Source organism: Streptomyces sp. OfavH-34-F, from assembly GCF_022347745.1.
Lineage (GTDB): Bacteria > Actinomycetota > Actinomycetes > Streptomycetales > Streptomycetaceae > Streptomyces.
The window spans coordinates 1-55,866 of record NZ_JAKRGC010000008.1 but is presented as its reverse complement, the minus strand read 5'-3'; the positions used below and the strand labels follow the sequence as shown (position 1 = coordinate 55,866).

Sequence of the window (55,866 nt, the reverse complement as noted above, 5' to 3'; positions counted from 1 at the left end):
TGCTGCTCGCCGAGGCGGCGCTCCGGCGCCTCAACGTCCAGGCCGCCTGCCCCGCGCCCGGCGCCTGACAACTTCGCGCCCGGCAACCCTTCGCCCGGTGCCAGGCAACCTCTCGCCGGGCCCGACCCCCTGAGCGGCCGGGCCCACCTGATCCTCTGCTCACAGGAGCTTGTTCTTCATGCCCGAAAAGTCTTCTTCCGCGTCTCCCGCACAGCAGGCCCGCGCCCGCCGCAGGCGCAGCGTCTGGGCCGCCGGCGTGCTCGTCGCCGCCACCGCGAGCGCCGTGGTCCTCGTCGCGACCGGCGGCTCCGACCCCGATCCACGCCCCGACAGCCCCCGGTCCGCCGCCTCGGTGGAGGCCGTCCCCGGGGACTCCGCTCCGGCGGGCCCCGACCTGGCACGCCGCGACGCCGACGACCCCCTGGCCGTCGGCCCGGCCGACGCCCCCGTGGTGATGGTCGAGTACTCCGACTTCCAGTGCCCGTACTGCGGGCGCTTCGCCCGCGAGACCAAACAGGAACTCCTGCGCACCCACGTCAAGAAGGGGTCGCTGCGCATCGAGTGGCGCAACTTCCCCATCTTCGGGGAGGAGTCCGAGGACGCCGCCCGCGCCGCCTGGGCCGCCGGCCGGCAGGGAGCGTTCTGGGAGTTCCACGACCGTCTCTACGCCGAACCACGCGGACGCAACACCGGCGCCTTCGCCAAGGACAAGCTCGTCGCCCACGCGAAGGAGGCCGGTGTCGCGGACCTCGACCGCTTCCGCAAGGACATGGACTCGGAACAGGCGCACCGGGCCGTGGCACGCGACCGTGCCGAGGGGTACGCCCTGGGCGTCACCAGCACGCCCGCCTTCCTGGTGAACGGCACCCCCGTGCTCGGCGCCCAACCCACCGAGGTCTTCGACAAGGCCGTACGCGACGCCCTCACCCGGAGCGGGAGCGGGAGCGCGAAGAAGTGACGGACGCCGGCTTCCTTCTCGCCTTCCTCGGCGGGCTGCTCGCCCTGCTCAGCCCGTGCAGCGCGCTGCTCCTGCCCGCCTTCTTCGCCTACTCCTTCACCCACCGGACGCGGCTGCTCCGGCACACCGCCGCCTTCTACGCCGGGTTGTGCGTGACCCTCGTCCCCCTCGGGGCGGCCGGGGCGTTCGCGAGCCGCCTGTTCATCGGCCACCGGGACACCCTCGTCCTCGTCGGCGGATGGACCATGATCTGTTTCGGAGTTCTGCAACTCCTCGGGCTCGGCTTCGGCTCCCGCCGCCTCCAGCGGCGCGCCGGCGCCCCCACCGGCTCGACGTCCTCCACCGTCGCGCTGGGCATGGTGTACGGGCTCGCCGGATTCTGCGCGGGCCCCATCCTGGGCAGCATCCTCACCGTCGCCGCGCTCGGCGGCAGCCCGCTGCGCGGCGGCTTCCTCCTGGCGGTCTACGCCCTGGGCATGGCCGCCCCGCTCTTCGTCCTCGCCCTCGCGTGGGACCGCTGGCAACTCGGTCGCCGCGCCTGGCTGCGAGGACGGGGATTCCGGCTCGGCCCCCTGCACCTCCACAGCACCTCGGTGATCGGCGGCCTGCTCTTCGTCGTGCTCGGCGCGGTCTTCCTCGCCTTCGACGGCACGTCGGCGCTGCCGTCGCCGCTGGACGTGGACACCGAGTACGCGTGGGAGCAACGGGTCACCGCTCTCGCCGCCGCGATCCCCGGGCACCTCCTCTGGGCCGCCCTGGCCGCCACGGTGGCGGTCGGGGCAGGCGTCGTACTGATCAGGAACAACCGGGAGGACAGCGGCGACCGAAGCTGACCCGCTCCCGTCGTTCACGCCCGGGGCCGTACGCGCCGCGCGTCGCGTACGGTCCCGGGCAGGCGCTCGTCGCGTCGGACCCCACGCGGCCGACAGGCAGGAGCAGTTCGTATGATCACAGGCGGGATGGGGCCGTAGCGCAGAGGTCGTCGCGCCTTCACCGCATGTGGGAAGACGCCGGTTCGAATCCGGCCGGCCCCATCCCACCCCACCCCACCCCATCCCGCAGGTCGAGACCGGGTGAAGTCGTCGTTCGAACCCGTCGACCGCGGCTCGACTCAGCCCCGTTCCTTCGACACGTTGCCTTCGACGGCCTCGACGACCTTCTTCGCCGTGGCCTTGGCCGAGCCCGGGTTCTGGCCGGTGACGAGGTTGCCGTCGGTCACGACGTACGAGACGAAGGGCAGCGCCGCCTTCTCGTAGAGCGCGCCGCGCTGCCTGGCCTTCTCCTCGGCGTTGTAGGGGACCAGCTTGTCGACGCGCGCGAGAACCTCCTCGGTCCAGGCGAATCCCGTCATCCGGCGGCCGTCGATGAGGTACGAGCCGTCCGAGAGCCGGGTGTTGAGCAGTCCGCAGTAGCCGTGGCAGACCGAGGAGACGACGCCGCCGCGCTCGTAGATCTCGCGGGTGATGTGCTGCAAACCCTCACTGTCGGGGAAGTCGTACATCACCGCGTGGCCGCCGGTGAAGTAGATCGCGTCGTACGCCGACGGGTCGATCCGGTCCGGGCTCACCGTGTTCTGGAGCATCGCCATCTTCCCTGGATCGTTGCGCCAGGCCTTCGCGGTCCTGTCGTAGTTCGGGAACTTCAGCGCACGCGGTTCCAGAGGGACCGCACCGCCGGCGGGGCTGACGAGCGTCTGCTCGTATCCGTGTTCCTCGAAGACGTGCCAGGCGTGCGTGAGTTCGGAGAGCCACAGCCCGGTGGTGTGGGACGGGTCGTCGTAGTGGCCGACGTTGGTGACGACGTGGAGAACGCGCTTGGTCATGACTGATCTTCTTCCATGCGGACCGGGACTGCGAGGCGACGGGCCGCAACGCGGGGGCGATCACGACATGCCGTGGGTGAGGTGTCCGGGCCCACGACGCCACGGCCCGCTCGCCGCGTGACGTGGGCGCGCCGCAGCCCTGCGGCTCTCGTGTCACGTGCGAGACGCAGACGTGGCGAGGCCGGAGACCGCGTGGTCTACCGGTGGGCTCTGAGTACGTCGACTTCGCAGCCCGGTGCGAACGGGTCGAAACCGTGCTCGATGAGCCAGCGCACCGCCAGCAGGCTCCGCAACGACCACCATGCGTGGACGACGTCGAGGTCGATGTCGGTGCCGTAGCCGGTGAGGACGTCGTCGAGGTGTTCCTCGTGCCCGAGGGTGAGGGTGGCGAGGTCGTACAGGGCATCTCCCCGGCCTGCCTCGGACCAGTCGATGATGCCCGTGACCTCGTCGTTCTCGACGAAGACGTGGGCGATCTGCAGGTCGCCGTGGGTGAAAGCCGGCGCCCATGGCCGGAGGGCGGCTTCGGCGGTCCGGCGGTTGCGGGCGACCAGGTCGGCGGTGAGGATGCCGTTGCTCACGAGCAGTGCGCACTCGGTGTCGAGCTCCTCCGCCAACGCGGCGGTGTCCCGGCCGGCGCGTCCGGTCCGGGGCGGAAGGGGCGCCTCGTGCAGCTCCCGGACCGCGGCACCTGCCGCGGCCCACGCCGTGGGCGACCCGGTCGCCGGCCCGCCGAGGCGCCCCAGCGTCGTTCCGGGGAGCGCGGTGATCGCGAGTACGTGCGGCTTGTGCCACAGGACCTCGGGGGTGGGCACCGGGGCGAGGGACATGGCCTCGACCTCGGTGTCGAGGCGCGCCTGATCGGCGTCGACCTTCAGGAACATGTCGCCGACGCGGAGCGTGGTGCGCTCGGAGTGGGTGACGACGACTTCGACCTCGTTCATGGGCGGCCAGTATCCCGGGGCCGAGCACCGATGTCGCGCGGTTTGTCGCGGACTCCTACGGCCGGCCCGCCGCACTCCGCTGCGTGGCCGGCCGCGCTCGATGCCTCGGAGCCGGACTCCGAGCGCCTCGGTCCCCTCCGTGTGCGAGATCAGGCGGTGCGGTGGACGTGCCGGATCAGCCACATCAGCAGGGCGTCCACATCGGCGGCGGCCGAGAGCACCCGTTCGACGGCTTCGGGGGTGTGCAGCCACTCCTCGCAGCCGAACGAACGGGCGGCGATCAGTGAACGGTGCCGCAGGAGGCCGGCGCGAGGGTGGTCCGCCGGGAAGCCGCGCGGGGGCCGTTTCATCATGTCGCCCGAGACGTCGTAGCCCTTGCCCCGCACCTCCTCGACGAGGGCCGCCAGTTCGCGGCCGCTGCCCTCGGCCGCCACGGCCCTGCGGAAGGCGTCCACCTGGCCCGGGTCCGGATACCACCAGGCGCCCTGGAGCCACAGACCGTCCAGGGAGAACCGGAGATTGATCTCGACCTTGCGGCCGAGCCTGATCACCGCGCTCTGGTGCTGCCACCACCAGGAGCCGGTGCGGTAGTGCCAGACGGAGAAGTCCTCGTAGCGGGGGTCGGCGTCCGCGACCCCGTTGAGCAGCGCGATCATCGGCTGCCGGACCAGACGCTCGCGGTCGGCCCGACAGCGCTCCCGGGTCTCCTTCGTCGGTTCACCCTGGAGCTGCCACAAGACGTCCATGGCCTGCTCCGGCCAGCCGGTGAACTGTTCGCGCATGCGCGGAGGATAGCCCGGCCGGCCGGGGCACGGTGCCGGTCACCGGCGCCTCGTCCCGTGCTCAGGCGGCCCGCGAGGGGCCTGCCGTTCGATGGCACCACCTGCGGAAGGTGGTCGGCCTCACCGGGAAGGGACTCTCCGCCCGGTGCGGCCGGTGCCGGACGGCGTCGCCCCACCCCCGGCGACAGCCGCAGTTCGAAAACCCGTGGAACGCCCGACCGGTCTCGGCCATGATCCTCGCGTGACCACCTACCTCGCGTCCGAGCGCCTGATCCTCCGCCCGTTCGCCGCAGCCGAAGCGGACCTGCTGATCGAACTGGACAGCGACCCGGAGGTGATGCGCTACCTGAGCGGCGGCGCTCCGACCCCGCCCGAGGAGGTCCGCGACCTTGCGATCCCGAGCATCCTCGCCGGTTACGAGCGCTGGAATCACGAACTCGGCCTGTTCGCCGCGTACGAGAAGGACAGCGGCGCCTTCGTCGGCTGGTTCTGTCTGCGCCCGCTGCGCAGCGGCCCGCGCGAGGAGGCCGAACTCGGCTACCGCCTGCGCCGGGCGGCCTGGGGCCGGGGCTACGCCACCGAGGTCTCGCGGGCGCTGCTGGCGAAAGGGTTCGCCGAACTCGGCCTCCGCATGGTCTGGGCCGAGACGATGACCGTGAACCGCCCCTCGCGCAACGTCATGGAGAAGCTCGGGATGACGCTCACTGAGAGCATCCCCGTCCCGGAGGACATGAGGGCGGTCGAGGGTTCCGAGCACGGGGGTGTGCGGTACGAGATCACGAAGGAGCAGTGGGAACTGCGGGCCCGGGCGGTGTCTTCACCTGTCACGCCCACTTCAGGAGTGGGGCGAGAGTGACGGCAGGACCGGGTGGTCTCGTCACGGCGGGTAGCAATGCCGCGCCACTGTTCCGGACGGTTGAGGCACCCCTCCACGACGTGGCTCCACACGGTTCCGTTCAGGACCCTGCGATCGTCCGGCCGTTTCCGCCCCCCTTCATGACTGGGGCGGCGACGGCCGGACGAACTCCCTATCGACATGGAACAATTCAAGGCGACGTTTCACGGCGCCATGATCCACCAGCGATGATCACCTGAAAACACTGCCGGGGAATCGCCCGGATAGCAGAACGCCGGATCGAGCGAGCGGGGACATGCGGCGCGAGGTGACGAACCCTGACCACCCGTCCGGACTCTGGGCAAGGCAGAGATCAGCTGCAGGTGTTGCTGTTGTACGAGGCCGCCCGCTTGATCCCCTTGCCATCGTGGAAGTACTGGATTCCGCTCGTGACCATGAACGCGAAGTCACGCACGGCGCCGTCGTAGGTGTCTGTGTGGCCGTCACCGTTCGTGTCCACCAGGGCCAGACCGGCAGTACCCCAGGACTGGCTGCCTGCCGAACTGTCGGCGGCGAGTCCGTTGCGCTGCTGCCACTTGTTCGTGGCGTATGCGGTGTTGGGGCCGAAGTGACCGTCGATGCCCGAGGCTGCCAGCAGGCCGTCGGCCCACAGGATCTTCTGCCACAGGCACGTGGCGTTCGAGTGCGTGTTCTTCGAGAGGTTCACCACGCCTTCGTCCCCCCACGACGCGTTGTGTCCCATGAAGTCCGTCTTCGTGGAAGCGGTGACGTAGGCGCCCCCGTGGTACGTGCCGCTCGCCGAAGCGGGGGTCGTCAGCGTGCCGCTGAGGCCGAGTGTCAGCAGCAGAACACCGACGGTGGTTGCGACGGGTCCACGCGGCGTCGCCTTGAGGCGCTCCGGCCTGAACGTAAGAACCTTGGACATGTAGGACCTCCTGAGTGAGGGGAAACAGCGAATATGACTCAGCGGTGCGGACGAGGCGCGGTCGCCCGGGACGATCATGGTGTCGGCTGCCGGCGCAGCCTTCGACAGTCCTGGAACCTGGAGGGTCCGGCGAAGCCGTTGTGCCTGCCGCCGGTCACCGACACGTGTAGAACGCGCCGGTCGGCGTGAAGTAGGGGAACTTGATGGCGCGGCCTGTGTAGGAGCCGTACGCTCCGCCGCCGGCCGACGCGGAGGACGCAGGGGCGGCGAACATGCTGGCGCCGAGCGGGGCGGCCGTCGCGGTGGCGACCGAGCCAACGTTTCTGATGGCCCGGCGTGTGGAGATGCGCATCCGTGTTCCCGTCCGATCCCGTCTGTTGGTACGTCGCTGACGGACCATAGGCTCTTCGGGGAGTCGCGACTTTGCCGTACGTGCCGGATGCTTTGCTCGCCGAACCGGTCGCCGCGAAGCCCACCTCCCAGCAGCCGCAGCGCAGTGGTGCGCCCGCCGCGTTTGCCCTCTATGTCCATCCAGGGGGGCGGCCGTCCCGGTTGCCCTTCCGGGCCCGGTCGGTGATCTCGCTGGTCAGGCCCACCCATGCGGTCAGAGCGCCAGGTAGCGCGAGGCACGGTGCGGGAGTGTCACCGGGCCACGCGGCCCGGCGACAGCGACATCGAGGTGCGGCCGGCGGCCAACGGCGTCGCGCCTGCTGGGCAAACTAAGCTGTGGTCATGTCATCTTCGGCCTGGGTGCGCCTCACCGAGGCGCGGGGAGTGCGGCGCCGACTGGCCATCATCAGCCGGCACGTTGTCAGGCGCCCCCTTTTGGTTCTTGCCCTCGCAGCGTTGGCCTTCCTCATCACCAGGTTCGGCAGGGATGTTCCCCTGCTCTACGGGATGGGGCCCCTGGGAGCCGTTCTGATCATGGGAAGCATGGGCCGCTACCGTCCCGCCCCGGAGCGCCGCGATGAGCCCCCGTCTCGGAACGAGGACGCCGGCACGAGCTGACCGGCAACCGGTCGTCCGGCTCGGCATGCCCTGCAAAACCCCCGTGCGGACGGCCGGTCGGGCGACACGCGCAGGTCCCCCCGGGCATCTCCGCAGCGGACTCGGAAACCGCCCGAACGACTAGAGCGTGTCTCCTTGGTGCTGTCCGCCGTGCGAAGCTGTGCGCCATGGAGCCTTCGATAGTCCGTGGACTTGCTCTGCCCGCCCTGCTGACGTCGCTCATCGATCGCGACCTCTGGCGTCACCCGGGCGATGTGGTGCTGGCGAAGGCCATTCCGTGGTTCAAGGACTCACTTGGCTTCGTGTCGAACCCCGAGCAGATGGCGTACGCGTCCCAATCGATGGACATGTTCGCCGATGATCCGCACTCCGCCTTCTTTCGCCAGGCACGCGGACGCAGAAGCGTTACCCCGCTCGAACTTCCTTGGCTTGATGTTGACCAGGCAGTGCTGATCGCCACCACTCGCAACCCCGGTGATGACGGCGCCTTGGCTCTCGACTACCGAACTGACCCCTCAGATCCCCGCATCGTCGGCAGTGACTTCTGGACGGACCCACTTCTGTGCCAGTGGCGGGTCGTAGCACCTACATTCTCAAGCTTCGTCTCAAGCTTGGGCCTGTAGCTTCCGTAGTCATGTCACTGCCGCGCCCAGAGAAGGATGGACGCGACGTGGAGTGCGGCCTGGTAGGCGATGGCTAGTGCCGCGTCAGGCAACGTTCGCCTTGCTGATGGAGGGTGAGAAGTAAATCGGTGGGTTGATGTAGGGGAATCTGCCACGATCACCGGATGGGCGCATTGGATGCAGTGGCAGGCAGGGTTGTTGGTGGGGCCACCGTGGCGTTCCGGCCCAGCGGCTCCTCGATGGTTCCGCTGATACGCAGTCGGCAGCAGGTGGTCGTCGCTCCGGTCGACCCAGCGAAGTTGGAGGTAGGGGACATCGTCCTCGCCCGTGTTGCCGGGACGGTCTACTTGCACTTGGTGTCGTCTGTGGACCCTGCCAGGAAGCGGGTGCAGATCAGCAACAACCGTGGCCGCGTCAACGGCTGGACCGGCCATGATCGTGTCTTCGGTATCTGTGTGGCGGTCGACGGCGTCCCCCGGTCAGGTGTCGAGGGCAAGACGCTCGCGGCCGATTCCAACGACTCCTCCTGAACACCGCGTTCCAGCGGCATCGGGCCGCCAGGCTATGCGGGTGGCAGAACGAGTGCGTATCCGCGAGATCGATGACGACGAGGGCCGGCGGTTACTGCGGATAGTCCGCAGAGGCGCGGGTTCCGTGGTGACCTGGCGGCGCGCGCAGATGGTGCTGCTGTCCGCCCAGGGCATGCCGGTCGTGAAGATCGCCGAGCTGTCGTTCACCAGTGACGACCGGGTCCGCGACGTGATCCACAACTTCAACGCCGACGGTTTCGGCTCGCTCTACCCCAAGTACTCCGGCGGCCGGCCGAAGACCTTCACGCTGCCCGAGCGCCGCGAGATCAAGAAGATCGCCAAGTCCAAGCCGACCGAGCATGATCTGCCGTTCTCGACCTGGAGCCTGGCCAAGCTGGCCGACTTCCTGGTCGCCGAGGGGGTGGTCGACGACATCAGCCACGAGGGCCTGCGCCTTCTGCTCCGCAAGGAGGGCGTCTCCTTTCAACGTCTGAAGACCTGGAAGACCTCCCGCGATCCGGACTACGCGCCCAAGAAGGCCCGCGTCGAGCATCTCTACGCGATCGCCGACGGTGAGGTCATAGCTGAGGAAGGCGAGCCCGAAGCCGTTTTCTGCATGGACGAGTTCGGGCCGCTCAACCTGATGCCGCACCCCGGGCGGCAGTGGACCGAGCACGGCGGCAGACACAAGGACCCCGACCGTGAGCCCCGCCGCCGGCGCCGGGCAACCTACAACCGTTACGGCGGGGTGCGGCACCTGTTTGCAGCCCTGGACCTGGGCAAGGACAAGCTCTACGGCCACATCAAACCGCTCAAGCGGCGCACGCAGTTCCTGGAGTTCTGCCGCTACCTGCGCACCCTCTACCCTCCGGCGGTGCGGATCGCGATCGTCTGCGATAGCTTCTCCCCGCACCTGACCACGAAGCGATGCCGGCGGGTCGCGACGTGGGCGGCGGCGAACAACGTGGAGATCGCCTACACCCCGACCAACTCCTCCTGGCTGAACCGGATCGAGGCCCAGTTCACCGCCCTGCGCTACTTCACCCTCGACGGCACCGACCACGCCGACCACATCGTCCACGGGCCGGATCGGCCGGCAGCAACGGTTCGATCCGGTCCCACATCGCATCGGTGATCACCAATCGGACAGACACATCCGATCAACTGACCAGCCCATCAAAGAGACACCCCCTAGGCAGCCCGCCGGCCCGTCCGCAGTTCCCGGCCGTTGGCCAGGCCCCGCGGGTCCAGCGACAGGGACACGGCCGCCGTCGCACCGACGTCCGCGAGGCTCTCCGCGTCGGGAAGCAGCTCCACGCCCTCCGCGTCGGGCCGGTGGATGAGCACGGGGACGTACTCGCGGGTGTGGAAGGCGTGCCCGGCCGTGGGGTCGTTGCCGTGGTCGCCGGTCACGATGAGGCGGTCGCCCGGGGCGTCGAGCAGGGCGACGAGCGCGGCCAGGCCCGCGTCGGTCTGTTCCAGGAGACGTCCGTAGCGCTCGGTGTCCTGCTGGTGCCCGGCCAGGTCCGTCTCCTGGATGTTGGCGACGACCAGGCCGTCCCCGGCGGCGCGCACCGCCTCAAGGGTGTGGGTGAGGACCTCGGCGGTGTCCACGGCCGGGTGACGGGCCGCCGCGTCGCAGGCCAGGATGTCGGCGGCCTTGCCCACCAGGGTCACCGGAACGCCCGCGCGGGCGGCCAGGTCGGGCAGCTGGCGGGTGTGGTCGATCCGGGCGCCCAGGTGCTGCACTTCGAGGCCGCCGTTGCGGTAGAAACCGGTCGCCGGGGTGTCGAGGCCGACCGTGCCCTCCTCACCGGCCCGTACGTAGTGCTCCAGCGGACCGTCCGCGTGTCCGCCCACCGCGATGACCCGCGCCACGGGAGCGACGGCGCGTACGGTGCGGGCCACGGCGAGGATGCCGTCCGGCCCGTCGAACGGCAGGTCCTCCAGCCGCCCCGAGGCGTTCCAGTTGATGCCCGGGTCCGCCTCCAGGTTGTCGTGGACCAGCACCGAGCCGTCGACGACCAGGAGCGGCGCGCCGTCCAGCCGGCCGACCCGGTGACCGGCCGCTTCGAGCGCGGCGGTCACCTCGTCGATGTGGTCGGCGAGCCGGGCGACGGTCACCCGGCTGAAGTCGGCCCCCATCATCGTCTGGTGGCCGGCGAACGTGTCGGCGCCCGGATAGCCGAGGGCGGCCCGGCCGGCGGCGACGGGCAGATGGGTGCGCCGGGCGAGATCGGGGTGCGGGTGGACGAGGCCGAGGCCGAGCGAACCCAGCACGGGCAGGCGCAACGGGCGGCCGAACGCCTCCCGGCAGTGGTCCAGCACATGTCCGCAGGTGTCGGCGGTCGGATCGCCGGGACGCGCGGTGCCCGCGTCGGGCATGGCGCCGATGCCGAATCCGTCGATCACGACGATGACGGTCTTGGCCATGGGGTGCCTCCTCAGCTCAGGGACCGGCCCTGGGCGTCGTACAGACCGTTGAGACGGGGCGTACCGGACGAGAGTCCGGAGACGACGGCGACGGTCGAGCGGGTGACGAAGATCTGGGTGCGGAAGGCGAGCAGCGCGGTGTCGCCGAGGCGGACGTCCTGTCCGGGGGCGGGCGCGTCGAGCAGCCGGTAGTAGTCGATGTTCTCGGCGGGCGCGTCGAGCACGTCCAGCCGTGCCCCGGTGCGTGGCAGCAGGGCGCTCCTGATGTGGGAGCGGGCGTAGAAGCCGCCGCCGAAGACGGCTGGCCGGCCGTCGCCCAGGGTGTGGGCCACCTCGGTGACGTACACGTAGGCGGGGGTCTCGGGCTGTGAGGGGTCGAGCGCGTGCAGCGGGGTCGTGCCGGTGAGGGCGTGGCCCGGCTCGCCGTGGGTGGCGCCGAGCTCGGCGAGCAGCGGCAGGGAGGCCATCGAGGTGGCACTCGGGGCGCTCAGTCGGAGGTCCGCGTGGCCGCGCCCGGCGAGCAGCTCGCGGGCCTTGAGGGCGAGCGCGAAGTTGGGGGTGGCGTACGGGGCCCCGGTCGCCGGGTCGCACAGCACGCACGGGAACGCGGTGACTCCCGCGATGCGGACGCCGGGCAGCCGCTCGGCCGCGTCGGCGAAGGCGTCGAGCCGGCCGAGCGGGACGCCGCCCTCCTGGCCGGGGTAGACGCTTCCCTCGGCGCCTTCGAGACGGATCAGGACGTCCTGGACGAACCCCAGCCGGCTCGCGGCGTCGGAGACCGCGCGGGCGTTGTCGAGGTCGTACACGGTGACGGTCTCGGGCCGCCACGCCAGCATCTCGGGCAGTGCGCGGCGCGGGATCTGGACGAGGTGGCCGAGGTTGCCGGCCCGGGCGCCGGAGGCGTGCAGGGTGCGGGCCTCGGGCGGGTCGATGGCGGCGTAGCGGGGGATGTGCCGGGCGACGGCCCGGATCAGTTCGGGGTTGCGGCCCAGCTGCTTGACGACGAACCAGAGGGACAGGCCCAGCCGTTCGGCCTCGGCGGCCAGCAGCGCGGCGTTGGCCTCGACGGCGTCCAGGTCCATCACATAGGTGTCCGGCGGGATCGCGCCCTGGTCGTGGAGTGCCGCCGCGGCCTCGACGAGACCGGGATTACGGGTCAGGACGGTGTCGAGAAACACGGTCAGCGGTCCTTCGGGTCGTTCAGCGCGGCCAGTGAGCGGCGCAGGATCTCGATGACGAGGTCCGCGCCCGCCCGCATCGGGTTGATGCGCACGGTCCAGTCGGCCAGTTCGGGGGAGTCGTCCAGGGTGGAGCTGGACATCCGGTAGAAGAGCGGCGTGATCTCGTAGCGGGAGTTCGAGCCGACGGGGTAGGGGGCCGCGCCGAAGCGGGCGGCGACGGCGGGCAGTTCCCGGGCGACGGGCCGGTCGAGCCGGACGAGCAGGCACCGGTCCTGCGCGTTGGCGAGCCGGACCTCGGCGACACCGGGCACCTCGCCCGCGTTCAGCCGCTCGGCGACCTCGGTGCCGACCTGCGACTGCACGGACCACATGAGCGGTACGTGGGTGAGCGCGCGCAGCGCGTCGAGCGCCTGGTGCCCCTGGACCTGGCCGCCGCCGGAGTAGTTGTCGCGGCGGATGTGCTCGATCAGGTCGCGGGCGCCGACGACGATGCCGACGCCCTCCGGGCCGTGCAGCTTGAACAGGGAGAAGCAGGAGGCGTCGGCGCCCAGTTCGACCCCGGCGGCCGGAGTGCGCATCACGGCGTAGTTGTCGTCGACGACGGTGCGGACGCCGGCGGCCCGGCAGGCGGAGAGGACCGCGCCGGGGTCGTAGGAGTCGGCGAGCCGCTGCCGGGTGTGCTGGACGTAGGCCCAGCGGAACCGGCCGGACTCCAGGGCCTCGCGGAGCGCGCCGGGATCGTTGAAGTCGGTTTCGGCGGTCCGGACTCCGAGGCCGCGCAGCGTGACCTCGGTGGTGCGGTAGACCGGAGCCCGGTGGATGAGGAGGGGGGCGCCGGGGCGGACGGCGGCGGCGAGGGCCGCCCGGATCGCGCCGGTGCCCGCGCCCTGGACGAACGCGGCGTCCTCGGCGCCGAAGAAGTCGGCGAGCACGGCCTCCACCCGGGCGGTGGTGGCGGGACGCCCCAGGCCGGGCACGACCCCGGCGTCGGAGGCGAACAGCTGCGGGCCCTCGAAGTGGCGGGCGGTGGCCTCGATGAGCCGGAACTGCCGGGCGACGGCGTCAGCCGGGGCCACGGTCGGCAGCGGGAACGTCTCGGGGAGTACGGGGTGCATGGTCAGCTCTCTTCCACGGCCGTGCCGCTGAGGAAGCGCAGCGGGTTGCGGCGGGTCAGCAGGTCGATCAGGTCGTCGTCCACGCCCGCCGCACGGACCTTGGGCAGGAAGCTCCCGAAGAGGTGGCCGTAGCCCTGGCCCCCCTCGGAGGCGAGGTAGCCGTGGCGGGAGATGTCGCAGCTGAGCAGGGCCCGGTCGGCGTGTCCTGCTTCCAGGAGGGCGAGCAGGAGGCGCAGCCGGGTCTCGTCGCTCTGGTAGCCGTCCTTGCCGACGGTGTCGAAGGCGACGTACGCGCCGCTCGCGGCCAGCTCCCGATGGACCGCCGGGTCGTCCAGCAGGTCCTGATGGCCGACCGAGATCCGGTGCGGAGGCAGCCCCTCGCCGGTGAGCAGTTCCAGCTGGGCGAGGCCGCCGCGGCCGAGCTGGGCGTGGGTGGCGACGGAGAGCCCGGTGGCGAGGGCGGCCCGCGCCGAGGCGCGGAGCACCTTGCTCTCCGCCGGCGCCGGGGTGTCCCCGTGGCTGCCGATCTCGCCGAGGACGCCGGGGCGGACACCCGTGGTCCCGATGCCGTCCTCGATCTCGCGGACGAGCGCGGCGGTGAGGTCCGCGACGTCGCCGCGCTCGATCTCGGGGGTGTGGAACGGCTCGTAGTACCAGCCGGTCGCGGCGACGACGGCGACCTGGGCGTCCCGGGAGATCCGGGCCAGGGTGCGCACGTCGCGGCCCATGCCGCGGCAGGTCAGCTCGACGACGAGGGCGAGTCCGTACTCCTCGCGGAGCGCGGCCAGTTCGGCGGTGACGGCGGCGGTGTGCCGGCCGTCGAGGACAGCGCCGCCGTCACCCCGGTGGTCGAGGTCGAGGACGAGGTGTTCGTGGGCCAGGGCGGGGCCGTGCACCGCGTCGGGGGCGATGTCTCCGAGGACGGTACGCAGCACGGGTGCGGGGCTGTTCATCGTGGGGGGTCCTTCTCTGGTCGGCCTGGGCGCTCCGGGGGAGTGGGGGCCCGGGGTCACCCCTTGAGCGGGGTGAACAGGTCCAGCCAGTACAGGAGGTTGAGGAGGATGCCGCCGACGATCACCGCGGCCGGTGCCGCGGCCATCCGGACGACCGGCCGGCCCATCGCCTCGTTCAGCAGGTAGAGCCCGCCGACGACGAGGATGCCCAGGCCGCCGCCCATGGCGTTGGCCGCCATCAGCGAGCCGAAGAGGATGGCCAGCTGGAGCGTCTCGCTGATCGCGCTGCGCAGGTGCTCGGAGGAGTCGCGGACGCTGGGCAGCCGTCCGAGGAGCTTGCCGATGTAGGACAGGGCCAGCACCTCGACCGCGAAGACCAGGGCACCGACGATCGCGGCGAGGAACGGGTTCGGCATCAGGTAGCCGATGGGGTACACGAGGGTGAAGCCCGCGATGCCGTACGCGCCGGAGGCCAGCGCGGTGGTCGCGATCAGCGGGATGAAGCCGAAGACGCGGTAGAAGTCGACCTGCGCCGCCTCGGAGTACTGCCCCTTCGCGATCAGGAAGCTGGTCGCCTCGCCGCCGCCGAATATGTGCATCTGGGCGAGCACACACACTCCGGCGCCCAGCACCATGAACAGGGGCAGGTACCGGCGCAGCCGGGCCGCGCTGGCGCTGAAGAGGGAGGCCATCGGGTCGTCGCCCTCGACGACGGGTTCGCTCACACCCGCGGCCCTGTCCGCCTTGCGCCGGCCGAGGTCCTTGGCGACGGCGAGGCCGATGAGCATCAGCACGCCGACGGCCATCGCCAGCGCGCCGGCGAACATATTGGGCCACAGCTTCATGGTCATGACGACCAGGGCGAACTCCAGCAGCCCCGCGAGGCCGCCCCACTTGCGGCCGAACTGCTTGGTGATGGCCAGCACGGGGAACAGCGTGAAGAGGAAGAGGATCGGGGTCGACATCTGCTGCATGGCGGTGATGAAGTCGACCGGCAGGTCGTGGGCCACGTTGTTGGCCCCGTTGAGCCCGAAGACGACGACCGCGCCCCAGGCGCCGCCGAGGATCGGCGCGAGCCACTTCTTCGGCGACAGCATGCCGAGGATGTCGGTGGGCAGGAAGAGGAGCCACGGGTTCAGCACACCGGTGGACAGGGCCATCGGGGCGCCGAGCCCGAAGATGAACCCGGCCGAGAGGCCGAACGAGACCGCCGTCGTCGCGCTGCGCGTGGTGCGCCCCTGGATGAAGTCCAGGAGGAACGGGCGTACGCCGTCGTTGAAGACGGCCAGCGCCATGTGAGCGATGTACGCGGTCAGCGCACAGAGGGCTATGACGGTCAGTTGCTGGGCCAGCGAGAAGTCGAGGCTCGTACCGGCTGCGAGTGTCGTACTCACGGGGTCACTCCTTCGTGCCCGGGATGATCGGAGAGGGGGGCTGGGTCAGCCGCGGGCGGCGATGGCGCGCGCCATGAGGGGAGCGATGGTGTCGATCTGGTCCATCGAGAAGCCGAAGACCTTCTTGCCCTCGTCCAGCAGGGCGGTGATCTGCTCCTCGGTGGGGACGTTGCGGCCGAAGGTGTGGCAGACGGCGCTGCCCATCAGGCCGACGAGGACGCCGAGCGAGGCACCGGCGCCCGTGTGGCAGGTGCCCAGGTAGTAGTCGGCCTGGCCGACGCGCAGCTTCATCGCGGCGTCCATGTCGCTGGAGGCGGTGACCTCCAGCCCTTCGATGCCGAGCTGCTTGATGGTGGCGGTGACCTCGGTCTTGCCGACGCCGCCGGCGAGGATCTTCGTCATGTCCTGCTTCTTTCCTGGTGGTTCGGGCCGGCCGGGCCGGTCCGGGGGACGGGGTGGTTCAGGAGGAGGGGGCGGCGGGGGTCTGCTGCGCCAGCACCGCGAGGTGCATGCCGAGGAAGTTCACCTCGGACTCGGGGAGGGCCGCCCCCAGGTCCCGCCGGGCGCGTTCGGCGACCTCGCGGGCGCGGGCGACGGCCTCGGGGTGTCCGGCCAGTTCGGCGGCGACCTGGTCGTCGGTGAGGAACTGCTCGATGGCCTCGCCGTCCAGGAGCCGGGTGAGCGCCATCATCAGGTGGCTGGTGAGCATGCCCGCCGTCGCCTCGGTCACGGTGCGGCCCTCCGCTTCGAGGGCGGCCAGTTCGGCCGCGACGAAGTCGGCGACCTCGGGCTTGATCTGTCCGCCTTCGCGGAAGAGCTGAATCCGCAGGGCCAGCTGGTCGTCCATGGCGATCCTCCTAAAATAGACAGTAACCAGGATTTTGTATTTTGAGAGGACCGAAGGTCCCGTGGCGGCAGGACTTTCGTCCTGTTCCGGCCGCCTCGCCTGCGGCTCAGTAGGAGGGCAGGCGCGTGCCCTCGATCACCTCGTGCTGGAGTGAGGTGATCAGCGGGAGATCCAGGGAGTCGCGGACCGCGGCCAGGGCCTTGGCGCCTTCGGTACGGCCGATGACGGCCGCGCTGGAGTTACGCAGCGACAGTTCGCGGGTGACCTCGTCCCCCAGGGGGAGCACGTCCACGCCGAATCCGAGCCGGTCCTGCACCTCGTCCAGGTTCCAGACGGTGGCGTCGACCTCCTCGCGGGCGAAGAGGTCGGGCAGCTGCATGTACGAGGCCTCCACCCGCCGGACGTCCGGGCGCCCGGCGAAGACCAGGTCGACCAGCTTGCGCAGATCCTCCGACGCGTGGTCGACCGCGACCCGCAGGCCCGGGGTGTCCAGGTCCACGCCGTGGCGCAGGAGCATGCCGTGCGCACCCACGTAGGTCGCCGGCCCCAGGTCCGCCACCAGCTCCACCGGATGCTCGGCGATCAGCTCGTCGGCGGCGAACCGGGACAGCACGACGAGGTCGACCTTGCCCTCGAGCAGGGCGGCGGTACGGGCCCCGGCGCCCCGCATGAACGTGATCGCGAAGGGCGCGCCCGCCTTCTCGAAGGCGCCGCGCAGCCCGGTGGCCAGACCCTCGTACCGGCGGGAGTACGGCAGGGGCATCGCGGCCAGCAGCGTCCCGAGCCCGGAGAGCCGCCAGAGTATGGACCGGTCCGAGTGGGCGAGGAAGGTGCCGAGGTGCCCGCGGGCGGTCGTCCGGATGGCGCCGGACTCCTCCAGCAACTGCAGGGCCGCCTGGACCGTGCCGTTCCCGCAGCCCAGTTCCTCCGCGAAATCCCGCACCCGGGGCAGCCGCGTGTCCGGCTCGTGATTGAGCAGCAGGACCGCGAGCTGGCGGGCGGCCAGTCCGTTGCGCGTGAGGAAGCGGTCGTCGAAGGCGTTCACGATCAGAACAGTAAACAGGATTCTGGATATTGACAAGGTTCCGCACCGAAGCGCTCGGGGGAGGCGTCCCGGCCCGGAGCGGAGCCGCGTCGTCGGGCCCTCCCCGCCCCACGGGCATGGTCCGGGAAGCCCGTCAGGGGAGGACGGCGGTCACGGCACCTCCGCGCATGCATCGACGAACGCGCAGAGCCGGCGGATGAGGCTCAGAAAGGAGGGGGCGGGGTCCGCCCCGTCCTTCATGTGTGGTGCCTCCCGGAGCCACTGCCGCCACGGGCCCCCCGGCTCCGCGAAGCGGTCCGCTCGGCTGCCTCCGAGGTCCAGGTCGACGAACTGGAGAGCGCCCATGACGACGGGCTGGTCGTACGCGAGGTCGGGGCGGCGGAGGTACCGATCCAGGTAGGCGGCGAGCAGATCGGCGTCGCGCGCCGTGCCGAAACCGGCCAGGGCGACGCTGTAGGCGAGGCCGGCGCAGCAGACCTCGCTCGCCAGCAGGAGTTCTCCGAGGCGCTCACGGAACTCCGCCCGGCGGGAGACGGCCACGAGCCACGCCGCGGTTCTCCGCTCCCGCCAGCCGCCATCGAGAAGCCTGGTGATCTCGTCGGCGGTGATGAGTCCCGCATCCTCACGGAGATCTCGCACGAATCGCGCGCCGTCGGGGTCTCGCATGTTCAGCAAGCCGCCGCCGAGTTTCAAGTAGCGCCGCTCGGGCGTGACATAACGACGGACCAGGGCCGACAACTCGGCATCGTCGTGAGGACGGCGTATCACGACGGCGATCCTGCCCTGCCGCCCCGGAACGGAGCCAGGTCTTTTCCGACCTGCCCGCCGCACAAACGCGCGGAGATGCTACGGTCTCTGCGGATGTGGCGACCGAGCCACTCCCGGAGATCGGAGGAGATGCGTGATGACGGTCGTGGTGACCACCGCTGTGTGCGGTGCCCGACTCGTTCGCATCTCTCGGGTCTCGGCCTGACCTTTCCTCTGCCGGTCTCCCCTCTGCGGGAGCGGTTCCGGCACGTCTGATGTCCGGCGAGGCCCCTCACAAGGGTCTCTTCCATTGTTTCCTTCACACTCTTCGTTTTCTCCGTTCGCTCTCCCCTGCTCCTCGCACGTCCCGGCCCTGGCCGACTACGGCTGGGATCCGGAGCGTGAGCGATCCTTCGGCGCGTTCAGGGACGCGGGACTGCTGCCCGGTCGCGTCGTGCGGGCCGAGCGCGGTCAGTGCGACGTCGTCGCCGAAACCGGCCCCGTCCGCGCGCTGGTCCTCCCCTCCTCGGGAACCGGGGACCGGCTGACGCCGTGCACCGGCGACTGGGTGGCGGTCAGGCCGGCGGGCCCGGCGACCTCCGCCACCGTGGTGGAGGTGCTGGAGCGACGGACCGCGGTGGTCCGCTCCACCTCCGCGCGGACCTCTCACGCCCAGGTACTGGCCGCGAACGTCGACACCGTGGCGGTGGCCGTCTCTCTCGCCGACCCGCTCAAACTCGGGCGGATCGAGCGCATGCTGGCCCTCGCCTGGGAGAGCGGCGCCACACCCGTGGTGGTGCTCACCAAGGCCGACCGGTGCCCCGACCCCGCCGCGGCGGCCTCCGAGGTGGCCGAGGCGGCCCCGGGCGTGGAGGTGCTGGTCACCAGCGCCACCACCGGCGAGGGCCTGGACGTCCTGACCGCGGTCCTGTCGGGCACGATCGTCCTGCTCGGGCCCTCGGGCGCGGGCAAGTCCACCCTCGGCAACCGCCTGCTCGGCGAGGACCGCCTGGCCACCGGCGCGGTACGCGGCAGCGACGGCAAGGGCCGCCACACCACCGCCTGGCGCGAACTGGTGCCGCTGCCCGACGGGGGAGTCCTCCTGGACACCCCGGGCCTGCGCGGCGTCGGCCTGCACGATGCCGACGACGGCCTGGAGCGGACCTTCGCCGAGATCACCGAACTGGCCCGGGACTGCCGCTTCACGGACTGCGCCCACACGGTCGAGCCTGGCTGCGCCGTGCTGGCCGCCGTGGCGGACGGCCGGCTCACCGAGCGGCGCCTCGACAGCTACCACCGCCTGGAGCGCGAGAACGCCCACGCCGCCGCCCGCACCGACGCCCGGCTGCGAGCCGAGCTGGAACGGCCGATGAAGCAGCTCTCGCGACAGCTGCGCGCCCACAAGCAGTCCCCCTACTACAAGGCATGACGGAAAGGAACACGGTCATGGACCTTCCCCGCATCTTCACCGTCCGCGAGAGCGGACACCGGATCCACAACCCCCTGACCGCGGACAAGCTGGCCACCCTGGGCGCATCCCTCCGCCTCCCCACCGGAACCCGGGTGCTCGACCTGGCCTGCGGCTCGGGCGAGATGCTGTGCACCTGGGCCCGCGACCTGGGCTTCACGGGCACGGGGGTCGACATCAGCACCCTCTTCACCGAACAGGCCCGCCGCCGCGCCGCCGAACTCGGCGTCGCCGACCGGGTCGAGTTCCTTCACGGTGATGCCGCCGGCCACGTCGCCGACCAGCCGGTCGACCTGGCGGCCTGCGTGGGCGCCACCTGGATCGGCGGAGGTGTCGCCGGAACGATCGAACTGCTCCGGCGCAGTCTCCGCCCCGGGGGCATGATGTTGATCGGTGAACCCTTCTGGCGGCTGACCCCGCCGGACGAGGAGACCGCCCAGGCGTGCCACGCCACGTCCGTCGCCGACTTCCTGCTCCTGCCCGCTCTCATCGAGCGGTTCCAGGAACTCGGCTGCGACGTCGTGGAGATGATGCTGGCCGATCAGGACAGCTGGGACCGTTACGCCGCGGCCCAGTGGCTCAGCATGCGCCGCTGGCTCGACGAGAACCCGGACGACGAACTCGCCCCCGCCGTACGGGAGGAACTCACCACCGAACCGGCCCGGTACGCCCGTTACGGGCGTGAGTACCTCGGCTGGGGCGTCTTCGCTCTCATGGAGCGCTGACCCACCCGTCCCGAGTGGGGCCCGGACGCCGCAGCGTCCGGGCCCTCCGCTCGCCCGGTCCGCCGGTTCAGCCCGGAAGGGTGGCGAGCCAGTCGGTCAGCAAGCGGTTGACCTCGGCGGGGCGTTCCTGCTGGATCCAGTGGCCGCAGCCGGCCAGGAGGTGGGAGGCGGACAGAGCGGGGAGGGTGGTGGGGAAGGCGTCGATGGCGTCGGCCATCCAGGTGGTGGAGGCGTCCAGCGCACCGCCGATGAACAGAGCGGGCTGCTCGACGGGGGCTCCGCAGTGGGGAGCGAGGTCCTCCCAGTCGCGGTCCACGTTGCGGTAGCGGTTGAGGGCGCCGGTCAGGCCGGTGCGCTCGAACTCCCCGGCGTAGACGTCGAGGTCCTCCTCGCTCAGCCAGGCCGGGAGCCGCCCGGCCGGGAAACGGTCGCGCAGCCGGCCGCCCCGGGCGACGAAGTGCGGGTCTGGTTGGTCGGCGGCCGGCATGGTGTCGGCGGACAGGGCCGCGTAGAAGCCCGCCAGCCAGCCCTTGACGTCGGGCTCGATCTCCGCCTCGGCGCGGCCGGGCTCCTGGAAGTAGGAGACGTAGAACTCCTGATCGGGGCCGCCGATCCGGCCGAAGACGTCGGTGGGGCGAGGGCCGCCGGGCGGCGCGTACGGGACGCTCAGCAGGCCGACCGCGCGGAAGACCTCGGGGTGGAGGAGCGCGGAGGCGGCCGCGATGTTGGAGCCCCAGTCGTGGCCGACGATCACCGCGCTCTCCTCATCGAGGGCGCGCACGACGGCGACGTTGTCCTCGACCAGGTCGAGCAGGCGGTAGGCGTCGGTCTCGGCGGGCTTGGAGGAGCGGCCGTAGCCGCGTACGTCGATCGCGACCGCCCGGAATCCGGCAGCGGCGAGGGCCGGAAGCTGGTGGCGCCAGGAGTACCAGGACTCGGGGAAGCCGTGGACGAGCACGACCAGCGGGCCGGTGCCCTGCTCCGCCAGGTGCAGGCGGCCCGCAGGGGCTTCGACGGTGCGGTGGCGAAGCGCGGTGGCCGGCTCAGACTTCATGGGGACTTCTCCTCGGTTCGCGGCGTCCGACGGGTACCCGCCGATCATGCGGGGCGCCCGCCGCTCGGCGCGATCCGCGTTGCCAGTCTGGCAACCTTGCAGGACAGGGCGGTGAAGCGGACGGCGGAAAGGCGCGGGAGCGGTGGCAGAGGACGACGTGACCCAGGCGCTGGCGGCGATGGGAACCCGGCTGAGAGCCGTACGGGAGGGCCGGGGCCGCACACTCGCCGAGGTGAGCCGGGCGACCGGCATCTCGCCCAGCGCGCTGTCGCGGATCGAGACCCGCCGGCGCAAGCCCACCCTAGAGGTGGTGCTCCAGCTGTCGAAGGAGTACGGGGTCGGCCTGGACGAGCTGGCCGGCGCGGCCCCCGCGCCTGCTCCCGCCCCCGTGGTCCGCAGCTTCGGCGACGACAAGGCGGTGGTGCCGCTGACCCGGTACGTCGGGGGACTGCACGCCCACAAGCACGTCCTGCCCGCCGTGACCGAACCGCCTGCCAGGCCGCGCCAGGTCTCCCACGAGGGCCACGAGTGGCTGTGCGTCCTGTACGGCCGGCTGTGGCTCGCACTCGGCGGTCAGGACCTCATCCTGACCGCCGGGGACGTAGCGGAGTTCGACACCCGCACCCCGCACGCGGTGGCCAACGCCGGAACCGGCGGACCGGTCGAGTACCTGATCATGTTCGGCCCCCAGGGGGAACGCCCCCGGCCGCGCACCCTTCCGGCCGCTGCTTCCGAAACGACCCCTGCATGACGAGTTCGGCGGCGAAGCGGCGCGGCTAGGGGTGTTTGCTCCGCGAACTACGGCCGGCGAGGGACGTGTGTCACGCGGGGAGCATGGCCCGGCGCCCGGGCGCGGCCGAGGACTGCATGGTCATACCGCCGTCCACGACCAGGAGCTGGCCGGTGAGGTAGCGGGACTCGTCCGAGGCGAGGAAGACCATGGTGTGGGCGATGTCCTCGGGGGAGCCGAGGTAGGGCAGCGCGTTGCCGGCCTTGAGGCTGTCGATGACCTCCTGGGGGAGGTTGTTCTCCAGGGCGGGGGTCATCACGGCGCCGGGGGCGATCGCGTTGCAGCGGATGTTTTTCGGACCGTACTGGGTGGCCACGGACTTGGTGATGCTGACGACGGCCGCCTTCACGGCCCCGTAGGAGGTCTGCAGGACGTCTCCGACGAGCGCGGCGACGGAGGCGGTGTTGATGATCGAGCCACCGCCAGCCTCGATCATGTGCGGAATGGCGAGCCGCGAACCGACGAGCGTGCTGCGTACGTTGAGGCTGACGGCCCGGTCGAACTCGGCCATGTCCATGCGGAGCAGGTCCAGGTCGACGCGGGGGTTGGTGCCGCCGACGTGGTTGCACAGGATGTTCAGGGAGCCGTATTCCTCGACCGTGGTGTCGATCATGGCGGCGATGGAGTCCTCTTCGAGGACGTTCACCGTCAGCGCCAGGGCGGTGCCGCCGGCCGTGGTGACGAGATCGGCGGTCTCCCGGGCCGCTTCGGTGTCGTAGTCGGCGACGACGACACGGGCGCCCTGCTTGCTCATCAGCACCGCGGCGGCGCGGCCGATGCCGCTTCCGGCTCCGGTGATGACGGCGACCTTGTCCTGCAGTCGGTTCATGGTGGTGCTCCTTGCTGATGGGCGGGTGCCCGTGAGGTGTGCGGCGCCCGGCCGACGGCCCGAGGGAGCGGGGGATCGCGCCCCGGGGCGAGCGAGCGCGGCCCTGGGCGGGTGCGTGCTTACGCGGTGATCCGTTCACCGGGTGGTCGGTGGGGAGGCGGCCGCGTCTATGTGCATCATACATGCGACGTGTAGGCACCACATAATGTGTATCGTGCTCAACAGTGGCGTGGTCGGCCCTCGGTCGGGGCTGTGGAAAGCAGCTCCAGGGGATCTCGAAAGTCGCCCCGGGGCGCCAGTGGAACCCTGCCTCGCGAAGAGACAGCCTCCCCGGTCCCATGCGGCTGGCCCCGGGCCGCCCGAGCGGCCCGGGGCCCGACCAGGGGCGGCCTCACTTCGGTTCGGTGCTCGGGCGTTCGGTGGTGCCCGGGCGGCGGTGCAGGGGTTGTTCGGGGGTGGGTCGCGGCTTCGGCGGGGAGATCGGCAGGGTGACGGGTCCGGCGCCGTCCACGTGTACCTCCGCTCCGTGGTGGTGGATCGTCAGCGCGTCGCCCAGGAGCAGCGAGTACGTCGCCTCCTCCGGCTTGATCTCCACCTGGAGGCACCGGCCGCGGAACTGGAGCCGGAAGGCCAGGCGGCTGAACTTCTCGGGCAGCCGGGGCGTGAAGCGCAGGCTGTCGCCGTCCCTCCGGGTGCCGCCGAACCCGGCGACCAGCGCCATCCACGTACCGGCCAGCGAGGCGATGTGCAGCCCGTCGCGGGTGTTGTGCTCCAGGTCGGCCAGGTCCATCAGCGCGGCCTCGGCGGTGTAGTCGTAGGCCAGCCGCAGATGACCGGTCCGGGCGGCGACGACGGCCTGGCAGCACGCCGACAGCGAGGAGTCCCGTACGGTCAGCGGCTCGTAGTAGGCGAAGTTCGCGGCCAGCTGGTCGTCGTCGCAGTGGGCCTCGAACCAGGTGCCGCAGGTGTACATCGCCAGCACGAGGTCGGACTGCTTGATCACCTGCTTGCGATAGATGTCGAAGTAGGGGAAGTGCAGCATCAGCGGGTACTGGTCGGCGCGGGTGTTCGCGAAGTCCCAGCGCTGGTGGTGGGTGAAGCCGGCGTGCTGCTCGTGCACGCCGATCTCCTTGTTGTACGGGATGTGCACGGCCTCGGCGGCGTCCCTCCAGGCGGCGCTCTCCTCCTCGTCCACACCCAGCCGGGCCGCCTCCTCCGGATGGCGTTCGCACACGTCGGCCGCGGCGAGGAGGTTGGAGCGGGCCATGAGGTTGGTGTACGTGTTGTCGTCCACGACGGCGCTGTACTCGTCCGGCCCCGTGATGCCGTCGATGTGGAACACGCCGTGAGGGTCGTGATGGCCCAGGGAGCGCCACAACCGCGCCGTCTCCACCAGGAGTTCCAGGGCGGTCTCGCGTTCGAAGTCGGAGTCGCCGGTCACCGCCGTGTGGCGCACCGCGGCGTGCGCGATGTCGGCGGCCACGTGGAAGGCGGCGGTGCCGGCCGGCCAGTACGCGGAGCCCTCCGAGCCGTCGATGGTCCGCCACGGGAACGCGGCGCCGCGCAGTCCGAGCTGGGTGGCCCGGTCCCGGGCGGCGGGCAGGGTGGCCTGCCGCCAGCGCAGCGCCTCGGCGACCGCCCTGGGCTCGGTGTACGAGAGGAGGGGCAGCACGAACATCTCGGTGTCCCAGAAGGCGTGGCCGTCGTACCCGGAACCGGTCAGCCCCTTGGCCGGGATCGCCCGCTGCTCGGCGCGGGCACCGGCCTGGAGCACATGGAAGAGCGCGAAGCGGACGGCCTGCTGGATCTCCTCGTCGCCGTGCACCTCGACATCCGCACGGGCCCAGAAGTCATCGAGGTAGTCCCGCTGCTGGGCCACCAGTTCGTCCCAGCCGCCGTGCGCGGCGGCAGCCAGTGCGGCCTCGACCTGATCGCTCATCGCAGGCCGGGAACGGGCCCCCGACCAGCCGTGGGCGACGGTCTTCTGCACCCGCAGCCGCTGGCCCGGGTCCAGGACGGAGGTGATGGTCAGGCGGGCGACATCGGTGTTGCTCTCGCTGCTGGTGGTGATCTCCCCGGGGGCGTCCACGACGTGGTCGGCGGCCACGGCGACCCGGAGGCCGCTGCGCCGGGTGCGGTGGACCAGGCGCAACCGCGACCCGACGGCCTGGTCCTCCTCCGGTTCCAGCGGGGACTTCAACGCCTTGGCCGTCCGCGGGTCGCCGTCGGACGAGGGCAGACTCTCGTTGGTGACCAGCTCCGACTGGATGACCACCCTGGTCCGGCTGTCGACGGGCTCCACCTCGTACTGCACGGCGGCGATGGCGCGCTGCGTGAGGGAGACGAGGCGGGTGGAACGCACCCGGACGGTCGTACCCGCGGGGGAGGTCCACTCGCAGCTCCGCTCCAGCACGCCGCGCCTGAAGTCCAGGGTGCGTTCGTGCTTGCGGAGCCGCCCGTACCGCAGGTCGAAGGGCTCGTCGTCCACCAGCAGCCGCAGCAGCTTCCCGTTGGTGACGTTGATGACGGTCTGGCCCGACTCGGGGTAGCCGTAGCCCGCCTCGGCGTAGGGCAGCGGGTGCAGTTCGTACACCCCGTTGAGGTAGCTGCCGGGCAGGCCGTGCGGTTCGCCCTCGTCGAGGTTGCCTCGCCAGCCGACATGCCCGTTGGACAGCGCGAAGACGGATTCGCTCTGGGCCAGGAGATCGAGGTCGAGAGCCGTCTCGCGCACGCGCCAGGGCTCCACGGTGTACGTCCGGTTGGTGATCACGCGCTGCCTCCGAGTTCGGCGAGGTCCTTGACGACGCGGTCGGCGCCGTGGGTGTACAGGGCTTCGGTCTGTCCGACGCGGTCGACGCCGACGACGTAGCCGAAGTGCCCGGACCTCCCCGCCTCCATGCCGGCCAGCGCGTCCTCGAAGACGGCGGCCCGGGACGGCTCCACACCGAGGTCCCGGGCGGCGGCCAGGAAGGTGTCGGGGTGTGGTTTGCCCGGCAGTTTCCGTTCCCTGGCCACCACCCCGTCGATCCGTACGTCGAACAACTGCTCGGCGGAGATGGAGTGCAGCACGTCGCGGGTGTTGGCGCTGGAGGAGACGATCGCGGTGGCGAGCCCGGCGGCGCGGACGGCGTCGATGTACCGCAGCGTGCCCGGGTACGGTTCCACGCCGTCGGTGCGGATCTTCTCCAGGAGGAGTTCGTTCTTGCGGTTGCCGACACCGTTGACGCTCCGCGTCTCCGGCGGATCGTCCGGCGTGCCCTCGGGGAGTTCGATGCCCCGGGAGGCGAGGAACGAGCGGACGCCGTCGGCCCGGGGGCGGCCGTCGACGTACTGGGCGTAGTCGGAGTCGGTGAAGGGACGGAAGTCCGCCCCGTCGCGCTCACGCAGGAAGGCGTCGAAGGTCGCCTTCCAGGCGGCGGCGTGCACCACCGCCGTCCTGGTGACCACTCCGTCGAGATCGAAGAGACAGGCCTGGATGCCTTCGGGAAGTCCGAGCTGTGTCGTCATGAACCCACAGTTCCCCGCCGAGGCGGGTCCGATCGGATGACACGCTGTGATGCGCGTCGCCGGACCGCCCGGACCCGAAGCCGCCGGCGGACCGGGAGCGCCGCCGGCACGGAGTTCACCGAGCCGGTCCGCCCGCCCGGGGGCCGGCCGTGCCGAGGCGGGGGACAGGGGTCACCGCTCCCCGTGGCCGAGGACATCCGCGTCGACGGCGGCCGCTCCGCGTCACCGTGGGGCCGGTCCGGGGCCCGGACCCGCGGTGACGCGGAGCGCGGTGGATCAGTGGTGATGGTGGTGGGAGCGCCGGACGCTGCGCAGTTCGGTCCTCAGTACGGGCGTCCCGTCGACGGAGGCCGGGTCCTCCGCGGTCGGCTCGATCCCGCCGGCGGCGATCTTGTCGAGCGTCTTCAGCCCGGCGGAGCCGACCGTGCCGAACACCGTGTAGTTCGGCCGCAGCACGGAATCCCCGTAGACGACGAAGAACTGGGAACCGTTCGTGTTCGGCCCCGCATTGGCCATCGCCAGCAGGCCGCGCCCGTACTGGCGCCGGGTGCCGGTCGGGTCACTCGGCACCTGCGGCAGGTCCACCGGCAGTTCGTCCTTGAACGCGTACCCCGGGCCGCCCTCGCCGGTGCCGGTCGGGTCGCCGCACTGCAGGACCTTCAGCGTCGGATACGCCGTCAGCCGATGGCACACCGTGCGGTCGTAGAACCGGTGCCGTGCCAGGTGTACGAAGCTCTGGACCGTGCACGGCGCCTTCGCCCGGTCCAGACTCAGGGGGAGCGGCCCCTGGCTGGTCGGGACGGCCATGTCGATCGTGCCGCGACTGGGGGTGTGGCGCGGGTCGGGCGGCAGGGGAACCGGCCGGGCCGCCGGTTCGTCCGGTGTCTGGGCGTACTGGCAAGGACCGTGCGTGGTGCGGGGCGGGGCATCGGAAGCGGAGGCGGTGACGCCGCCCCCGGACACGACCAGCGTGAATGTCGCCAACGTGGTCATGAGGGCTCGCTTCATCCTGCACATCCTCCAAAAGATCGTCAGATTCCGGAGCGGTCGCAGTCTAGGGCGCGGCCCCTCGGGCGAGTACCCGTAAGCAAGCCACATGGGCCGTCTTCTTCGCGAGGGGATCAGCGCGGGAACCGCAGGACCTCATGACGGAGGTCGTCACCGGCGTCGGCGTGATGGCATCACCCGGATTTATGGCCAGGTGTGAGTAGGCGATTGCGTCGCGCCCGGGTGACGATAGGTCATGTTCATGCCGAACAGCGGTCGTCATTCGTGACGTCAACTGCCGTCATGGCGCCGGTTCGCCCTGGACACGGCCCACAGGCCGTCCCCCCACCCTCACACGTCCACACGACGTGTCGTCAGGATCGAGGAATCTTGCGCCTTTCAAGACTCGCGCCCGCACTCGCCGCCGCGGTGGTCTGCCTCTTCGCCCTGCTCACCGCGCCTGCGGTCGCCGCACCCTCGCCGGCTCCCACCGGCCCGCAGCCGATCATCGGCGGCGGATACGCGGGCAGTGCCCCGTGGGCCGCCCGCCTGTATTCCAACGGACAGGAAACGTGTTCGTCCACGATCATCGCCCCCACCTGGATACTCACGGCCAAGCACTGCGTCAGCGGCGGCGGGCTCTCCTTCCGCATAGGCAGCCTTGACCAGTACAGCGGCGGAACCGTCGCCAACGGCGTCCAGACCTACACCCACGGCGCCGACCTGGCTCTCGTCCGTCTCGACCGGTCGGTGTCGGCCACGTACGCCCCCCTCGGGCAGCCGGGCACCGTGCGCGTCGGGCAGGGCGTGCAGGTGTACGGCTGGGGCGCGACCTCCCGGTGCGGCTCCGAGATCAACTGCCAGTCCCGCTACCTGAAGGTCGCCAACGTCACGGTCACGCGCGGCTGCACGGACGCCTACGGCGGCTCCGCGATCTGCGCCACCTGGGGCAACGGCATCACCGCGGGCGGCGACTCGGGCGGCCCGATGATGGCGGGCGGCGTACAGGTCGGCGTGGCGTCCACCAGCGACCGCCAGAGCAACACGGCCTACACCAACGTGACCGCGTACCGCTCCTGGATCCAGTCGATCGCGGGCGTCTGAGCCGGCGGGCCGCCGAGTGGCCGACGGGCCATGAGAGCCGGCGGCGCGGCGGGGGTGTGGGAGACCGCGCCCCCGCCTGCCGAGTGAGGTGGCCGGCCCCGCTCGGTGCGCTGCGCCCCGGGCCGGGCACCTCACGTACGCCCCGGCCCTTCCGGGGCGCCGGAACCTGCCGAACGCCGCGGCCTCCCGGTGTCGGCCGCGACGCCTGTGCCCTACGCACCGGTTCCGCGTCACGCCCCGTCGGCGGCGGTGTCTCCCGCTTCCGCCGGGGTACTGGCCACCGCGTCGACCAGGGGCTGGACCCGGTAGGGGATGACCGCGCTGAGGGCGATGACCGTGGCGCTGCGGCGGACCCCCGGTACCTCCAGGACGTGGTCGATCACCTGTTGCACGTGCTGGTTGCTCGTGCCTGCGATCCGGCACCAGATGTCGCCGGAACCCGTCACCACGTGGGCCTCCAGGATCTGGGGCACGGCCCGCAGTCTCGCCGCGATGGCCTCGCGGGCGGGCTGGTCCACCTCGAAGGTGGTGAACGCCTGGACCGCGTGGCCGAGAGCGGCGACATCCACGTCCGGTCCGTAGCCGGTCACCACGCCGGACGCGGTCAGCCGGTCGAGCCGTGCCTGCAACGTGCCCCGGGCGACGCCGAGTTGGCGGGCGATCTCCAGCAGGCCCGCGCGCGGACGCTCACGGAGCGCGCGCAGCATCCGGCCGTCGAGCCGGTCGAGTCCTCGTCGCGCCACCACATCTGCCGATCTGCCGTCCCTGGGGCACTCAAATGGCCCTTCTCTTGTCAGATTAGCAAGGCAACAGGTTCGCTGTTGCCTGATCGTCCACCTCCACTCCACGCTGTGTGCCCCGGGCGCGGCCAGCGCCGTGGGCGAGAGGAGAACCATGAGGCAGCACACCCACCCGTTCGTCCCGTACCGCCCCGACCGGTACGACGAGGCCGAGATGGTGCGGCGGGGTGAGGACTTCGTCTCGTTTCTCGACGGCAGGCGCAGCGTGCGGTTCTTCAGCGACGAACCGGTCCCGCGCTCCTGCATCGACCTGGCTGTGGCGGCGGCGAACACCGCTCCCTCCGGCGCCCACTTCCAGCCGTGGAAGTTCGCGGTGATCGGTGACGCCGGGACCAAGCACCGCATCCGGGTCGCGGCCGAGGAAGAGGAGCAGGTCAACTACGAAGGGGGCCGCATCCCGCCCGAGTGGCGTGCCGCCCTCGCTCGCCTGGAGACGAACTCCGACAAGAGCTTCCTCGACGTCGTGCCGTGGATCGTCGTCTGCTTCGCCGAGAAGAGCACGGCGATGCCGGACGGCTCCCTGCGCAAGAACTACTACGTCAACGAGAGCGTGGGCATCGCGTGCGGCTTCTTCATCGCCGCCCTGCACGCGATGGGGCTGAGCACCCTGACGCACACGCCCAACCCGATGGGCTTCCTCACCGAGATCTGCCAGCGGCCCGGCAACGAACGGCCCTACATCCTCTTCCCGGTCGGCTACGCCGCCGCCGACTGCGAAGTCCCGGCCCTGGCCCGCAAACCACTGACTGAAGCGATCGCCGAGAGCCCGCACCCAAGAGACTGACCGCCCGACCGAGGTCGCTGCTGTCCTGCCACGGGGCGTGAGCCGGCCGGCTTCGGTCCGGCCGGCCTGCGCCTTGCGGGGCGCCGGTCACTGCTGCCCTCAGAGCACGCGCTGGTAGCGAAGCTCGGTGAGCGTGATTTCGTCGTAGGGGTCGTCCTGAGTGACACCGTCGGCTTGATAACCGGACCGCTCGTAAAAACGCCGGCCTCGTCGGTTGTCAGAGAGAACCCACAAGGCCGACACTTCGAAGCCCTGGCGCTGCATCTGCGCGTGGGCCTCCTCCAAAAGCCTCCGGCCGATGCCCTGGCCGATCAGCTCCGGCGAGACGTACAGGGCGTAGATCTCACCGACCCGCCGCAGTCCAGGCGCTTCACCTCGCCACGGTCCGAAGCAGATCCACCCCACCGGGCCACGGTCGCCGAGCGCCACGAGGTCGCGTAACTGTCGTCCGGGTTGGGAGAACCACTGCCGCCGTTGACGGGCATCGCCCTCCACCGTCATGGCATCCAGATATGCCTGGGGAACGATGCCGGCGTACGCCGCCTGCCATCCCCGGACTCGGATCGTCGCAACGTCCTCGACGTCGGCCGCATTCATCTCCCGTACGTACACCATCGCGCCACCGTAGGCGCAAGGCCGATACCGGTCCTTGGCGGGGGCAGGACGAAGGGGTCGAGCCGCCCCGCACAGTCGCGTGAGGGCTTCCCCGCCGGGGAAGCCCTCACGCGACTCTGCTGGGATGCGGTGGGGGTCAGGCGTGGCGGCGGTTGCCGGTGAAGACCCGGTAGAGGACGAGCAGGATGAGCGAGCCGACGATGGCCGCGATCCATGTGGAGAGGTCGAAGAAGCCGTCGATGGAGTCGACGCCGAAAATGACCTTGCCGAGCCAGCCGCCGAGAAGACCGCCCGCGATGCCGATGAGCATCGTGATGATGAAGCCGCCCGGGTCCTTGCCCGGCATGAGCGCCTTGGCGATGAGGCCCGCCAGCAGTCCGATGAAAATCCAAGCAATGATGCCCATGAGGACCCTCCAACCTGGTTGTATAAAGGTGTTGTAAGGCCCGTCTTTACCGAGTTGGCGTTTCCAAACATCGGCGGCACACACATTCGTGCGGAAGGCTCTGTCCCCTGGTGGGGAAAGGAGGCCGCGGTCCCGCCGGAGACTTGGAACCGGCTGGTGAGACCGTCCAACTCCGGCCATATGTGCGCCTGCTGTGAACCCATTCGAAACCTTCCCCCTCTCTACGGGTGAAACAGCCGGCACCGATACGCATCGGCGCCGACTGCCCACCGGCCCCCTCGGGGGCCGCCCGATTCTCCAGGGGGAGAGTTGCGCAAGCACGTGAGAAGAGCATGTGTCTCCACCGTCGCCACAGCGGCGGCCGTGGCGCTCGCGGCGGGGTTGACCACCCCGGCCGTGGCACACGACAACAGCCCGTCGCAGCCGGCCGGAAACGCGTCCGGCGCACGGCACCAGCTGACGCTCATCACCGGCGACCGCGTCACGACGGACGCCGAAGGCCGGGTACTCGGGTTCCGCCCCGCGGCGGGGCGCGAGCACATACCCGTGCAGAGACAGACCAGGGACGGGCACACCCTGCTCGTCCCCGCCGACGCCCACCGGCTCATCAGCTCCGGGAAACTGGACCGCCGGCTGTTCGACGTCACCGAGCTGAGCCGGGCGGAGAACCGAAGGGCCCGGAAGTCGGGGTTGCAGCTGATCGTCTCCTACCGGGGCGCATCGGCCGCGGCCGCGCAGGCCGACGTGTCCGAGGCGGGCGCGACCCGCGTCGGACCTGCGCTGAAGTCGCTGGGCGCCCAGGCGCTGGCCACTTCGCAGGAGGACGCCCGCTCCGTCTGGCAGGCGCTCACCAGCAAACCGTCCGGCGGCGTCCAGCGCACCATGGCCCCCGGGATCGACCGGGTATGGCTGGACGGTGTGCGCAGGGCGAGCCTCGACAAGAGCGTCAAGCAGATCGGCGCCCCGACCGCCTGGAAGGCCGGCTACACCGGCAAGGGCGTCAAGATCGCCGTCCTGGACACCGGCGCGGACGCCACTCACCCGGACCTCAAGGGCCAGATCCTCGCGGCGAAGAACTTCTCCGCTTCGCCCGACACGAAGGACCGCTTCGGCCACGGCACCCACGTCTCCTCCATCGCGGCGGGCACAGGCGCGAAATCGGGCGGGAAGTACAAGGGCGTGGCGCCGGACGCCAGGCTCCTCGAAGGCAAGGTCCTCGACGACGAGGGCTTCGGCGAGGACTCCGGCATCCTGGCCGGCATGGAGTGGGCGGTCGCGCAGGGCGCCGACATCGTCAACCTGAGCCTCGGGGGAACCGACACCCCGGAGATCGACCCGCTGGAGGCGGCGGTCGACAAGCTGTCCGCCGACAGCGGTGTGCTCTTCACCATCGCGGCGGGCAACGAAGGCGACGCGGCGGGCACGGTCGGCTCCCCCGGCAGCGCGGACGCCGCGCTGACCGTCGGGGCGGTCGACGACAAGGACCTGCTTGCGGACTTCTCGAGCAGGGGCCCCCGGGTCGGCGACGGGGCGATCAAACCCGACGTCACCGCCCCCGGCGTGGACATCACGGCGGCCGCCTCACCCGGCTCCGTCATCGACGAGGAGGTCGGCCAGAGCCCGGCGGGCTATCTGACGATCTCCGGTACGTCGATGGCGACCCCGCACGTCGCCGGCGCCGCCGCACTCCTCAAGCAGCAACACCCCGCCTGGAAGTACACCGAGCTCAAGGGGGCGCTCGCGTCCTCCACGAAGCCGGGGAAGTACACCCCCTTCCAGCAGGGTTCGGGCCGCATCGCCGTCGACCGGGCGATCACCCAGTCCGTGATCGCCGACAACGTCTCGGTGAGCTACGGCGTCCAGCAGTGGCCGCACGACGATGACGCGCCGGTGACCAAGAAGGTGTCGTACCGCAACCTGGGCACGAGCGATGTCACACTCGCCCTCACCGTCCAGGGCACCGGCCCGACGGGCAAGCCCGCCCCGGCCGGCTTCTTCGCCCTCGGCGCCACCCGCGTCACCGTCCCGGCGGGCGGCACCGCCGAGGTGCCGCTGACCGTGAACACCAAGCTCGGCGGCACGCTCGACGGCGGATACTCCGCCTACGTGGTCGCGACCGGCGGCGGGCAGACCGTCCGCACCGCAGCCGCTGTCGACCGCGAGCGCGAGTCGTACGACCTCACGCTCCGGACCATCGGGCGCGACGGCGAACCGGCCCCCTACACCACGAGCGACGTCTACGGCATGGGCGGCGCGGCGGACGGCGTGTGGGAGTCCCCCAAGACCGTCGACGGAACGGCGAAGCTCCGCCTCCCCAAGGGCGGATACGTCCTCAGCTCGGCCGTGTACGTCCACCCGGACGACCTCGGCAAGGGCGTCGACTGGCTCGTTCAGCCTCAGCTGAACCTCACCCGGAACACCACGGTGACGTTCGACGCCCGCCAGGCCAAGCCGGTGGAGTTCACCCTTCCGGCGACCGGCGTGAAGTCCGTGATGGCCTCGCCCGACATCGAGGTCGCCCAGGACGGAAACGGCTACTCGAACGGCTGGGTGCTTCCCTCGTACAAGCAACTGCGCACCGCGCACGTCGGCCCGAAGACGACCGGGGTCGAGCTTTCCCAGCACTGGTACGGCACATGGAGCAAGGGAGCGGCGACCCGGTACGACATCGCGCTCGGCGGCGCCGTGAGCCGGGTGGCGACCGGCTACCACCGTGCGATCGGCAGCGGACAACTGGCCAAGGTCAGCATCCGCACCGGGTCCTCCGTCAAGGGCAAGACCGGTGACGTCTACCCCTCGGGCCGTCTGCCCGACACGTTCGGAGGGTGGTCGGCCGGCACGACCCAGAAGCTTCCGGCCACCACCACCTCGTACGTCTCCACCCTCGACAAGGTGCGGTGGGGATACGACTTCATCCAGAACGGCCCGCTCGACGCGGACGGATACCCGCGCCTCGACGCCTCGTACTCACTCGGCGCCCCGAAGGCGTTCAAGGCCGGCAAGACGTACACGAAGACGGTGAACACCGCGGTGTTCGGGCCGTACGTCAACGCCGACTTCGGGGTCTTCCGCGACGGCGACGAGATCACCGGCATGATGCCGCTCGCCGCCGACGGCAACCGGAACGCCGGAAACTCCGTGTACAAATCGGTGAAGACGGTGCTCTACCGCAACGGCAAGGTGCTCACCTCCAACAACGACCCGCTGTCGGGCGAAACCACGGTCACCGTGCCGGCGGCCGCGGCCGACTACCGGCTCACCACGTCGGTACGGCGCGCCGCCGACGTCGCCTCCGTCTCCACCCGGATCGACGCGAGCTGGACCTTCCGCTCCGGCCGGACGAAGGCGCTCGCCGCCCTGCCGGTCTCCATGGTCCGCTTCGCGCCCGCGGTGGCGCTGGACAGTACGGCCAAGGCCGGCAAGTCCGTATCCGTGCCGGTGACGGTCCAGGGAGCGGCCGCCGGGAAGAACCTCAAGTCCCTCGCGGTCTACGTCAGTTATGACGCGGGGAAGAGCTGGAAGAAGACCGCGGTCAAGAAGGGCGCGATCTCGGTGAAGAACCCGGCGAAGAAGAAGTCGCTCTCGTTCAAGGCCAAGGTCACGGACAAGAAGGGCAACACGTCCTCGGTGGCGATCTACGACGCCTACTTCGGCAAGTAGCCACCACCGCGCCCGCGCACAGCCGACGCCACGGCTCCGCGGGCAGTACGACGGCGGCCCGCCGGGACGGTTCTCTCACCGCCCCGGCGGGACGTTCGCCTCGCTGCGACGGGCGGACGAGGTTCGGCCCCGCCCCGCCGGTGAGGACGCCGGTGCCGGTCAGTAGCGGTTGTTCATGACCGTACGGACTTCGGCGAGGGTGCTGTCGGCGACGGCGTTGGCGCGCTCGTTGCCCTCCCGCAGGATCGCGCGGAGGCGGCCACGATCCTGGGCGTACCGGGCCCGGCGGGCCCTGATCGGGGCCAGGTACTCGTTGACCGCCTCCGTCACCACCCGTTTGAGCGCGGCGGCCCCTGCGGAACCGATGTCCGCGGCGACGTCGTCCGGCGTGCGGTCCTGGCACAGGGCCGCCAGGAGGAGCAGGGAGGAGACCTCCGGGCGGTTGGCGGGATCGTAGGTGATGTGTCGCTCGGAGTCGGTCCTGGCCCCCTTGATCAGCCGGGCGGTCTCGTCGGCCCCGGCGGCCAGGGCGATGGCGTTGCCGCGGCTCTTGCTCATCTTGGCTCCGTCCGTCCCCAGGAGCAGGGGTGCGGGCGAGAGCAGGGCGTCGGGCTGGGGGAAGACCGTGGTGCCGGCGCCGTAGCGGTCGTTGAAGCGGCGGGCGATGGTGCGGGTGATGTCCAGGTGGGGGAGCTGATCCTGGCCGACCGGCACCAGATTGCCCTTGCAGAAGAGGATGTCGGCGGCCTGGTGCACGGGGTAGGTGAACATCAGACCGCTCACGGAGGACTGCCGGGAGTGCGCGATCTCGTCCTTGACCGTGGGGTTGCGGCTCAGCTCGGCCACCGAGACGAGACTCAGGAAGGGCAGCAGCAACTGGTTGAGCGCGGGCACGGCGCTGTGCGTGAAGACGGTGCTGCGGGCGGGGTCCACTCCGATGGCGAGGTAGTCCAGGAGCAGCCCCTCGACGTGCCCGGCCATGTCGTCCGCCACGTCGCGGTCGGTCAGTACCTGGTAGTCGGCGATGAGCACGTAGGTCTCCACGCCGAGGTTTTGCAGACGCACCCGGTTGTGCAGGGTGCCGAAGTAGTGCCCCAGATGGAGGCGTCCGGTGGGACGGTCGCCGGTCAGTACCCGGAACCGCCCGGGCTCCGCGCGGATCTGTTCCTCCAGCACCGCGCTGCGTGCCCGCTGCGTATGCGTCCCGAGTACATCCGTGGACGAACCGGGGGCAGGGGCGGGCGAACGGTCCGGGGTGGTGCGCTGAGAGAGGGAGGTCATGTCGGTCTCCTGGTGGTCGTGGCGCCGATCCGACGACGACACGCCCCTGTCCCAGGGACCACGAGCGGGCCGTTCGTCCGAACGGCCCGGTCATGCGTGAGAAGTGGCCGCTCCTACAAGGAGCGCCACCAGCTCGCACAGGACGAAAGATGCATGGCGGAAGCCTACGCGTGTCCGGTGCGCGCCGCAGGGGAGTTTCGTTCCACCGGGAAGCCCGCACACCGAACTCGCGGGCGAGGGCGTCGACGTCCCGGCAGTGTTCCCGGTTCGGGACGGAGGGCGGCCGGCGCGGAGGCGCTCATGCGAGGAACGGTGCGGTCAGTTTCGTGGTGAGTGCTGCCAGCCGGGCCCGGGCTTGCGCCTCGTACGCCTGGGCGTGTGCGGGCTTCTCGTCGAACTGGTCGAAGTACCGTCCGGTGACAGCACGCAGCGCGGGGTCGGTGATGAGCCGCAGCGCCGGTTTGGCGCCGTCGTCCGGACTCGCGGCGGGGGTGAAGCCGCTCTGCCGCACCATGGGGGTGTCCATCAGATGCGCCGGGTGCAGTGCATTGATGGTGACGTCGTGCTGTGCGGTCTCGGCTGCCAGGTCGAAGGTGGCCATGATCAGGGCCAGTTTGCTGCGGCAGTAGGCGTGCACCCCGTCGTAGCCGACTTCGAGCATCACGTCGTCGAAATCGACGGGTGCCTGCCCGGCCGATGCCACGTTGACCACGCGCGCGGGTGCCGAGGCAGCGAGGAGAGGCAGGAGCCGGTGGGTGAGGACGTAGGGCGCCAGGTGGTTGACGGCGAACCGCAGTTCGTGGCCCTGGCGGCTCGTCTCGCGCACGGTCGGGTCGCTGCCGCCGCCCGTGGCGGCGTTGTTGACCAGTACGTCGATCCGTGGCTCGGCGGCGAGGACGGCGTCGGCCAGCGTGCGCACCTGCTCAAGGTCGGCCAGGTCGGCCCGGTAGGTGCGCACCGCCGTGTCGGGGGCTTGCTTACGTATCTCCTCGGCGACCGTGGCAAGCCTTTCCCGGTCGCGTCCGTGGAGCAGCAGGGTGGCACCGTGGGCCGCCAGGAGGCGGGCGAGGTGACGTCCCATTCCTTGAGTGGCCCCGGTCAGCAGGACCGTCTTGCCGTGCAGGTCAGCCGGGACAGGCGTGTGTTCATGCATGACACCCTGTATATCAAACCCTTTACATGAGTTCGGCCCTTTATCGTTCTCAGGGGTTGATAGGGTGGGTGGATGGAGATGCCGCCGGAGGACCGGCTCGGCCTGGACATCAAGCGGGCCGAGCAGGCGTTGATGACCGCCAAGAGCAGCGCCGTGCGCACGGCGGACCTGACCGTCGCGCAGTACGCCACACTTCTCGCCCTCGCCCAGCACCCCGGCATCTCCGCCGCCGCACTGGCCCGCGCCTGCCTGGTCACGCCGCAGGCCATGACGGCGGTGCTCAAAACCCTGGAGGCGCGCGGCCTGATCGAGCGGTCGGCGCACCCCTGGCACCGGAGAGTCCTCGAAACCCGGCTCACCGAGGACGGCCGGCGCGCCTTGACGAGCGCCGACAAGGAGGCGGTCCGCATCGAACGCCGCCTTGCGGACGAGTTCACCGCAGAGGAACAAGACATGCTCCGCACCTTGCTCGCCCGCTGCGTTCAGGCGATCGAGCGCGACCGCTGAACTCGCCGGGCAACCCTGTGCAGGGCCCTGCTCCGGCTCATCCGGCCGTACGGAGCTTCGGAGCCGGATGACCGCGCCGCGCAAGGGGAGCCCGGCCACGTAGCTCTCGGGTGCCTTGTCGTACCGGGTGGCCAGTCCCCGGCGACGGCCGACCGGCTGTCACCGACCGGGAGTCAGACGTTCGGTGACCGTGTCGAGTGCCGGCCAGGGAGGGCCCTCCCGCAGTAGGCGCAGGCATTCCTCCCCGAATCGCCGGCCGTGCGGAAACTGGTCACCCAACTCCCAACGCCACGCGGCGATCATCGCGATGACGAGCTGCCGGCACTCGTCCAGCAATCCGTGGTCGACACCGGGATAGTGCGCGCAGACCGCCTCGGGAACATGCGCGAGGTCGAACTCGACGGGACCACGGCAGCACGTCTCGAAGTCGATGAACAACGGGCCGTTCCCCGTGCTGAGGACATTGCCCGGATGCGGCTCGCCGTGCAGCAGCTGCACCCCGGCGCCACGGCCGACGATCGACCCTCGCAGGCTCGCCAGCCTGTCGCCGAGGAACGCACGGTCCGCAGGACGGAGTTCGGGCGAGCGCTGCGGGTCGGCGACGACGTCTTCCGCCTCCGTGATCCGGTCCGTGAACATCGGGCTCGGCACATCGACCTCGCGCATGCCGACGTGCAGGCGCTGCAACGCCGTGGCGTAGTCGGCCGGTGAAACACGCGGTGCGACGGGCTCGCAATAGGTCCACAGCGTCACGGCGAAGCCGTCGCGTGTGTACACGCGCGGCTCCACCCGTGGCTCCAGGGGACACACCGGGCTCCCGACCTCGGCGAGCCGCTGGGCGAGTTCGATCTCGAACCGCGCGACCTCTTGTCCCACAGGGGCGACCCGGGCGAAGACATCGCACGGGGTCAGCCGCAGAGCCACCTTGTTCGAGTTGTGGAGGACGGTTGCCTCGTGGGCCGGCAGGTGAAGCGAGGCCGCGACGGCAGTCGCGGCCTCGATCGCACGCCTGACGTCGGTCATCTCCACCCGCGCATCGTGGCACAGATGACCTGCCGGCCGCAGTGCCCCGGCTCAGCGCACCGGATGGGCCAGCGGTGCCCCGGTTCTCGGGCGGCCTGCACCGGGCGCTAGCCTCGGCAGATGAATGCTGGGCGGTCTCGCAAAGTGATTACACGCCGCGTCGACGGGCGGATTCACGCCTACGCGATGGACGCCGGTGTGGTGGGAGCGATGGAGCCCGCCGCGGTGTTCCACCCCCGGCCGGGCGACCAGGTCGAAGAGGCGGTGGTCCGGCCCGATCTCGAGCGGGTGGTGTACACCACGGTCGACAGCGTCGTGTGCCTCACCCGCGACGGTGAGCTGCTGTGGGCCGCGGACTTCCTGCCGCACTCGGACCGGCGCCTCGGCAACTGGCCCGGTTGCGCCCTGTCCCTGGACGGCAGGACCGTGTGGGTGTACCGGCCGGACGTCATGGCCGGGCGCGGACGGGCGGACCAGTGGGTCGTGCACGACGCGAACACCGGGGAGGTACTGGCCCGCCATCAGGTGGAGACGGCCGGACACGGGGGCTCCCACTACGTGCACCCTGCGGACGGCAGCATCTACCTCGACATCGGAGAGGGCCAGGACGGCTCCGTGATTCTCCGGGGTGTGCCCGGGGAGAACGGTGAGGTCGAGTTCGTGACGTACCCGTGGCCGGACCGCTGCCTGATCGCCCTTTCACCGGACGGGCAGCAGTTCATGACGGTCGACCACGGGCAGGGGGACGTCGCCTTCCACCGTCACCCCAGCGGGGAGGTGCTGTTCACGCTGCCCGTCGAAGCCTTCGGGTACGAGGCGGAGACCACCATGATGGAATGGAGCGGCGGCTACCTCACTCCCGACCTGGCGGTCGTCCCGCTGGCGGGTGAGGACGAGGACGAGGAGGAGTGGTTCCGCCACCACCTCATCGACCTCCGCACGGGCACACACAGGGGTGAACTCGCCACCGAGGCGACGGACGCGTACGGACTGGTCCCGCTCGGCGACGGCACCTGGCTCACCGGCGACCCCGACGGCAACCTCTCCCGCTCGGCGCTCCCGCCACAGGCTTCCTGACCGTCGCGCCTGCTCCATGTCCCTCAGCCCGTGACGGGGTTGCACAGGCGCACCCGGACCCGCGCTCAAGGCCATCGCAACCTCGAACGCCGAACGGAATCAGCCAGCACGTCTGGTACTCATTTCGGGTCTTCCGTTTGGAGCGAACCAGCGAAATAGCGCATGTGATCAGGTGCGCAGGCGACCACGAAGTCGGCGCTTCCGTCGTGACAATCGGCGACGTCCCAGAAGGGGCGGATGATCCGAGGGTCTGATCGAGTCCGCCTGCGGATCTGGCGTATCTCGATACGCTCGGTCGGCAGGGAGCGACGTGCGAGCGTTTTCACCTCGGTGGGCGATAGGTGCAGAGCAGTCCTGGACGCCGCAAGGAAGACGATGTGCGGCCTGCAGTACGGGCGGTCGCCGAGGACGCATGCCTCGAAGAGGACCTCACCGCCCTCGGCGAAGGCGCGAGCTTGAGCTCTTGTCCGCCGTTTTCCACCGACATGGGGGATCAGGAGAGCCCCCACCACGTCGATCAGGAACGCGATCACCTGGGTATCCACTTCTGGTTCGCGGTGCACACCCGCAAGCCGTTTGCTGAAGTCCTCGCGCAGCAGTGTCGCCACCGCCCACACTTTGACCGCGAGGCTCCTGCCTGAGTGTGCGTTCAGTCAAGCGCCTGGCTGTACCTCCCGATCCAGGCCGCACCTGACGATCCGAACAAAGCGGCCTCGCGCCTGATGGGGCGGCGTCGATGCCGCCAACCATGTCGATCGGATCTTCGGGGAAGACCTGGGACGGACAGCCGCCCGGTGACCTGGGTGCCTGAGCCTTCGGTGCGAACGGGATGTGCCCCGGCCGGGAAACCGGTCGGGGCACATCGCGTTTCGGAGCGCGGTGGCGCGGGGCCGCCGCGTCGATCGGAGCCGGGGAAGCCCGGGTCCGGGATGCCTCAGGCCTTAGACGGTGGGGGAGGCGCTGAAGTAGGTGTTGCGGTAGCCCTTGCCGTCGTTGTTCCAGTCCAGCTGGATGAAGCCGTCGGCGAGGTAGCGGCCGGAGCCGGCCTTGTACTTGATGGTGCCGGTGGTGTAGCTGCCGTTGCCCAGCGTGTTGCCGTGCTCCAGCTTGTACTCGAGGCCGGTGTAGTTCGCCCACTTCTTGACCGGGTCCGGACCGGAGACGGACTTCTTGACCTGGAGGTGGAAGCGGGCGGCGTCGAGGACGTCGATCTGGTTGACGTAACTGACGGGGCCCTCGAAGGAAACCTTCGCGTAGGCGTATATGTAACCGCCGGAGCGCTTGGCGCACAGCTTCACGTCGAAGTTGTAGTTGTCGGACCAGGGGCCGGAGTACGCGGGGTTGTCGACGGAGGCGCTGCTGGTCTTGCAGTGGTAGCTCGCCGCAGAGGCGTTGGTGGCGGTGGCGAGCGAGGTGCCGGCCACGGCCGTGAGGGTGATCAGGGCCGAGGCGGCGAGGCGCTTCAGGCGCATAGGGGTTGTTCCTCCGAAGTAGGTAAGGGCAGCGGCCGGGTGGTGAAGGGCATGGGGTGTGCACACACGTCCCAGCTCTCCCACCCGGCCGATGCGTGAGACCACAAGATGATCTCGGACAGCTTTCACCCAACCGGACGCCGGACGCGTCGGTGCGGTTGCAAAGCCCCCACCGTGACCTGGAGCACGGTCCGGTCCGGTCACGCGGTCAGCAGGCCCGAGGTGTCCAGGACCTGACGGATCGCCCGGCCCGAGGCAAGCTCCTCCATCGCGTCGTTGATCCCGTCCAGGGCGAGCGTTCCGGTGTGCATCAGCTCCACCGGCATGAGCCCGGCCCGCCACAGGTCCAGGAAGCGGGGGATGTCCCGGCGCGGCACCGCGTCGCCCATGTACGAACCGAGCAGCGACTTGCCCTCGCCCGCGAAGGCCAGCGCCGGCACCTCCAGCGTCCGGTCGGGGGCCGGCAGCCCCACCGAGACGACCTTGCCGCCGCGCGCCACGGCCGTCAGGCACGCGGCCATCACCTGCGGGCTGCCCACGGCCTCCACCGCCACCTCCGCCCCGCCGCACGTCAGTTCGCGGACCGCGGCGACCGCATCGCCGGGGGCGTACGCGTGCGTGGCGCCCAGCCGCAGCGCCAGGGCGCGCTTCTCCGGCACCGGGTCGACGGCGATCACCGGGTACGCCCCGGCCGCCTTGGCGCCCAGCACCGCCGAGAGGCCCACTCCGCCCAGCCCGTAGACCACCGCCGACTGGCCGGGGCGCAGCGCCGCCGTGTTGATGACCGCGCCGGCCCCGGTGAGCACCGCGCAGCCGAACATCGAGGCCACGGTGAACGGGATGTCCCGGGGGATCGGCACCAGGGACTCCTGGGCGACCACCGTGTGCGAGGAGAACGCCGAGACGCCCAGCTGGTGGTGGACGGTGGCGCCGGAGGCGTCGGTGAGCAGCGAGGGGCCGTGCAGCAGCGCCCCGGAACCGTTCGCCGCGGCGGCCTGGGCGCACAGGGCGGGCCGCCCCGCCGCGCAGTCGGCGCAGAAGCCGCAGCTCGGCACGAAGACGAGCGCCACATGGTCACCGGGGGAGACCCGGCGCACCCCGGGCCCGGTCTCCTCGACCACGCCGACCGCCTCGTGCCCGAGCGCCATGGGCAGCGGGCGGACCCGGTCGCCGTTGACGACCGAGAGGTCCGAGTGGCACAGCGAGGCGGCCGCGACCCGCACCAGGACCTCGCCCTCGCGCGGGGCGCCGAGCTCCAGCTCCTCCACCGCGACGGGACGGGACTCGGTGTACGGCCGCGCGGTCGAGGTCTTGCGCAGGACGACGGCCCGGGTCCTCATGCGCCCGCCCCCTCGCGCGGCGTGCACCGCAGGACCTCGCGGCTCTCCAGCAGCGGGACGACCCGGCCGAGCACGATCTCCCGGAAGTGCGGGCTCTCGCAGTGCGCGGTGAAGTCGGCCTCGCTCGCGTACTCCTCGTAGAGCGCGATCGCGCGGGGGTCCTCGGTGCCCTGGTGGACGCGGTAGGCGAGATTGCCGGGCTCGGCGCGGGAGGCGGCGGCCATGGTGTCCAGGAGCGGCAGGACGGTGTCCTCGGCGCCCTCCCGGGTGCGGTAGCGGGCTATGACGACGTAACTCACTTCGGTACTACTCCTGAGGTGGGGAGGGCCTCTTGAGGGCGCCCGGCGGGACCGGCGGCAGCTGGTCGCGGCGCAGATGCCAGAGGCGGGGGTCGGAGGTGGCGGCGGCTACCGAGCCGAGGGCCAGGGCGAGCGCCACGTCCGAGGGGTCTTCCACGAAGCCCGCGGCCACCGACGGGGACATCGCGCGCTGGGACTGCGCGCTCATCCGGGCGATGATCGGGGCGGGCATGACTTCGACCAGGTCCGGCGCCCCGCGCGCGATCGCGTCCGTGGAGCGGCGCAGGTTGGACCGGTCGGTGACGAACACCTTCATCATGGTCAGCAGGCCCAGTGGCCGGCCCTTCTCTATCAGCGAGAGCCGGGTGCTGACCACGCCGTGCGCGCCCATGTTCTTGAGGAACTCCAGCGCGCCCCGGTCCTGCGCGAGACCGGGGCTGCTGTCCACGTTCACGAACACCAGCTTCCCCGCCCGGCCCAGCGCCGGCACGACCTGGGGCAGCTGCCCCACGGCGAACGACGCCAGGATGCACGCCCGGGCCGGCGCGGTCAGGAACTGCCGCAGCGGCTGGGCGCCGACGACCGACGCGATCACCGGCACCTCGGCGAACGCCGAGCCGAGCCGGGGGTCGAGCGGGGCGCCCGACCGGGACGGGGAAGGAGTCATGGCATGGCCTGCCTGGGAGGAGGGGTGCGCGGGCGCCGGGTCAGTTCAGCGGAGACGTACCGAATCGGCTGGGAAGGCCCAGTTTGCCAGGGTTGAGAATGCCGGCCGGGTCCAGGGCCTTCTTCACCGCGACGAAGGTCTCGAAGCCCGCACCCAGGGATTCCCGCAGGTAGGGGCCGCGCAGCAGACCGCAGCCGTGGTGGTGGCTGAGCGCCGCCGCGTGCTTGATCAGTACGGCGTTCGCCGCGTCCCACACCGCGCGGTACCAGTCGCGGCGCGCCTCGGGGGCCACCTCGCCGCGGAGCGAGAAGTAGACGCAGGCGCCGTCGGTGTAGGCGTGCGACTGGTGCGCGGAGGCCGCCAGGGTGCCGGGCACCGACTGGATCGCGGCCACCACCTCGTCGTAGATCACCGGCAGGTCCGCCCAGGACGCCGCCATCTCCAGGGTGTCCGCGACGAACCCCGGACCGGGCGTGAAGCCGTCCGAGGACTTGCCGACCAGCATCCGCTCGTCCAGCCAGCGCTCGAACACCGCCCGCGAGTCCAGCTCGGGTCCGTACTCCGCGCAGACCTCGGCGGCCACCTTGAGCGAGGCGTCCACGATCGCCGGGTCGCCCTCGTCCGCGATCAGCAGCAGATTGGTCTCGGGGTGCCCGAAGTGGGTGCCCGACTCCAGAGCGTCGTACAGCCGCAGCACCGCCGGGGTCGCCCCGCGCTGCATGATCTTCCGGCAGGCGGCCAGACCCTCGGCGAAGGTCGCGAAGCCGAACGCGACGGCGTTCGCGTACTCCGGGAGGGGGTGCACGCGCAGCCGTGCCGAGACGATGACGCCGAGCGTGCCCTCGGAGCCGACGAAGAGCTGGCGCAGGTCCGGGCCGACCGCGGCACGGGCGTAGTCGCCGTAGGTGGCGCGGGTGCCGTCGGCGTGGATCACGTCCACGCCGACGACCATGTCCTCGATCTTGCCGTAGCGGGTCGAGAGCTGGCCGGCGCCCCGGCAGGCGATCCAGCCGCCGACCGTGGAGACGGCGAACGCGGACGGCCAGTGGCCCGTCGTGACGCCGTACTCCTCCTGGAGCTGCTTCTCGAAGAGGTCGCCGAACATGCCGGCCTGGACGTCCACCACGTTCGACTCCGCGTCGAAGCCGGTGATCGCGTTCAGCCGGCACACGTCCAGCACGACCCCGCCGAAAACGGGCAGCGCCGCCCCGGTGACGTTGGAGCGGCCCGCGGACGGGGTGACCGGGACGCCCGCCTCGTGGCAGATCCGCAGCACGGCCGCGACCTGGTCCGCGTCGGCCGCCTCCACGACGACCGCGTCCGGCGTCGCGGGCCGGCCCTCGGTCTCGCCGATCATCGAACCGGCCCACCAGTCACGGGTCCGCGCGACGACCTCCGCACGCTCCACGTGCACGGCCTCCGCCACCTCGCGCAGGGCCTCGATCACGTTCTGCGGCACCTCGACCGGGTTGCTCTGGAGGGCGGCGTCGCCGTCCCCGACGGGGGTGTTCCGGGCCCACTTGGCGGGGCTGGGCGCGCCGACCGTGTAGTCGCCCCGGTTGAACGGGTGGGTGATGGTCTGACGGCTGATCATGCTGCGGCCCCTTCGAGGAGTACGGACTTTTCATGGCGGACGGAAGCGAGGTAGTCGGCGACGGAGCGCTCCACCTCGGCCCGGCCGAGGTTCAGTTCCCGGCCGAGGATCGCGCCGACGGTGGCGGCCGCCTCGGCGGAGGCGTCGCGGGCGAAGAGCCGGGCGCGGGTGCGGCGGGAGAGGACGTCGTCGACGGAACGGGCCAGCTCGGCCCGGGCCGCGTACACGACCTCGGCCTTCGTGTACGGGAGTCCGGCGACGACCGGTTCGGCCAGCGCCGGGTCCTCCTGGATCAGGTCGCCGACGAACCGGGCCTCGGTGCCGAAGCGCTCGCCGAGATGGGCGGCGAGCCCGCCGGACGCGGCCACGGCCTCGGCGTCGTAGCCGGCGCCGCCGAGCAGCGGAAGGTCGGTGGTGCGGCTGCGGGCCCGGCTGCCGAGGACGGTCATCACCTTGTCGATGACGAGTTCGCCCATGTGCCGGCTGGTGGTGAGCTTGCCGCCGGTCACGGTCACCATGCCGGTGCGGCCGATGCTGATGTGGTGGTCGCGGCGCATGTCGAGCGTGGCGCCCTCCTTGCCGCCGACCAGCGGGCGCAGCCCGCCGATGGAGCCGACGACGTCGTCCGGGGTGAGCTTCCCCTCGAACGCGGTGTTGGCGCCCTCCAGCAGGAACTCCATCTCCTCGCGGGTGCAGTGCACGTCGTCCGGCGAGCCCCGGTAGTCCTCGTCGGTGGTGCCCAGCACCACGGCGTTGCCCCAGCGGGTGCAGGTGGCGCGGCGGGCCCGGCCCGGGATCGGCACCGTGACCGTGCAGTTGATCCGCACCTTGTCCCACGGCACCACGATGTGTACGCCCTTGGCGGGGCGCACCCGGGGCGCGTGGCCCTCGACGGCCTGGGCGTCCAGTTCGTCGGTCCACACCCCGGTGGCGTTGACGACGGCCCGCGCCCGGATCTCGACGCTGTCGCCGTCCACCGCGACCCGCGCCCCGGCGACCTTGCCGTTGCGCATCAGCAGCGACTCGGCCCTGGCCCCGTTCAGCACGGTCGCGCCGAGCGCCGCCGCCGTCCGCACGATGGTCAGCACCAGCCGGGCGTCGTCCGTGCGGGCGTCGAAGTACACCAGCCCGCCCTTGAGGTTCTCCGCGCGCAGGGTCGGCGCCTGCGCGAGGACCTCCGGGACGGTCAGCCGCTGGTGCAGCTTGCCGATCCGCCAGCCGCCGACCAGGTCGTACGTCCAGAGCAGACCCTCGAAGCCCTTGGCGAGCCGGGCGTCGAAGACCCCCTCCTTCTCCAGGATCGGGAAGAGGAACGGCAGCCGGTGCACCAGGTGCGGGGCGTTCTTGCGGAAGCGGTGGCGCTCCAGGAGCGAGTGGCGCACGAGGTTGACGTTGCCCTGCTCGATGTAGCGCAGACCGCCGTGCACCATCTTGGAGGACTTCGACGAGGTCCCCGAGGCGAAGTCGTCCTTCTCGACGAGCGCGGCGCGCAGTCCCCGGGAGGCGGCGTCCAGTACGGCGTACGCGCCGGTGACGCCGCCGCCGATGACGAGGACGTCGTACGTGTCGTCGGCCAGCCGCCGCTTGGCCGCCGCGCGGTCCAGCAGCAGCGGGGTGCGGCGGGTCGCCGCGGCGGTGCGCCGCGGCTTCCTGGCGGGCATGGTGATCACAACATCAACTCCTGGTGGTTCACGGTGCGGCGGCCGCGTGGTCGGGCGGGCCGGCCGCGTGCCGACGGCTGGGGGGCCGTCAGTGAGGGGTGAGGGGGGTGAGGGCGGGGTCCTGGAGATGGCCGATGAGCACATCCCGCCAGGCCCCGCGCTGGGCGGCGCGTTCGTCCGCGCCGAGGGACGGTTCGAAGACCCGGCCCCGGGGCTGCGCCTCGACGACCTCTTCCAGGGAGCCCCACAGGCCCTGGGCGACCCCGGCGAGATAGGCGGTGCCACGCAGGCTGGCCGTGGCCGAGTCGGCGACCCGCTCCAGCGGCAGGCCGGTCAGGTCGGCCTGGATGCGCAGGAGCGGGTCGCTGCCCGCGACGCCGCCGCCGACCCGCAGCCGGGTGAAGGGGGCGTTCATCGTGGCGGCCACCCCGTCGACGAGGTCGCACACCGAGTGCGCGATGCCGTCCAGGACGGCGCGGGCCAGGTCGGCCCGGGTGGTGGCAAGGGTGAGCCCGGTGAGGGCGGCGGTGGCCTCCGGGTGCCAGACCGGCGTTCTGACCCCGGCGAGCGCCGGGACGAAACGCGGGGTGCGGCCCGGCCGGGTGGGGACCCGGCCCGCCTCCTCACCGAGCTCCTTCGGCGACGCGAACAGGCCCAGGTCGTCGCAGAGCCAGCGCAGCGCCGACCCCGCCGTGGAGGTGTACGCCTCCAGGCTGTAGTGGCTGGTGGCGCCCTGCCGGTAGCCGGGCTGGGCGAGGACCCCGGCGATGTCGGGCCGGGGCAGGGCGGGGGTGGTGCCGGTCGCCGCGTCGACGAACGCGCCGGTCCCGTACATGCACATGCCCTGCCCGGCGGCCAGACCGCCGAGGGCGATCAGCGCGGCGTGCTGGTCGCCCATGGACGCGGCCAGCGGTACGGAGATGCCGAGGGCCGCCGGGTCGGTGGTGCCGAACCCGGCGTCGTCGGAGCGGAGTTCGGGCAGCAGATCGAGGGGGAAGCCGAGGTGGCCGATCCACTCCTCGTCCCAGGCGTGCCGCTGGAGCAGGTAGCCGCCGGTGGACGCGGCGTTGGTCGGGGTGGTGGCGTGCACGGCGCCGCCGGTCAGCCGCCAGATCAGCCACGTGTCGACGGTGCCGAAGAGCAGCCGGCCCGCTCGGTACGCCTCGGCCGCCCCGGGGTGCTCGGCGATCTGCCGGGCGGCCCACAGGAACGGCGCCCGGGCCCCGACGGGCCGTCCCTGACGGGCGGTGAGGACGGCGTCCCACCGCTCCTCGTGCGCGGTGAGTTCGGCGGCGTACCGCCGGTCCTGCCACACCACGGCGGGCAGCAGCGGCCGCCCGGTCACCCGGTCCCACAGCATCGCGGTGGCCCGCTGGGTGGAGAGGGCCACGGCCGTGACCGCGATCCCCTCCGCCCGCGCGGCGGCGACGGCCCGGCGTGCCACGTCGAGCGTGGCGGTCCAGATCTCCATCGGGTCCTGTTCGACCGAGTGGTCGTCCGGGTGGCTGACCGCGATCGAGCGGTAGAACACCTCGTGCGCCCCGCCGGAGTCGAGTACGACTCCGGCCCGGGTGCCGGTGGTGCCCTCGTCGATGGCCAGCACACCGCGCCGGGAGGCGGCACCGGGGAGCGTCTGCATCATTGCGGGCCTTTCCTTGCGAGCATCGCGAGCTGTACGGAGGGGGAGAGGGACCATCGTGGGGTGCGGCGGGACCGGCGGACGGTCAGCGCGCGGAGGCGGCCGCCGCGGATTCCCGCGCGTCAGGCCCGTCGGCGGCGTCCTGCCCCGCCACCTCGTCCGGCGAGGGCGCCTTCATCGGATCCCACTTGATCGCCAGGCAGGTGATCATGCCGAGCAGCGGCACGACGGACAGGACCAGGAAGGTGTCGGCGAGGCCGAGCCCCTCCTTGATCTGCGGGAAGAGGTAGAGCCCGGCGACACTGCCGAAGCTGCCGACCATGCCGGTCACACCGGTGCCCAGCGCGCGCACATCGCTGCTGTACGAGAGGGCGGCGATGGACTTGCCGTTGGCGCCGGGGCCCGTGGAGTGGCAGAGGATGAACAGCACCGGCAGCAGGAACGCCACTGCCGTGGGCACCTTCTCGAAGGTCAGCCCCATCGCGACCAGGGCGACGAAGACCCCGGCGAACCCGGCGGCGGAGCTGAGCCGCAGTCCGAGCCGGCGGCCGAAGTACGCGGACAGCAGGCCGCCCGCGATGCCGAAGGCGTTGAAGACCATCGAACCGATGGTGGCCTTCTCGAAGCTCTCGCCGAAGATCGTCAGGCTGATCAGCGGGAGGTACCAGCCGACGGCGAAGTACTGCATCGACTGCCCGAGCGAGATCACCGAGGACAGGATCGTGCGCGGCAGATACGCCCCGCGGAACAGCACCCCGGCCTGGCGGAAGCCGATGGCGGGGGCCTCGCTCGCGGCCCGGGTCGCCTCGTCGGGCTTCCCGGCGACGGCCTTGACGCCGTAGATCCGGTCGAGGTTGAGGACGGCCTCGTCGAGCCGGCCCTTGCTCGCCAGCCAGGTGGGGCTCTCCTTGAGCATCAGCCACTGGCCCAGCAGCAGCACGACCGCGACGACGGCGGCCGAGCCCACCGACCAGCGCCAGATGTCCGCGCCGACGTCCAGGTTGAAGAAGAACAGGGCGAGCGCGAGGTTGCTGGTGGTGGCGACGTACCAGACGGCCTGCCACAGGTTCAGCCGGCCGCCCAGCTTGGCGGGGGTGTACTCGGCGAGCAGCGCCATGGCGACGGCGAAGTCGATGCCGTACGCCACGCCCACCAGCACCCGGCCCAGCCAGACGACGGTGAAGTCACCGGCGAAGGCGGCGAGCAGCGCGCCCGCGATCGCGAAGACCTTGGCGAGGAGCAGCGGGGGAACCCGGCCGATCCGCGTCGCGAGCCAGCCGCCGATCGGGTTGAAGAGGATCGCCAGGGCCGGAGCGGTGGCCGTGAGGATGGAGACCTGTGTGCTGGTCAGCTCCATCTGGGTGGTCATCGGCCCCAGGCCGGCGCTCAGCGCCGCGTTGGAGTAGGCGTCGAGGAACAGCCCGCCGAATACGAGGAACCAGATGACCTGCGCCCGGCCGGTGATCTTTCCCAGCCCATCGATGAGCGCAACGACGTCGCCGACGCCTCTGACGCTCGGACGTTGTGCCATGAATCCGCCTTCGAGGAAGACCCATCGGCGGCACGGGGAGCACAAAAAAACAGGCATGACGAAACCACCGACAGGTGGTCTATGTCTGTGCCTGCCAAAACACTGCGGAAAGCGCCGCAGCACGTGAAGTGCGACTTACACGAGGAGGTTAGGAACGCTCCCGGAGGCACGTCAAGGGTTTCCGGGAGGTTACCCAAACGTGACGTGCGGCCCCGCCACCCCCGCTCATCGCCGGGACACCGCAGGTCAGCGCCCTGCCCACCGCGCCGACCGGCCGACCGGACCCGCGATCCCGTCCGGGCCACGACGGCACCGCGCAACAGCGGGAACCCGGCAGGGGCCAGTCCGGAGCGTGCCGTGCCGGAGCGCGCCGGACCGGAGCATGCCGGCCCGGAGGGTGACGGACCGGCGGTGCGGGCTCAGCTCCCCGCCCCCGCCTCCCACTTGCGCCGGCGCAGCACGAAGTCGCTGAAGAGATGCCGGCTGCGGTCGAGCAGTTCCCCCACCTCCGCGCCGTCGTGCCGTTCGCCCGGTGACGGATGCCAGCGTTGCACCGATTGCGCGGCCCAGGTACGCAGCTTCACATCGGGGTCCTGGAGCAGACCGACCGCCGCCCGAAGGGCCACGACGCCGCCGCGCGCGTCGAGCAGCCGGAACGCACCGACGCGGACGTGCCGAGGCCACTCGGAACCGGTGCGCTCCAGCAGCCAGTCGGCGGGCAGTTCCCCGGCCGAGGGCAGCAGGGCGGCGACGGTCTCGCGGACGACCCCGGCCGCCGGGTCGTCGAGGAGCGGCCGCAACCGCTCCGCGTCCGCGCAGTCCAGCGCCCGCAACCCGGCCACCGCGCGCGCCCGTACCCCGGCCGCCGGATGTGCGAGCAGCGGCCGCAGCAGCCCGGCGTCGGCGCGGTTCCCGCACTCGGCCAGCCCGATGACCGCACCGGGCGGCAACGCCGGGTCGTCCGGAGCCCCGCACCACTCGCGGTAGAGGGCCGCCGGGTCGCCGCCACGCTGCCGTACGACATACCGGGCACAGGCCCGCACGAGGGCTGAACGGTCGCGGAGAAACGGCTCCGCCTCCTCCGACCGCTCCGCCCGTCGCAGCGCGGTCACGCCGGCCGAACGGGTACGCGGGTTGCGCGCGGACAGCAGCAGAGGCAGCACACCCTCGTAGTCGTCGTCCTCCCCCAGAGCCGCGAGCGCCGCCGTGGCACACAGGTCCTGGACGACGGAGTCCTGGTCCGTGACGGCCGCGCGGGCCAGCTCGGCGGAACGGAGCAGCCGGTCTTCGACGGCCAGCCGGTACGCGAACCGCCGGACGGCGCGGTCGGGTTCGGCGAAGAGAACAGCGAACTGCCCGCGGGACGCCCGGCGCAGGACCTGGCCGAGCACCTCGACACCGAAGGCACCCCGGTCGCGGCGGCCGACGCGGAGTATCAGCGGCGCCAGATCGAGTGCGGAGCCCGCGTCCAGGGTTTCGCCCAGCACCCGCCGCGCGTGCTCGCGCACCGGGCCGGCCCAATCGGCGCAACGGATCACGACCAACGGCAGCAGCCCGGGGTACCGCCCCGACTGCCGCAGCGCCTCCTGGCGAATCCGCCCGTCGCGGTGGCACAGGGCGAGGGCGAGCCGAGACTCGCCGAGCCGGGACAGATCGGCGTGCAGCGGCGCGGACTGCTCCCACGACGGCACGGGGTGAGGGTGGTACCAGGCCACCTCACGCACTGCCGCGTCCAGCGCGAGCCAGTCGGCGGGATCGGTGACATCAAGTGTGTCTCGCAGCGGCGCACCACCCGCGAGCCGCTCCGCTGCCGCTGTCCCGTCCCCGACGTCCTCAAGCATTCCCCGCCCCCTCCTCCAGCCGTATCGGGTGATCGTAGAAGGCGAAGGACGCGAGCGCCGCCGACCGTTCCCCCGACAAGCTCAGCCCTTGAGGAACTCGATGATCTCCGGGGCGACCTTCTTCGGAGCCATGACCACGGCACCGTGGTTGAGTCCGGGCAGCGTGCGGTGGTCGGCCTGCGGCAGGATCTCGGTGACGGCGAGGGCGGCGCGCCTGAACGCGGCCGGACTCTTGCCACCGGTCAGCACACGGGCGGGTACGGCGACCCCTTTCCACTCCTCGGCGTCGAGCGGCTTGCCCTGCTGGGTGTCGCCCATGATCGCGATGTCATAGGGCAGAGTGCCCGCCAGCCCGGTGAGGTTCGCCCATATCTTCGGCATGAGCTTCATGAAGAACACGGCGATGCCGGGCATGCCCTGCACCTCGGTCATGAAGTACTTGACCGCGTCACCGGGCCGGCCTTCCGCGAGCAGCGCGGTGATCCGCTGCGCGAGATCCGTCGGCGGCCCGTCATCGCCTTCGGCCACCACGAACGGCGGCTCGTACAGAGCCAGGCGCTCGACGCCGACTCCGGCCGCCGCCGCGCGCAGGGCGAGGACCGCTCCGGAGGACGAGCCGAACAGCGACGCCGAACCACCGACGTGTTCGACCAGCGCGGCGATGTCTTCGATCTCGCGGTCGGGGGCGTAAGCGGCGGCATCACCGCTGGCGCCGCGTCCGCGCCGGTCGTAGTTGATCACCGTGAAGTGCCGGGCGAGGAGCGCCGCGAGTTTGGCGGTGTCCGAGCGGTCCGCCAGGGCCGAGGCCACCAGGACGACAGCCGGACCGTGCCCCGACTGCTCGAAGGCGATCTCGGTGCCGTCGGCGGAGCGGACACGCGCCTCGGCCCTGGACGACTGCTCTCGCGCTGTTGCCATGTTCGTCTCTCCGGTTCACATAGAGGCCGCACGCCTGTGGCATGCGCTGCCGCCCGTAAGACCCCCGCAGCGCGGGAAACTCATCGGCGCGCCAGGTATGCGGAGACCGGACCGTCAACCGTCTCGGACCGTCCACCGTCTTGGGCCGACGATCGCGCTGCGGGCGTGGCCGCTTTTCCCGCGCTCCGTGATGATCAAAATTTGTCTGCATTGCCCGTATATGGTGGGTGATAACGCCAGAAAGGGATTTTTTGCGGTGCGACGTAAGTTGCCACGGCGTCATCCGGAGGCTTATAAGAGGAGCGTGGCCGAGGCGATTCCGGGAATTCCGGGGATTCGCCGCCATGGAGGTTTCCCATGTTTCTCACTCCGTCCGACACGGAGAAATTGCTGCTGAGCGTCGCCGGAATGGTCGCCCGTGACCGCCGTGCGCGCGGTGTCCGCCTCAATTACCCGGAGGCCACCGCTCTGCTCGCCTGCTGGGCGATGGAGCGGGCCCGCGAAGGGGCCCGGGTGGCCGACCTCATGACCGAGGGGCGCACCGTGCTCACCCGCTCCGACGTGCTCGAAGGCGTCCCGGAGATGCTGCACGACGTCCAGGTCGAGGCGACCTTCCCCGACGGGCGCAAGCTCGTCACGATCACCGCGCCGATCCCGTGATCCCCGGCGAGATCCGGCCCGCTGCCGGTACGGTCCAGCTCAATTCCGGACGCCCCACGATTCGGCTGACCGTGGTAAATGACGGCGACCGTCCCATTCAGATCGGTTCGCATTTTCATTTCGCCGACGTGAATCCCGCGCTTTCCTTCGACCGGGACGCCGCGCGCGGATTCCGGCTGGATATTCCGTCCGGTACGTCGTTGCGCTTCGAACCCGGCGTCGGCGCCGAGGTCGCCCTCGTGGCGCTCGGCGGACGCGCCGCGGTGCCCGGCCTCGTCGTCCCCGCCGCCCGCCCGCTCCCCGCCGCCCACCCCGTCCGCACCCCCGAACAGGAGGCAGTGAGATGTCCCGGCTGACCCGTGCCCGCTACGCGGCGCTCTACGGGCCGACCACCGGCGACCGCGTCCGGCTGGCCGACACCGACCTCTGGATCGAGGTCGAGGAGGACCGCTGCATCGGCGGCGACGAAGCCGTCTTCGGCGGCGGCAAGTCGATCCGCGAGTCCATGGCCCAGGCCACCACCTCGCGTGCCGACGGCGCCCTCGACCTGGTCATCACCAATGTCGTCGTCCTGGACCACTGGGGCATCGTCAAGACCGACGTCGGCGTCCGCTCCGGCCGCATCGTCGCCCTCGGCCGCTCCGGGAACCCCGACACCACCGACGGCGTCCACCCCGACCTGGTCATCGGACCCGGCACCGACGTGGTCTCCGGCGAGGGCCGCATCCTCACCGCCGGGGCCGTCGACACCCATGTCCACTTCCTCATGCCGGAGACCCTGCACGAGGCCCTGGCCACCGGCACCACCACCGTCATCGGCGGCGGCACCGGGGCCACCGAGGCCTCCAAGGCCACCACCGTCACCCCCGGCGCGTGGAACCTCGCGATGATGCACCGCGCACTGGACTCCGTCCCGCTGAACGTCCTGCTCTTCGCCAAGGGGTCCACCGTCGGCGAAGAGGCCCTGCGCGAGGCGGCGCTCTCCGGCGCGGGCGGCTACAAGGTCCACGAGGACTGGGGCGCCACCCCCGCCGCCATCGACGCCGCGCTGAAGGCGGCCGAGGCCCACGGGCTCCAGGTCGCGCTGCACGGCGACAGCCTCAACGAGGCCGGCTACGTCGAGGGAACCCTGGACGCCATCGCCGGACGAGGCATCCACGTCTTCCACGCCGAGGGCGCCGGCGGCGGCCACGCACCCGACATCATCACGGTCGCCTCCCACCCCCACATCCTCCCGGCGTCCACGAACCCGACGCTCCCGCACACCGTCAACACCGTCGACGAACACCTCGACATGCTGATGGTCTGCCACCACCTCAACCCCCGCGTCCCCGAGGACCTGGCCTTCGCCGAATCCCGGATCCGCGCCACCACCATCGCCGCCGAGGACGTGCTGCACGACATCGGCGCACTCTCCATCACCTCCTCCGACGCCCAGGCCATGGGCCGCATCGGTGAGGTCGTCTGCCGCACCTGGCAGGTCGCCCATGTGATGAAGAACCGCTTCGGTGACCGGGGCAGCGTGCTGCCCGCCGACAACGAACGCGCCCGCCGCTACGTCGCCAAGTACACGATCTGCCCCGCCGTCGCGCACGGCATCGACCATGTCGTGGGCTCCGTCGAACCCGGCAAACTCGCCGACCTCGTCCTCTGGGATCCCGCCTTCTTCGGCATCCGCCCCGCCGCCGTCCTCAAGGGCGGCATGGTGGTGTACGCGCCACTGGGTGACGCCAACGCGGCGATCCCCACCACCCAGCCCGTGCTGCTGCGCCCGACGGCGGCGGCCGGCGCCGCCCCGCACCTGTCCGTCAGCTTCGTCGCCCCGGCCGGCCTGGCCGACGGACTGGCCGAACGCCTCGGACTCGTACGGGAACTCGTCGCCGTACGCCCCACCCGCCACCTCACCAAGGCGGACCTGCCGAACAACACCGCGCTGCCCGTCATCGAGGTCGACCCGGAAACCTTCGCCATCCGCATCGACGGCGAACCGGTCGAACCCGCACCCGTCACCGAACTGCCGCTCACCCAGCGGTACTCGCTGTTCTGATGGCCTCCCTGGGCGCCCTCCTGCTGGGCGACGGACGGCTCCCGGTCGGCGCGTATACCTACAACGCCGGACTGGAACCGGCCGTCGCGGCAGGACTCACCCGCGACGACATCCCCGCCCTGCTCACGGCCCGGCTGCGCACCACCGCCGTCACCGAGGCGGCCGCCGCCGTCCTCGCGCTGCGGGCGGCGGGGGAGGACCGGCCGGACTACGGACCGGTGCAGCGGGCGCTGGCCGCCCGGACCCCGGTCGCCCCGCAGCGCA

Annotated in this window: 53 protein-coding genes, 1 tRNA gene and 2 pseudogenes (1 of these 56 only partly in view); 20 read left to right on the top strand and 36 right to left on the bottom strand. The window is 71.2% G+C overall.

The genetic code is table 11. The annotated features are described in order from the left end of the window. The 4 genes from MHW47_RS03420 to MHW47_RS03405 form a co-directional block, all read left to right on the top strand. Positions 1–68 carry the 3' portion of a hypothetical protein gene (locus MHW47_RS03420; protein ID WP_239221090.1) on the top strand. 460 nt of this gene lie to the left of the window's left edge, so 68 of the gene's 528 nt are visible here — the last part of the coding sequence; the start codon falls outside the window, past its left edge; its stop codon occupies positions 66–68. A gap of 110 nt (positions 69–178) precedes the next feature. Next, complete coding sequence (locus MHW47_RS03415; protein WP_239221089.1) at positions 179–958, top strand: thioredoxin domain-containing protein; 780 nt, start codon at positions 179–181, stop codon at positions 956–958. Further along, positions 955–1,791 (top strand): cytochrome c biogenesis CcdA family protein, encoded by an 837-nt coding sequence (locus MHW47_RS03410; RefSeq protein WP_239221088.1) that lies wholly within the window; start codon positions 955–957, stop codon positions 1,789–1,791. Before MHW47_RS03415 ends, MHW47_RS03410 begins: the two co-directional genes overlap by 4 nt. Before the next feature lie 128 nt (positions 1,792–1,919). Then, positions 1,920–1,992 (top strand) — tRNA-Ala (locus tag MHW47_RS03405). Between the two features lie 77 nt (positions 1,993–2,069). Here the strand turns inward: MHW47_RS03405 and MHW47_RS03400 are convergent. The 3 genes from MHW47_RS03400 to MHW47_RS03390 form a co-directional block, all read right to left on the bottom strand. After that, the gene (locus MHW47_RS03400; protein WP_239221087.1) at positions 2,070–2,780 is read right to left on the bottom strand and encodes a type 1 glutamine amidotransferase domain-containing protein; all 711 of its coding nucleotides are present in this window, start codon (positions 2,778–2,780) and stop codon (positions 2,070–2,072) included. 197 nt (positions 2,781–2,977) lie between these two features. Next, a complete protein-coding gene (locus MHW47_RS03395; protein WP_239221086.1) occupies positions 2,978–3,724 on the bottom strand; it encodes a phosphotransferase family protein in 747 nt (248 codons plus the stop codon). Between the two features lie 149 nt (positions 3,725–3,873). Continuing rightward, complete coding sequence (locus MHW47_RS03390; protein ID WP_239221085.1) at positions 3,874–4,506, bottom strand: DUF2461 family protein; 633 nt, start codon at positions 4,504–4,506, stop codon at positions 3,874–3,876. A 241-nt stretch (positions 4,507–4,747) separates the two neighbouring features. Between MHW47_RS03390 and MHW47_RS03380 the strand changes: the two genes are divergently transcribed. Further along, complete coding sequence (locus tag MHW47_RS03380) at positions 4,748–5,362, top strand: GNAT family N-acetyltransferase (RefSeq protein ID WP_239221084.1); 615 nt, start codon at positions 4,748–4,750, stop codon at positions 5,360–5,362. Positions 5,363–5,714: 352 nt separating this feature from the next. Here the strand turns inward: MHW47_RS03380 and MHW47_RS03375 are convergent, their stop codons facing one another. Both MHW47_RS03375 and MHW47_RS03370 read right to left on the bottom strand, forming a co-directional pair. After that, positions 5,715–6,287, bottom strand: a complete 573-nt coding sequence (locus tag MHW47_RS03375) for a peptidoglycan-binding protein (protein ID WP_239221083.1) — start codon at positions 6,285–6,287, stop codon at positions 5,715–5,717. 154 nt (positions 6,288–6,441) lie between these two features. Further along, a complete protein-coding gene (locus tag MHW47_RS03370; RefSeq protein WP_239221082.1) occupies positions 6,442–6,639 on the bottom strand; it encodes a hypothetical protein in 198 nt (65 codons plus the stop codon). An 823-nt stretch (positions 6,640–7,462) separates the two neighbouring features. Here MHW47_RS03370 and MHW47_RS03365 point away from each other — a divergent pair. The 3 genes and pseudogenes from MHW47_RS03365 to MHW47_RS03355 all read left to right on the top strand — a co-directional run. Next, the gene (locus tag MHW47_RS03365) at positions 7,463–7,918 is read left to right on the top strand and encodes a hypothetical protein (RefSeq protein ID WP_239221081.1); all 456 of its coding nucleotides are present in this window, start codon (positions 7,463–7,465) and stop codon (positions 7,916–7,918) included. A gap of 164 nt (positions 7,919–8,082) precedes the next feature. Then, positions 8,083–8,448: a S26 family signal peptidase gene (locus tag MHW47_RS03360; protein ID WP_239221080.1), complete on the top strand. Its 366-nt coding sequence runs from the start codon at positions 8,083–8,085 to the stop codon at positions 8,446–8,448. A 40-nt stretch (positions 8,449–8,488) separates the two neighbouring features. Continuing rightward, positions 8,489–9,532: pseudogene (locus MHW47_RS03355) on the top strand (IS630 family transposase); the annotation flags it as partial. 107 nt (positions 9,533–9,639) lie between these two features. Here the strand turns inward: MHW47_RS03355 and MHW47_RS03350 are convergent. From MHW47_RS03350 to MHW47_RS03310, 9 genes are all read right to left on the bottom strand, one after another. Beyond that, positions 9,640–10,881 carry a phosphopentomutase gene (locus tag MHW47_RS03350; RefSeq protein WP_239221079.1) on the bottom strand — a complete coding sequence of 414 codons (1,242 nt, stop codon included), beginning with the start codon at positions 10,879–10,881 and terminating at the stop codon, positions 9,640–9,642. A gap of 11 nt (positions 10,882–10,892) precedes the next feature. Then, the gene (locus MHW47_RS03345) at positions 10,893–12,059 is read right to left on the bottom strand and encodes an alanine racemase (protein ID WP_239221078.1); all 1,167 of its coding nucleotides are present in this window, start codon (positions 12,057–12,059) and stop codon (positions 10,893–10,895) included. A 2-nt stretch (positions 12,060–12,061) separates the two neighbouring features. Continuing rightward, complete coding sequence (locus tag MHW47_RS03340) at positions 12,062–13,177, bottom strand: aminotransferase class V-fold PLP-dependent enzyme (protein WP_239221077.1); 1,116 nt, start codon at positions 13,175–13,177, stop codon at positions 12,062–12,064. Between the two features lie 2 nt (positions 13,178–13,179). After that, positions 13,180–14,130: a phosphotriesterase gene (locus tag MHW47_RS03335; RefSeq protein ID WP_239221076.1), complete on the bottom strand. Its 951-nt coding sequence runs from the start codon at positions 14,128–14,130 to the stop codon at positions 13,180–13,182. Between the two features lie 56 nt (positions 14,131–14,186). Continuing rightward, positions 14,187–15,524, bottom strand: a complete 1,338-nt coding sequence (locus tag MHW47_RS03330; protein ID WP_239221075.1) for a YhfT family protein — start codon at positions 15,522–15,524, stop codon at positions 14,187–14,189. A gap of 45 nt (positions 15,525–15,569) precedes the next feature. Continuing rightward, entirely contained in the window at positions 15,570–15,926 is a 357-nt protein-coding gene (locus tag MHW47_RS03325; RefSeq protein WP_239221074.1) for a DUF2620 domain-containing protein, read from the bottom strand. Positions 15,927–15,984: 58 nt separating this feature from the next. Then, a complete protein-coding gene (locus MHW47_RS03320; RefSeq protein WP_239221073.1) occupies positions 15,985–16,371 on the bottom strand; it encodes a PRD domain-containing protein in 387 nt (128 codons plus the stop codon). A 106-nt stretch (positions 16,372–16,477) separates the two neighbouring features. Further along, positions 16,478–17,416, bottom strand: a complete 939-nt coding sequence (yhfZ, locus tag MHW47_RS03315) for a GntR family transcriptional regulator YhfZ (RefSeq protein ID WP_239221072.1) — start codon at positions 17,414–17,416, stop codon at positions 16,478–16,480. 150 nt (positions 17,417–17,566) lie between these two features. Continuing rightward, positions 17,567–18,184 (bottom strand): DUF6000 family protein, encoded by a 618-nt coding sequence (locus MHW47_RS03310; RefSeq protein WP_239221071.1) that lies wholly within the window; start codon positions 18,182–18,184, stop codon positions 17,567–17,569. Between the two features lie 352 nt (positions 18,185–18,536). On the opposite strand from MHW47_RS03310, the gene rsgA reads away from it, so the two are divergent. Together rsgA and MHW47_RS03300 are read left to right on the top strand one after the other, a co-directional pair. Continuing rightward, positions 18,537–19,592 carry a ribosome small subunit-dependent GTPase A gene (gene rsgA / locus MHW47_RS03305; protein ID WP_239221103.1) on the top strand — a complete coding sequence of 352 codons (1,056 nt, stop codon included), beginning with the start codon at positions 18,537–18,539 and terminating at the stop codon, positions 19,590–19,592. 17 nt (positions 19,593–19,609) lie between these two features. Then, a complete protein-coding gene (locus MHW47_RS03300) occupies positions 19,610–20,356 on the top strand; it encodes a cyclopropane-fatty-acyl-phospholipid synthase family protein (protein WP_239221070.1) in 747 nt (248 codons plus the stop codon). 67 nt (positions 20,357–20,423) lie between these two features. On the opposite strand, the gene MHW47_RS03295 is transcribed toward MHW47_RS03300, so the two are convergent. After that, positions 20,424–21,410 carry an alpha/beta fold hydrolase gene (locus tag MHW47_RS03295; RefSeq protein ID WP_239221069.1) on the bottom strand — a complete coding sequence of 329 codons (987 nt, stop codon included), beginning with the start codon at positions 21,408–21,410 and terminating at the stop codon, positions 20,424–20,426. A gap of 142 nt (positions 21,411–21,552) precedes the next feature. On the opposite strand from MHW47_RS03295, the gene MHW47_RS03290 reads away from it, so the two are divergent. Beyond that, positions 21,553–22,161, top strand: coding sequence for a helix-turn-helix domain-containing protein (locus MHW47_RS03290; RefSeq protein WP_239221068.1), 609 nt, complete (start codon positions 21,553–21,555; stop codon positions 22,159–22,161). Between the two features lie 70 nt (positions 22,162–22,231). On the opposite strand, the gene MHW47_RS03285 is transcribed toward MHW47_RS03290, so the two are convergent. The 4 genes from MHW47_RS03285 to MHW47_RS03270 all read right to left on the bottom strand — a co-directional run bounded on the left by MHW47_RS03285 (position 22,232) and on the right by MHW47_RS03270 (position 27,544). Continuing rightward, positions 22,232–23,029, bottom strand: coding sequence for an SDR family NAD(P)-dependent oxidoreductase (locus MHW47_RS03285; RefSeq protein WP_239221067.1), 798 nt, complete (start codon positions 23,027–23,029; stop codon positions 22,232–22,234). Positions 23,030–23,420: 391 nt separating this feature from the next. Then, entirely contained in the window at positions 23,421–25,799 is a 2,379-nt protein-coding gene (locus MHW47_RS03280) for a glycoside hydrolase family 65 protein (RefSeq protein ID WP_239221066.1), read from the bottom strand. Further along, positions 25,796–26,536 (bottom strand): beta-phosphoglucomutase family hydrolase, encoded by a 741-nt coding sequence (locus MHW47_RS03275; RefSeq protein ID WP_239221065.1) that lies wholly within the window; start codon positions 26,534–26,536, stop codon positions 25,796–25,798. Before MHW47_RS03275 ends, MHW47_RS03280 begins: the two co-directional genes overlap by 4 nt. Positions 26,537–26,812: 276 nt before the next feature. Then, positions 26,813–27,544, bottom strand: coding sequence for a peptidylprolyl isomerase (locus MHW47_RS03270; protein WP_239221064.1), 732 nt, complete (start codon positions 27,542–27,544; stop codon positions 26,813–26,815). 369 nt (positions 27,545–27,913) lie between these two features. Between MHW47_RS03270 and MHW47_RS03265 the strand changes: the two genes are divergently transcribed. Continuing rightward, positions 27,914–28,627: a trypsin-like serine protease gene (locus MHW47_RS03265; protein ID WP_239221063.1), complete on the top strand. Its 714-nt coding sequence runs from the start codon at positions 27,914–27,916 to the stop codon at positions 28,625–28,627. A 230-nt stretch (positions 28,628–28,857) separates the two neighbouring features. On the opposite strand, the gene MHW47_RS03260 is transcribed toward MHW47_RS03265, so the two are convergent. Next, positions 28,858–29,370, bottom strand: coding sequence for an Lrp/AsnC family transcriptional regulator (locus MHW47_RS03260; RefSeq protein ID WP_239221062.1), 513 nt, complete (start codon positions 29,368–29,370; stop codon positions 28,858–28,860). Between the two features lie 151 nt (positions 29,371–29,521). Here MHW47_RS03260 and MHW47_RS03255 point away from each other — a divergent pair, with 151 nt between their 5' ends. Next, the gene (locus MHW47_RS03255) at positions 29,522–30,211 is read left to right on the top strand and encodes a nitroreductase family protein (protein ID WP_239221061.1); all 690 of its coding nucleotides are present in this window, start codon (positions 29,522–29,524) and stop codon (positions 30,209–30,211) included. Positions 30,212–30,310: 99 nt separating this feature from the next. Here the strand turns inward: MHW47_RS03255 and MHW47_RS03250 are convergent, their stop codons facing one another. Both MHW47_RS03250 and MHW47_RS03245 read right to left on the bottom strand, forming a co-directional pair. Continuing rightward, positions 30,311–30,826 (bottom strand): GNAT family N-acetyltransferase, encoded by a 516-nt coding sequence (locus MHW47_RS03250; protein ID WP_239221060.1) that lies wholly within the window; start codon positions 30,824–30,826, stop codon positions 30,311–30,313. Between the two features lie 136 nt (positions 30,827–30,962). After that, positions 30,963–31,232, bottom strand: a complete 270-nt coding sequence (locus MHW47_RS03245) for a GlsB/YeaQ/YmgE family stress response membrane protein (RefSeq protein WP_239221059.1) — start codon at positions 31,230–31,232, stop codon at positions 30,963–30,965. Between the two features lie 309 nt (positions 31,233–31,541). Between MHW47_RS03245 and MHW47_RS03240 the strand changes: the two genes are divergently transcribed. Beyond that, positions 31,542–34,892: a S8 family peptidase gene (locus MHW47_RS03240; RefSeq protein ID WP_239221058.1), complete on the top strand. Its 3,351-nt coding sequence runs from the start codon at positions 31,542–31,544 to the stop codon at positions 34,890–34,892. Positions 34,893–35,051: 159 nt separating this feature from the next. On the opposite strand, the gene trpS is transcribed toward MHW47_RS03240, so the two are convergent. Continuing rightward, complete coding sequence (trpS, locus tag MHW47_RS03235; RefSeq protein ID WP_239221057.1) at positions 35,052–36,173, bottom strand: tryptophan--tRNA ligase; 1,122 nt, start codon at positions 36,171–36,173, stop codon at positions 35,052–35,054. Positions 36,174–36,471: 298 nt separating this feature from the next. Further along, positions 36,472–37,326 (bottom strand): SDR family NAD(P)-dependent oxidoreductase, encoded by an 855-nt coding sequence (locus MHW47_RS03230; RefSeq protein ID WP_239221056.1) that lies wholly within the window; start codon positions 37,324–37,326, stop codon positions 36,472–36,474. A 72-nt stretch (positions 37,327–37,398) separates the two neighbouring features. Between MHW47_RS03230 and MHW47_RS03225 the strand changes: the two genes are divergently transcribed. Then, entirely contained in the window at positions 37,399–37,833 is a 435-nt protein-coding gene (locus tag MHW47_RS03225; RefSeq protein ID WP_239221055.1) for a MarR family winged helix-turn-helix transcriptional regulator, read from the top strand. 159 nt (positions 37,834–37,992) lie between these two features. Here MHW47_RS03225 and MHW47_RS03220 read toward each other — a convergent pair whose 3' ends face one another. Then, complete coding sequence (locus tag MHW47_RS03220) at positions 37,993–38,856, bottom strand: phosphotransferase enzyme family protein (RefSeq protein ID WP_239221102.1); 864 nt, start codon at positions 38,854–38,856, stop codon at positions 37,993–37,995. A 120-nt stretch (positions 38,857–38,976) separates the two neighbouring features. On the opposite strand from MHW47_RS03220, the gene MHW47_RS03215 reads away from it, so the two are divergent. Beyond that, the gene (locus MHW47_RS03215; protein ID WP_239221054.1) at positions 38,977–39,933 is read left to right on the top strand and encodes a hypothetical protein; all 957 of its coding nucleotides are present in this window, start codon (positions 38,977–38,979) and stop codon (positions 39,931–39,933) included. A gap of 119 nt (positions 39,934–40,052) precedes the next feature. Here the strand turns inward: MHW47_RS03215 and MHW47_RS03210 are convergent, their stop codons facing one another. The 11 genes from MHW47_RS03210 to MHW47_RS03160 all read right to left on the bottom strand — a co-directional run bounded on the left by MHW47_RS03210 (position 40,053) and on the right by MHW47_RS03160 (position 52,895). Further along, complete coding sequence (locus MHW47_RS03210; RefSeq protein ID WP_239221053.1) at positions 40,053–40,541, bottom strand: hypothetical protein; 489 nt, start codon at positions 40,539–40,541, stop codon at positions 40,053–40,055. A gap of 333 nt (positions 40,542–40,874) precedes the next feature. Beyond that, entirely contained in the window at positions 40,875–41,405 is a 531-nt protein-coding gene (locus MHW47_RS03205) for a hypothetical protein (RefSeq protein ID WP_239221052.1), read from the bottom strand. A 200-nt stretch (positions 41,406–41,605) separates the two neighbouring features. Next, complete coding sequence (locus tag MHW47_RS03200; protein ID WP_239221051.1) at positions 41,606–42,745, bottom strand: zinc-binding dehydrogenase; 1,140 nt, start codon at positions 42,743–42,745, stop codon at positions 41,606–41,608. After that, positions 42,742–43,044 (bottom strand): antibiotic biosynthesis monooxygenase family protein, encoded by a 303-nt coding sequence (locus tag MHW47_RS03195; RefSeq protein WP_239221050.1) that lies wholly within the window; start codon positions 43,042–43,044, stop codon positions 42,742–42,744. Before MHW47_RS03195 ends, MHW47_RS03200 begins: the two co-directional genes overlap by 4 nt. A 7-nt stretch (positions 43,045–43,051) precedes the next feature. Next, positions 43,052–43,711 carry a glycerol-3-phosphate responsive antiterminator gene (locus tag MHW47_RS03190; protein ID WP_239221049.1) on the bottom strand — a complete coding sequence of 220 codons (660 nt, stop codon included), beginning with the start codon at positions 43,709–43,711 and terminating at the stop codon, positions 43,052–43,054. 40 nt (positions 43,712–43,751) lie between these two features. Next, positions 43,752–45,305 carry an FAD-binding oxidoreductase gene (locus tag MHW47_RS03185; protein WP_239221048.1) on the bottom strand — a complete coding sequence of 518 codons (1,554 nt, stop codon included), beginning with the start codon at positions 45,303–45,305 and terminating at the stop codon, positions 43,752–43,754. Next, complete coding sequence (locus tag MHW47_RS03180; RefSeq protein ID WP_239221047.1) at positions 45,302–46,975, bottom strand: glycerol-3-phosphate dehydrogenase/oxidase; 1,674 nt, start codon at positions 46,973–46,975, stop codon at positions 45,302–45,304. Before MHW47_RS03180 ends, MHW47_RS03185 begins: the two co-directional genes overlap by 4 nt. A 79-nt stretch (positions 46,976–47,054) precedes the next feature. Continuing rightward, positions 47,055–48,608, bottom strand: coding sequence for an FGGY family carbohydrate kinase (locus MHW47_RS03175; protein WP_239221046.1), 1,554 nt, complete (start codon positions 48,606–48,608; stop codon positions 47,055–47,057). A gap of 82 nt (positions 48,609–48,690) precedes the next feature. Further along, positions 48,691–50,136 (bottom strand): MFS transporter, encoded by a 1,446-nt coding sequence (locus MHW47_RS03170; protein ID WP_239221045.1) that lies wholly within the window; start codon positions 50,134–50,136, stop codon positions 48,691–48,693. 419 nt (positions 50,137–50,555) lie between these two features. Beyond that, positions 50,556–51,977, bottom strand: coding sequence for a hypothetical protein (locus MHW47_RS03165; protein WP_239221044.1), 1,422 nt, complete (start codon positions 51,975–51,977; stop codon positions 50,556–50,558). Between the two features lie 81 nt (positions 51,978–52,058). Next, entirely contained in the window at positions 52,059–52,895 is an 837-nt protein-coding gene (locus MHW47_RS03160; protein ID WP_239221043.1) for an alpha/beta fold hydrolase, read from the bottom strand. A 357-nt stretch (positions 52,896–53,252) separates the two neighbouring features. Here MHW47_RS03160 and MHW47_RS03155 point away from each other — a divergent pair, with 357 nt between their 5' ends. The 4 genes and pseudogenes from MHW47_RS03155 to MHW47_RS03140 form a co-directional block, all read left to right on the top strand. Beyond that, on the top strand, positions 53,253–53,555 hold the full coding sequence (locus MHW47_RS03155) for an urease subunit gamma (protein WP_239221042.1): 303 nt from the start codon (positions 53,253–53,255) through the stop codon (positions 53,553–53,555). Next, the gene (locus MHW47_RS03150) at positions 53,552–53,911 is read left to right on the top strand and encodes an urease subunit beta (RefSeq protein WP_239221041.1); all 360 of its coding nucleotides are present in this window, start codon (positions 53,552–53,554) and stop codon (positions 53,909–53,911) included. Before MHW47_RS03155 ends, MHW47_RS03150 begins: the two co-directional genes overlap by 4 nt. Continuing rightward, on the top strand, positions 53,899–55,602 hold the full coding sequence (locus MHW47_RS03145; protein ID WP_239221040.1) for an urease subunit alpha: 1,704 nt from the start codon (positions 53,899–53,901) through the stop codon (positions 55,600–55,602). The genes MHW47_RS03150 and MHW47_RS03145 overlap by 13 nt, the downstream gene beginning before the upstream one ends. After that, positions 55,602–55,866: pseudogene (locus tag MHW47_RS03140) on the top strand (urease accessory protein); the annotation flags it as partial. The gene MHW47_RS03145 and the pseudogene MHW47_RS03140, both read left to right, overlap by 1 nt.

Bases quoted from the DNA above. Each gene is read 5' to 3' on its own strand.
- MHW47_RS03205 (WP_239221052.1), bottom strand. From the start codon at position 41,405: ATGCGCCTGAAGCGCCTCGCCGCCTCGGCCCTGATCACCCTCACGGCC.
- MHW47_RS03245 (WP_239221059.1), bottom strand. From the start codon at position 31,232: ATGGGCATCATTGCTTGGATTTTCATCGGACTGCTGGCGGGCCTCATC.
- MHW47_RS03215 (WP_239221054.1), top strand. From the start codon at position 38,977: ATGAATGCTGGGCGGTCTCGCAAAGTGATTACACGCCGCGTCGACGGG.
- MHW47_RS03155 (WP_239221042.1), top strand. From the start codon at position 53,253: ATGTTTCTCACTCCGTCCGACACGGAGAAATTGCTGCTGAGCGTCGCC.
- MHW47_RS03400 (WP_239221087.1), bottom strand. From the start codon at position 2,780: ATGACCAAGCGCGTTCTCCACGTCGTCACCAACGTCGGCCACTACGAC.
- MHW47_RS03175 (WP_239221046.1), bottom strand. From the start codon at position 48,608: ATGATGCAGACGCTCCCCGGTGCCGCCTCCCGGCGCGGTGTGCTGGCC.
- MHW47_RS03300 (WP_239221070.1), top strand. From the start codon at position 19,610: ATGGACCTTCCCCGCATCTTCACCGTCCGCGAGAGCGGACACCGGATC.
- MHW47_RS03395 (WP_239221086.1), bottom strand. From the start codon at position 3,724: ATGAACGAGGTCGAAGTCGTCGTCACCCACTCCGAGCGCACCACGCTC.
- MHW47_RS03165 (WP_239221044.1), bottom strand. From the start codon at position 51,977: ATGCTTGAGGACGTCGGGGACGGGACAGCGGCAGCGGAGCGGCTCGCG.
- MHW47_RS03275 (WP_239221065.1), bottom strand. From the start codon at position 26,536: ATGACGACACAGCTCGGACTTCCCGAAGGCATCCAGGCCTGTCTCTTC.
- MHW47_RS03200 (WP_239221051.1), bottom strand. From the start codon at position 42,745: ATGAGGACCCGGGCCGTCGTCCTGCGCAAGACCTCGACCGCGCGGCCG.
- MHW47_RS03320 (WP_239221073.1), bottom strand. From the start codon at position 16,371: ATGGACGACCAGCTGGCCCTGCGGATTCAGCTCTTCCGCGAAGGCGGA.
- MHW47_RS03370 (WP_239221082.1), bottom strand. From the start codon at position 6,639: ATGCGCATCTCCACACGCCGGGCCATCAGAAACGTTGGCTCGGTCGCC.
- MHW47_RS03285 (WP_239221067.1), bottom strand. From the start codon at position 23,029: ATGAACCGACTGCAGGACAAGGTCGCCGTCATCACCGGAGCCGGAAGC.
- MHW47_RS03190 (WP_239221049.1), bottom strand. From the start codon at position 43,711: ATGACTCCTTCCCCGTCCCGGTCGGGCGCCCCGCTCGACCCCCGGCTC.
- MHW47_RS03340 (WP_239221077.1), bottom strand. From the start codon at position 13,177: ATGCACCCCGTACTCCCCGAGACGTTCCCGCTGCCGACCGTGGCCCCG.
- MHW47_RS03360 (WP_239221080.1), top strand. From the start codon at position 8,083: ATGGGCGCATTGGATGCAGTGGCAGGCAGGGTTGTTGGTGGGGCCACC.
- MHW47_RS03335 (WP_239221076.1), bottom strand. From the start codon at position 14,130: ATGAACAGCCCCGCACCCGTGCTGCGTACCGTCCTCGGAGACATCGCC.
- MHW47_RS03145 (WP_239221040.1), top strand. From the start codon at position 53,899: ATGTCCCGGCTGACCCGTGCCCGCTACGCGGCGCTCTACGGGCCGACC.
- MHW47_RS03160 (WP_239221043.1), bottom strand. From the start codon at position 52,895: ATGGCAACAGCGCGAGAGCAGTCGTCCAGGGCCGAGGCGCGTGTCCGC.
- MHW47_RS03375 (WP_239221083.1), bottom strand. From the start codon at position 6,287: ATGTCCAAGGTTCTTACGTTCAGGCCGGAGCGCCTCAAGGCGACGCCG.
- MHW47_RS03185 (WP_239221048.1), bottom strand. From the start codon at position 45,305: ATGATCAGCCGTCAGACCATCACCCACCCGTTCAACCGGGGCGACTAC.
- MHW47_RS03220 (WP_239221102.1), bottom strand. From the start codon at position 38,856: ATGACCGACGTCAGGCGTGCGATCGAGGCCGCGACTGCCGTCGCGGCC.
- MHW47_RS03365 (WP_239221081.1), top strand. From the start codon at position 7,463: ATGGAGCCTTCGATAGTCCGTGGACTTGCTCTGCCCGCCCTGCTGACG.
- MHW47_RS03225 (WP_239221055.1), top strand. From the start codon at position 37,399: ATGGAGATGCCGCCGGAGGACCGGCTCGGCCTGGACATCAAGCGGGCC.
- MHW47_RS03170 (WP_239221045.1), bottom strand. From the start codon at position 50,136: ATGGCACAACGTCCGAGCGTCAGAGGCGTCGGCGACGTCGTTGCGCTC.
- trpS (WP_239221057.1), bottom strand. From the start codon at position 36,173: ATGACCTCCCTCTCTCAGCGCACCACCCCGGACCGTTCGCCCGCCCCT.
- MHW47_RS03250 (WP_239221060.1), bottom strand. From the start codon at position 30,826: ATGGTGTACGTACGGGAGATGAATGCGGCCGACGTCGAGGACGTTGCG.
- MHW47_RS03295 (WP_239221069.1), bottom strand. From the start codon at position 21,410: ATGAAGTCTGAGCCGGCCACCGCGCTTCGCCACCGCACCGTCGAAGCC.
- MHW47_RS03390 (WP_239221085.1), bottom strand. From the start codon at position 4,506: ATGCGCGAACAGTTCACCGGCTGGCCGGAGCAGGCCATGGACGTCTTG.
- MHW47_RS03255 (WP_239221061.1), top strand. From the start codon at position 29,522: ATGAGGCAGCACACCCACCCGTTCGTCCCGTACCGCCCCGACCGGTAC.
- MHW47_RS03415 (WP_239221089.1), top strand. From the start codon at position 179: ATGCCCGAAAAGTCTTCTTCCGCGTCTCCCGCACAGCAGGCCCGCGCC.
- MHW47_RS03270 (WP_239221064.1), bottom strand. From the start codon at position 27,544: ATGAAGCGAGCCCTCATGACCACGTTGGCGACATTCACGCTGGTCGTG.
- MHW47_RS03230 (WP_239221056.1), bottom strand. From the start codon at position 37,326: ATGCATGAACACACGCCTGTCCCGGCTGACCTGCACGGCAAGACGGTC.
- MHW47_RS03325 (WP_239221074.1), bottom strand. From the start codon at position 15,926: ATGACGAAGATCCTCGCCGGCGGCGTCGGCAAGACCGAGGTCACCGCC.
- MHW47_RS03350 (WP_239221079.1), bottom strand. From the start codon at position 10,881: ATGGCCAAGACCGTCATCGTCGTGATCGACGGATTCGGCATCGGCGCC.